Origin of the sequence: Miniphocaeibacter massiliensis (assembly GCF_900232905.1) — a bacterium.
Classification (GTDB): domain Bacteria; phylum Bacillota; class Clostridia; order Tissierellales; family Peptoniphilaceae; genus Miniphocaeibacter; species Miniphocaeibacter massiliensis.
Window position 1 is genome coordinate 1 of the sequence record NZ_OCTQ01000005.1, and the last position, 57,671, is coordinate 57,671.

Below are 57,671 nucleotides of genomic sequence, written 5' to 3' on the forward strand. Positions count from 1 at the left end.
GGGCTTCATAGGGTGAAGATAGCGAAAGGGATACACCTGTACCCATCTCGAACACAGAAGTTAAGCCTTTCTACGCTGATGGTACTATGATGGCGACGTCATGGGAGAGTAGGTATTCGCCCAACAATTAAGTTCCCTGTACGATGATCGTATGGGGAATTTTTTATTGCATAAAATTATTAGAAGTATATACACAAAAAAACAAAGAGTTCTCTTTTACCCTTTGTTTTTATTTAAATTTTATTTTAGCTGTATAACATTATATCCATTTATTATCTATCCAGTGTTGAGTATCTTTTGAAGGTATGCTTTCTTTTTTCAATACTTGTTTATGTAATATTTTACTTATGTAGAAATATAATCTAACTTTTATATTTTTGTGTATTTTAGTTTTTGTATTTTATTCTTTATATTATTTCTACGCTTTAGACTTATTTTATCCCATTTTACTCCTTCTATTAAACCAAATCCTAATATTTTTATTCTTGAAACTCCAAGCCATGTAGGGCTAGTTTTAACATCTTTTTGAGCTGATTTATTTGGTGCACCTATACTTTGAATCAATATGATGGCAGTTTTATTAAACATTTTTTTATTTGGTCTATGAACCATCTAGTTATAAGCTAAATTATCAAGCAAAGATTTTACTTGTGCAGGAGCACGTAAAACATAAACAGGATATGCAAATATAATTAAATCAGATTCTAACATTTTGTTCCATATTGGTTGAACAAATTTACGTGGGAACACAGAAGTTCACTTTTATCAAAACATATTTTACAGCCATTACAAAAATATGGTAAATCTCTAGGAAGATAAAATTCAGTTATACTGTGTTCAGAGGTAAAGTTTTCCATTAGTAATTTTTTGATTTTATAAGTACATCCAATCACTTTAGTACCAGTGATAAGATTATATTCATATAAACTACTTTTAATTTTTTGTATACATAAAAAGCTAGGATAGCCCCAGCTTTATTACATTCTTATATTTTTTATTCCATCAATTTCTTTTAATTTATCATACATACTCCATTTATCGAAATTTTCAGGGTATGTTATTAGTACCTCTATATCTGTTTCACTCATATTTATTTTTTCTGATTCCAAATATACAATATGTATATTTAATTTTTCTAAGTACTGAATTAGATTTTCTAAGTTAAATAGTTTATTTGTTGTTGTTAAGTGAACTCTTTCTTCGTTAGAGAAGTTAAATTTGTATTTTAGTTTTCCTAGTGACCATTGGAGGATAACTACAAGTAAAGTACCTGCTATTCCAAGTAGTATCATACCTGTACCTATTGTCATTGCAATTATTGCAGTTGCCCAAACACCTGCCGCTGTTGTTAATCCACTTATATTATTATCTCTTCTAACGAATATTATTCCTGCACCGATAAAACCTATTCCGGAAACTACTTGGGCTGCTATTCTAGTAGGGTCTACACTGTTATATTCTTGGAATCCATATTCAGATAAAATCATACAAAGACAAGATCCAAGAGCTACAACTCCATGGGTTCTTGTTCCAGCGTCTTTATTTTTTGTTTCTCTTTCCATTCCTATAATAAATCCACAGATTATTGCAATAATTAACCTAATAATATAAATTAAGTCGCTATTGTATACAAAATCTATAAAATCTCCCATATAATCCACCCTTTCAGTAAATATATTTTTAGTATATACTTAAAAGCTATAAAAGTACAAATTTTATTAAAGTAATTATTTTTAAAATATGTTAAGATACAGTATAATAAATAGTAAGGTAATTTAAGAATGGGGAAACATAATGAAAGATAACATGAAAGACAATCAAAATACTGATAAAATAGATATGTCTGAGATTAATCTTAGATACAGAGAAGAAGAAGCTAAAAAAAAGGAGCCAAGCCAAGAAAAGGAAGTTAAGAAAAAAACAAATGTAACTCCTATTATGGTTTTTGTCGTAACTATATTAATAGCTTTGGTAATTGGATTAGCGTACATTACTATTGCAAATAATAAAGATTTGAATAACAAACTAAAGCAATTAATGAAAACTACGGAAGAAACAAAACCAGAAGAAACAGAACCTCCTACAGAAGAAACAACAGAAAGTACAAAAGAGTTACAAGAATCTGAAAAGAAAACTGGTAAGCTTATTCAAGATTTGAACTTTAGATCTGGTCCAGGATATGATTATGATGTAATAGGAACTATACCTGCAGGAACAGAGGTAACAGGTTATAAAGATAGAGGATGGTTGAAAATTGAGTACAATGGACAAACAGGATATATTGGTCCTCAATATTTAGAATAGTATTTAAAAAGTGGCAATTAGCCACTTTTTTTATTGAAATTATTTGTGATATTTGCAACTGATATATTTTTAGAAGTATTGTATTATTTTATTAAAGATAAGTTAGGAGGAAAATATGTTAGGTACAGTTAAAAGTGAAATAGGAGTTATTTTTGAGAAAGACAAATATAAAGTTGTAAGAAAATCAGGTAAAGCTGGAGATACTATTCCAAAGCATAGTCATGAAGGTGAAGAAATAGTATTTTCTGTTATATGTGGAAAAGTTGAAGTAGAATTAGCAGGTAAAGAAAAATATGAATTAAATTGTTGTGATGTCCTAAATTTTGATGGAACAAACAGTATTTCTGCTAAGTTTATTGAAGATTCAGAAGTAGTAATAACTTTAATTAAAAAATAATATTAAAGAGCATCTAGTATAGGTGCTCTTTTCTATTGCTTTTATACACTTGACAAGTAAACTTGTCGAGTATATAATTAAATTGCAAAGATAACTTGGCACAAGGAGGAAGAAGATGAATAAAGAAAAAATATTAGAAAAAAGTAGAAAAGAAAGAAATACAGAATATGAAGAAAAAGTTTATCAAAAAGGTTATGGGTATGGAATAGCTTTAACATTAGTGCTTTGTTTAATTTTTATGCTTAGTAAAATAATAGTTTCAGATATACGAGGATTAAAAGAAGTACTTCCATTTTTCGATATAGTTATTATAGGAGCTACTATAAGTTCATTTAATAGTTTATATTTATATAGTAAGTTAAAGGATAAAAAATTTCTATTTCTAGGATTATTTTTAATACCATTTATTATTGCTTTTACTTACAAGTATATAATTACAATTTAAGGTTAAATATGAGAAATGAAGAACTTATTTTAAAAAATAGACTAAAAGAAGCAAGAGTTGAAAAGAAATTGTCCCAAAGAGAATTGTCAGAACTTGTAGGAGTTTCTAGAAATACAATTAGCTCAATAGAAACAGGACAATTCAATCCTACGGCAAAACTTGCTTTGGTACTTTGCATAGCTTTAGATAAAAAATTTGAAGAATTGTTTTACTTTGATTAGAGTGCTAAAAATGGCACTCTTTTTTTATGTTAGAATTATATATAATATATAAACTATGAGGAAGTGAAATGATAAAAAAGCATAAGAAATTAATTTTAGGTATTATTATAATTTTAATAGCTGTAATAGCAGGGGTATTTTATTTTTTAGGAGATAATAGCAATTATAAATTTAAAGAAATAGAGCCTATTTCAGAACTTACAAAAGAAGACTACATAGAGGATTTTGAATATGCCTTTAATACTTTAAAAAATTATTATCCATTCTTTGAAGTAAATAAAGAAGTTAATGGAATAGATTGGGTAGGAAATTATGAAAAATATAAAGAAAAAATAGAAAATGTTAATACTGATACAGAATTTTATGTTGCTATGGGTGAAATATTAGAGGATTTAAATAACGGACATACTCATATGATACCAGAAGAAATGGGAATAGATATTGCTTATATTTATTCATCTTATCCTAGGTTAGACTGGAGGTCAAATATATTTAACCTTTTTAAAGAAAGTAATGTACAAGCTAGGTATAATATTACAAATGAAACTTTTGGAAAATTTAAGGAAAAACAAAATAAAGAGTACGATACTACAGAAGAAGAAAACCTTAGTATGGGAATATTAAATGGTGACATTGGATATATTGGTATAAAGTCTATGGCAACTCCAAATGAAGAAAGTAAGAAATTTTTAAAAGACAAAGAAAATTTAGAGAAGTTTTTAATAAAAAACGAAAAATCTAAAGCTTTAATAATAGATATTAGAAATAATGGAGGAGGAGCTTCTAGGTATTGGTCAGATTTTATACTGCCTATGGTTATAGACAAAGAATACTTAAATCCTGAATATAGCTTTTTTAAAAGTGGAGATTTATTAAACAAGGCTATATTTAATAGTGGGGCTAAAAAGATAGATTATGATAAACTTGAAGATTTTCCTAAAAAAACTTTAGATATAGTTAAAAAGTTTGATAAATTTTCTAAATGGGAAGATACAGTAGAGCCAAATGAAAATTCAATTAAATTTAAAGGCAATATTTACTTATTAGTTAACAAAAAAGTATATAGTTCTTCTGAAAAACTAGCAACTTTTTCTAAAGAGTCTGGTTTTGCGACGTTAATTGGAGAACAAACTGGTGGAGATGGAATAGGTTCAGACCCCATGGTAATAGCACTTCCGAAAACAGGATATCTTTTAAGGTTTCCTAAACAGCTTGGAGTTACAGGTAAGGGAAGTATTAATGAAAAAGACAAAACTTTACCAGACTATAAAATAGAAGACTCTAATAAAAAATTAGAAATTAAGAATGGAAAAGTAGATATAAACGGGGATAAAGTTTTAGAGAAAGTAATAGACTTAGAAAAGAAATAATAATTTAGAGATTTAAATATTTAAAATAAATTGAACTATTAGCATTATAAAATTTATGATATAGAAAAACAACCTTAAAATAACTAAGGTTGTTTTATTTTAAATTATTTTAAGTGGTAAATTTAATATATCTTTAGGAGTTTTTAAATGAAAATCTACATTGTTAAATACAATAGATTCTAAAGCTCCCCACTTAGCTAGCCCAAAAGATATACCACACGCTTTTGCACTTTTCATATCGTATAGTGAATCTCCAATATAGATAGTTTCTTCTATATTTGCACCTAAATCATCAATAGCTTTTTGTATTGGTTCAGGGTTTGGTTTGTGAAGTTTTGTATCAGAAGCAGTTACTTGAATTTTAAAGTGGTGATTAAGTTTAAAAATATCAAACTCATTTTTCATTTCTTCTTTAGTTTTTGAAGTAACAACACCTAAAGTAATGTTTCTAGAATTTAAAGCTTGAAGCACTTCAGTAATTTGAGGGAAAATAGTTGCGTGTTTAGAAAATAATAGAACATTTTCACTCCATTTTTCTAAAAGGTAATTTAGTTCTCTTTTATTTTTAGTAAATTTTTCTAGAGCTTCTCTTCCGGGTATTCCTAAAATATAATTTAATTCTTTTATTGAAACAGATAATTCTTTTTCTTCTAATAGAGTTTTTTGCAGAGATTTAGTCATTACATATTCTGTATCAATAATAGTTCCATCTATATCGAATAATATTGTTTTAAACATAGAGTTTCTCCTATAAATGAATTATTTTTAAGTATAAATAGGTTAATCTTTATTTAAAAATACACTAAAATTAAGAAAATGTAAAATTGAAAAATATAAGCAAGATTTAATATTACTTGACAAGGAAACGTATGTTAGCTAAAATAGAACAAAGAGAACGAATGATAGCTAAATTTCAAATAAAGGAGCTTAAAATGAAATTATACTTTGGAAATAGAGATACATTAATTAGTAGTATTATTTTAATAATAAATACTTGTTATATGTTATGGGGATATATAAATAGATTTAAGATTAATAGGTGGGGTATTGCAATAATTTTATTTTTGTTAATAAATGGATTGTTTTGGTACTTTGCAAATATTAGAGATTTATACAGTAATTCAATAGTCCATGCAATAGACAAAAGTGTAGATAATGGACTATTTTCTGTTGGTAGTATTCAATCGATAGTATTTTGGATAGGAATGATTGCTATTTGGATATTAGGGATAATTTCAATTTTTAAAGTTGAGTATCGTCAAAGTATTTTTACTATTATGATTTTTATTGGATTTATTCAAATATCTTTTATTGAAATTTCAAGAATTATATTATTTTTTTCATCACCTAATTATTTTGATTATTTATAAGAAAGAGGAAAATTATGACGAAAAGAAATACTAAAGAAATTATTTTAATTGAATCATTAAATTTATTTGCAAGGAAAGGCTATGATGGTGTAAGCGTTAGAGATATTGCAGGAAAAGTAGGAATTAAACAAAGTTCACTGTATAAACATTACAAAAACAAACAAGATATTTTTGACAATATAGTTTTAAAAATGGAGGAAAAATTTAATGATATATCTAAAACATTAGAATTACCAGAGGGGGATATTAATGAGATTGCTAGGAAATATGGCGGAAGTGGAATAGATATATTAAAAAAAATTAGTAGAAATATATTTGTATATTATTTAAAAGATAGTTATGCTTCTAAATTTAGGAAAATGCTTAATATAGAAAAATATAAAAATAAGGATATAGAACAAATTTATAGGAAAGTTTATATTGATATACCAATATCTTATCAAAAAGAATTATTTAATGAAATGATATTTCAGGGATTTATGAAAGACTTTGATTCAAAAATCATGGCTTTACAATTTTATGCACCTATTTTTACCTTATTAAATAAATATGACGGTATAGTTGAGAAAGAAGATGAAGCATTAACCATATTAGATAAGCACATAGAACAATTTGATAAACTTTATAGAAAGGAAAAAATAAATTGAAAACTATTATTGTATATGGAACTAAATACGGTTGTACTAAAAAATGTGCGGAAATATTAACGGGTTATTTAGAGGGAGATATTGATATTGTTCGTATAAAGAATGAAAAAATTGATTTAGAAAAATATGATAATGTTATTATTGGCGGGTCTGTTTATATGGGAAAGATTCAAAAAGAAATTATGAGGTTTTGTAAAAAATATAAAGGAAAATTAATGAATAAGAAAGTTGGAATATTTATATCTTGTTATACTTCGAATGATGAAGAAGGATTTATGGAATCACTATTTTCAAAAGAGTTGTTAGAGCATGCTTGCATAGTAACAACAGTAGGTGGCGAAATGGATTATGATAAAATGAATTTTGTATATAGAAAAATGTTTCAGTCATTAAAAAAGATAGACGGATTTAATGAAGAATTTAAAGAACCAGAACTTAGAATACTAGATATTAAGAAAGTAGCAAAAGCAATAAATAAAAGAGCATCTAAATAAATACTCTTTTATTTATACAAATTTTACCATTGTAGAACTAAGTTTATTATAAACTATCACCAAAATCTTCCCTGAATTTTTTTGTTAATTTTTTAGTCCAATCGGATACTGGTTCTAATTGACCTATAAAAAATCTTAAAGTTTCAGGTTCATCAACAAACCTAAGTCCTTCTATTAAATCTCTGTTTTTGTATAGCCATACAATTCTATCTACTGCGTATTTTACTTGAGAAAGTGTAAATACCCTTCTAGGTAGAGCTAGTCTTACTAACTCCATTGATGAAAGTTGTTCTGTCCCATCTGGGTTTCTTTGCTCAGAAAGAGTTCCTCTTTCCATTCCTCTTATTCCGCCAGCTATATAAAGTGCTGCTGCCAGTGCTCCAGCTGGGTATTGTGTTTGTGGGATATGTGGTACAAAGTCAGCTGCATTTATATGACAACCAAGTCCTCCAGCAGGAGTAACTACAGGAATGCCATGTTTTTGTAATTCGTCACTCATGTATTTTATGAATATTGGTCCTTGAGAAATTATATCCATATCCATTGTTTCATCTAATCCAACAACAATAGCTTCCATTTCTCTTACGCTCATTCCTCCGTAAGTTAGAAAACCTTCAAATAGTGGAATTAACTCTCTCATTTTCATAAAGTTCTCAGTACTTCTAATGCAAATACCGCCACCTCGACCAAATCCTAATTTACGAGCTGAGAAGTAAATTATATCCATTAAACTAGAAAGTTCTTCTGTTATTTCTTTAATAGACATATTCTTACAGCTTTCTTCTCTAGTTTTTATAAAGTATAAATTATCTTGTAAAAGACTTGCATCTAATACTGTAGGTATACAAAACTCTTTTGCGATTGCACAAACTTCTCTTGCATTTTCTAAAGAGAAAGGTTGTCCTCCGATTAAGTTTGTACCTGCTTCAATTCTTATAAAAGGTATATTGTCAGCACCTTCTTCTACTATTAATTTACGTAATTTATCTGTGTCAAAATTCCCCTTAAATGGGTGATCACTTGTGATTTTTAATCCTTCGTCAATGACTAATTCCTCGACTCTACCGCCAAGTCTGGTTATATGAGCTTTTGGTGTAGTAAAGTGAAAGTTCATAGGTATAACATTACCAGGTTTAACGAATACTTCAGCAAGTATATTTTCACATGCTCTACCTTGGTGAGCAGGTAAGAAGTATTTCATTCCAAAAATTTCTCTTACTTTATCTTCAAGTCTAGTAAATGTTGCACTACCAGCGTAGCTATCATCTGCTATGAACATGCTTGCTTGTTGACGATCACTCATTGCGTTAACACCACTATCTGTAAGCATGTCCATAAAAACATCTTTATTTTGCAATAAGAATGTATTAAAGCCTGCTTTTTCAATAGCTTCTTTTCTTTCTTCTACAGTTGGTAAGTTTAGCTTCTGTACAATACGCACTTTGTGCATCTCTAAAGGTACATTCTCTCCAGTAAAAAATTTAATATTTGCCATAATTTCCTCCAAATTTTGTATTATACTTGGCTTTTATAAGAAGATGGAAATAAAAAAAGCACCCGTCCTCTTACAATAAGAGGACGAGAGCCATAATCCCGTGTTACCACCTCAGTTTGTCAGTTCCTCACGGTAACTGACCTTTTCGGGTGCGATATGTAAAAACATATGACATCCTATCACTATAACGGGTGAATCCGTTCCAGCCTACTAATAGTTTCAGTGGAAGTTAACAAAATGTATTCGTTGTTATATTTAGTACGTTATCTTACAGCGACCGATAACTCTCTGAAGTACAAATATAGAACTACTTGTTTTTGTTAATAACTTTAGTATGAATTTCTATTCAGTTTATCATATTAACGCAATAGTGTCAAATGATAATATAAATAAAAAATTCTTTGAATGAAAATAGTAGAATTTGATTAATCGTACTAAAGAGGATAAAATATTAAGGCAAGAAAGAATAAAGAGGTAAGAAATGGTAGATAATGTATTACTTAAAATTATTCAAATATTGATTTTAATAGCTGGATTATTCCTTTTGGGAATATTATTTTATAATATTATATTTTTAAAATTAACTATAGAATCTAGGATTTTAAGGATAATAATTGGTATAATAGGATTGGCTATATGGACTAGGTTTTTGGTATATGTAATAAGAAAATTTAAAAAATATTTTTAGAGGAGTAAATATTGATAAACGTAACGGATTTAAGTTTAAGCTTTCAAGGACAAAAGTTATTTGACGATGTAAATTTATCTTTTACAAAAGGTAATTGCTATGGCGTAATAGGTGCAAATGGTGCAGGTAAATCTACATTTTTAAAAATACTGGAAGGAAAATTAGAACCTGACACAGGTAGTGTGTCTATAGATAAAAATGAGAGAATGTCAGTGTTGGAGCAAGATCATAATAGATTTGACAATGAGATTGTTATAGATGTTGTAATGTCAGGAAATCCTAGACTTACAGAGATAATGAAAGAAAAAGATGCTCTATATGCTAAAGAAGATTTTTCTGAAGAAGATGGTATGAAAGCAGCAGCACTTGAAGAAGAATTTATGGAAATGAACGGCTGGGAAGCTGAGTCAGAAGCGGCAACACTTCTTCAAGGATTAAATATTTCTATAGATTTACATAGTAAATTTATGAGAGAATTATCAGGTAAAGAGAAAGTAAGAGTTCTTTTAGCAAAAGCTATTTTCGGGAAACCTGAAATTTTAATACTAGATGAGCCTACAAATGACTTAGATATAAAATCTATTTTATGGCTAGAAAATTTCTTGATAGATTATGAAGGTACTGTTATAGTAGTATCTCATGACAGGTATTTTTTGAATAATATTTGTACTCATATGGTGGATATAGATTTTAGAAAGATTAAAATATTTGTTGGAAATTATGACTTTTGGTATGAATCAAGTCAGTTAATGTCAAGACTTATGAAAGAGCAAAATAAGAAAAAAGAAGAAAAAGTTAAAGAATTGCAAAGTTTTATTCAAAGATTCTCAGCTAATAAGTCTAAGTCTAAGCAAGCTACTTCAAGAAGAAAGCTTTTAGAAAAAATTGAAGTTGAAGATATACAACCATCTACAAGAAGATATCCTTTTGTTGGTTTTGAAATGGACAGAGAAGCTGGAAATCAAATGTTATCTTTGGAAGGAATTTCTAAAACCATAGATGGAGTTAAGGTTTTAGACAATGTTACATTTAGAGTAAACAAAGATGATAAAATTGCTTTTATAGGTAATGAAATTTCAATAACTACTTTATTTAAAATAATAGTTGGAGAAATTGAACCAGACGAAGGTTCATATAAGTGGGGACAAACTATAACTTACTCATATTTTCCCAAAGATAATTCAAAATATTTTGACAATACAGGTCTAAATTTAATTGAATGGTTGGGACAATACTCAAAGGAACAATCGGAAATATATATAAGAGGATTTTTAGGCAGAATGTTATTTTCAGGAGATGATGCATTAAAACCGGCAGATAATTTATCTGGAGGCGAGAAAGTTAGAATGATGCTTTCGAGAATGATGATGTATGGAAGCAATATTTTGGTATTGGATCAGCCTACAAGTCATTTAGATTTAGAGTCAATAATTGCATTAAATAATGGATTAACTTCATTTAAAGGAAATATTTTATTTGCATCTCATGATACTGAATTTATAAATAGTATTGCAAATAGGATAATTCAGTTGGAAGGTAATATTGTAGAAGATAGGACTATGAACTATGAAGAGTTTATAGAAAGATTTATAGAAAATTAATTTGTAAAGATGAGATTAATATCTCATCTTTTTTTATAAAACTAGATAATAAAAAAACGAGATGTTAATCTCGTTTTTAAAAAGGAAGTTTGTATATGAAAAAAAGTTTATTAACTTTGAATATATAATACAAAAATTTTCTTAAAGAAACCTTAAAAAGTATAAAAATATTATTGTTAATATTAAAATATTTATAGACAATAAAAAACGAGACGTTAATCTCGTTTTTAAAAAGGAAGTTTGTATATGAAAAAAAGTTTATTAACTTTGAATATATAATACAAAAATTTTCTTAAAGAAACCTTAAAAAGTATAAAAATATTATTGTTAATATTAAAATATTTATAGACAATAAAAAACGAGACGTTAATCTCGTTTTTAAAAAGGAAGTTTGTATATGAAAAAAAGTTTATTAACTTTGAATACATAATACAAAATTTTTCTTAAAGTAATCTTAAAAATATAAAATTAATTATTATATTTTTACAGAATTTATTTTAAAGTAGCCTTCTAATAAATATTTTCGAAATTGTCAAAAGAAAACATCTGGTTTATAATAGAAACATTTAGATTTGGGTTGTATTTAGGTGAAGATTATTTAAATTATAAACAGAATGATTTTGTTATACGGGGGAAGTGAGGATTTGATAGGTTTAGGAACCATTGTAAATGGAATAGCTGTTATTATAGGTGGAGTTCTTGGTAATTTTTTTGGTAGAAGAATATCTAAAAATATGCAAGATATGTTAATTAAATCTATAGGAATAGCAATTATGTTCATAGGAATTTCAGGTACTTTACAACATATGCTAGTGATTCAAGATGGAAATATAGAAACCAGAGGAACTATGGTTTTGATAATATCTTTAATTTTAGGAAGCATTATTGGAGAGTATTTCAGAATAGAGAATAAATTCGTGAATATGGGTGAGTGGATTAAAAGAAAAACAAATCGAAATAAAGATAATTACTTTATAGATGGATTTGTAAATACTACTTTAATAGTTTGTGTCGGAGCTATGGGAATTGTAGGGGCTATTCAAGATGGAATTACAGGGAATGCAACAACTCTTTATACAAAAGCAATTTTAGACTTTGTGGTAGTTATTATAAATTCTTCTATTTTTGGAATAGGTTCTGCATTTGCTGCGATACCCTTGATAATATATCAAGGAAGTATTACTATAATTTCAAAAATAGCAGGGAATTTTATAAGTAATGCTCTAATAGATGATATTTCAATGGTTGGAGCGACTCTTATTTTCTGTATAGGAGTAAACTTAATATGGAATACAAAAATAAAAATTGGAAATATGCTTCCTGCTTTATTAATTACTATAATATGTTATATAATAGTAAGTATATAAAAAAATATATTGATTTTCATAATAAATGTTATAATCTTGAAGGGGATTTTCATGGAAAGTAATTGGGGTGAAAAAAACTATGTTAAATATTTTGAGTATTTAACTGAAAGTGGTAGTGAATTATTAGATATTATATTAATTAATGACAAAATGAAAGTTTTAGATTTAGGTTGTGGACCTGGAACTCTAACTAAGAAGATATATGATATGGGGGCTAAGGTAATAGGAGTAGATTCTGAACCGGATTTTTTTGATTTTGCAAAATCAAATTATCCAGAAGTATAATTTAGAAAGTTGTATTCTTTTGATTTTAAACTTGAAGAAAAAGTGGACATAGTGTTTTCAAACTACATACTTCATTGGGTAAAGAAAGAAGATCATAGTATATTACTTAAAAGTATTTTTGAGTCTTTAAAAGAGAACGGGGTTTTCATTTTTGAATTTGCGGGAAATGGGAATATGTCAAAAATACATAACGCCTTATCTACTATATTTAAAAAGTATGGGTTAATTTATAAAAATCCTTTTTATTATCCAACTTTGGGAGAGTATGCCTCTTTGTTAGAGAGTAGAGGATTTAAAGTGAAATTTGCCATGAAATTTGAAAGAGTGAGGGAATTAAAGGGAGAAAATAGTTTAGCAGATTGGATAGATATGTTCATATTTAAGCCTTTTGAAGGGATAGATAAAGATAAAAAAAATATGATAATAAATGAAGTTGTAGAATTACTGAGGGATGAATTGAAATATAGAGGTAACTGGTATGTAGACCATAGTATATTAAGAATATCTGCTAAAAAGCTTAAACAAAAAGGTTAATGATAATTCTTAACCTTTTTTAGTATCTATTACCTTTAAAAGCTTGAATCATTTCCGAGGTTAAGCTCAATGGGCTGTAATCTTCTTTTATTTCGTCTTTTTTTATCCATTTTGCCATGGATAATTCATTTTCATCTAATATAATTTCTACACTTCCGTCTAATTCACAAAAAAATCCAAATAAAAGAGAACCAGAGAAACTCCAAGGTTGGCTTTTATAATATTTTATATTTTTTACATTAAGTCCAACTTCTTCTTTTACTTCCCTCATAACTGTTTCTTCAATGCTTTCTCCTATTTCAGCATATCCAGCGACAAGAGCATAATTAGATAGTTTTCTGTGAGCGTATTTTGTAACTAATATTTTATCGTTATTTACTATAGCTACAATTACGGCAGGCGCTAAAAAAGGGTATCTTGTATCGTTGCAATTTGGACATACCATAGTTCTAGACTTTAAACTATGGTACATTTTAGTTCCGCATTTGCCACAGTATTTATTTTTTTCATACCATTTGTAAAGTTGATATCCTGTTATTCCAGCAAAAGATAAATGCTTAGGCGAAGAGTTTCTAAAAATAGAAATACTTTGAAAATTAAAGTCATCTAATAAAACTATTTTTTTCAATTCTATTAAAAAGTAATTTATACTATCAATTGTAAATAAAAATCTGTATTCAAATTTTAAGTCTTTATCTATTAATTCAGAAATCTTGGGAAAAGATATTAAATCACCATATTTTTTTAGTAACACGTCAGTATCTTTATATATTAAGGCAATATCTTCTTTCCTAGGTTCAATATTTCTATATTCATTTTTAAATGTATAGGGTCTAATCTCATTAATCATTTTATCACCAACTTATTAATATAATACCAGAAAAATTCATATATAGATGTGAAAATTTAGTATATATTTTTCTAATAGTCTAATATATAATAGATGTTGTATTTTATTAGGAGGAAAAATGTTTTTAAAAAAATATGGATTTTATTTTATGATTATTGCGATTTTAAGTGAGCTAATACTGCCATTTATTTTGGGGAGCTTTATTATAGATTTTAGTCATACAAAAACTTTAATTAGTAGGCTTGGAGAGGCAGAAGGAATCATAAAAATAATTTTTAAAATATGGGAAATTATAAATGGACTTTTATTTTTCATGTCTATACCAGCATTTTTTGAAAGGTTTAAAAAAGTTTCGGAAAAACTAGCTAAGTGCTTATGTTTTACAATTATACTTTTTGGACTGGGGGATTGTATTCTTACGGGACTATTTGATAGTTCCATGATGGATTTTGGATACATAAAAATAGGAAAATTAATTCACGGTTCGTCAGCATTCATAGCATATATTGGTATATTAGTTGGAGTTTTATTATTGATAAAACTTTATATGTTAGAAGGCAATAGAGATATGGCTATTGCTATAATGGTATTGTTTATTATCACTGGGGTCTTTATGCTTCTATTTGCTGCACCTAAAATATCTATGTTAAAGTCCATTACTATAAATTATAGAGGATTATGGCAAAAATTGGCATTGCTATTTGCTTTTTCACCATTTTTGCTAGTATCAATAAATGAAGTAATATCAAGAAAAATACAGTAATATAATATATTTAGTATTTAAGGGGAAATTATAATTGTTATAATTTTCTCTTTTCTTTTTGCAACTATAAGAGTGTGATATAATTTCTATGTTGGGAAAAAGTTTCCTAAATATTTTTTTGATAAAGGTGAAACAATGATAGTAATAGAAAATAATAATTTAGATCCAGCATATAATCATGCTTTAGAAGAATATCTTTTTAACAATTACGAAGATGATATTTTTATAATTTGGAGAAATAAACCTTGTATTTTACTAGGAAGAAATCAAAATATCTACAAAGAAGTAAATATTGATTATTGTATTGAAAACAATATGGATATAGTTAGAAGACTTTCAGGTGGTGGAACTATTTACTGTGATAAAGAAATTATTCAGTACACTTTCATTACAAAAGAAAGAGAAGGAAATTCGTTTGCGTACTTTACAAAACCTATTATAGATTCTTTAGCTAAACTTGGCTTAAATGGAGAATTTACAGGAAGAAATGATTTAATAATAGATGGAAAGAAGTTTTCAGGTAACGCACAGTATCACAATGGTGGCAAAGTTTTACATCACGGTTCCATTTTATATGGTGGAAATATGGAAAATATGAAGAATGCTCTTAGACCAAATCCACTAAAGTTTGTAGGTAAAAATGTTAATTCTGTAGCTGCAAGAGTAGGTATGCTAAAAGACGAAATGGATTTGTCTGTAACTGAGTTTATGGATCACATAACAGAAACTGTTTTGGAAGATTTTAATATAAAAGAAATAACTAAAATAAACGAAGTTATGGAAAGTGAAGTTCAAAAAATAAGAACAGAAAGATTTGCAAGCGATAGTTGGAATTATGGGAAAAGTCCTAGTTGTGGAATAAAACATTCTGTAAAACACGATTTTGGAATAGTTGAATATGGAATTGATTTAGCAGGTGGGGTTATAAACGACATAATAATAAATGGAGATTTCTTTGGAAAAGATGATATTAAGAAATTTTCTAGTAGATTGATAGGGTTAAAGTTTACGGAAAAAGATTTTAGAGAGGCTCTTTATACAAATAAAATATCGGACTATATAGATGGAATGACAACAGAAGTATTTATTGGTGATATATTTAATAGAGAAGAAATTGAAAAAAACAAGTTAATAATAGAAGATTCTAGTTGTAATTAAGGAGATAAATATGATAGTAGTAAAAAGTCCATATAATAGAATAGCTTACAATTTAGCTTTAGAAAACTATGTGTTTAACAATTATAGTGATGATATTTTTATGGTTTGGAGAAATAACCCTTGTGTTGTTATTGGAAGAAACCAAAATATTTATAAAGAGGTAAATATAAAATACTGTGACGATAACAATATAGATATAGTAAGAAGATTATCAGGTGGTGGAGCTGTTTTTCAAGATATGGAAGTAATTCAGTACAGTTTTATTACTAAGGAAAGAGAAGGAAATTCTTTTGAGTATTTTACAAAGCCAGTTTTAATAGCTTTAGAAAAACTTGGATTAAAGGGAGAATTTACAGGAAGAAATGATTTAGTTATAGATGGGAAAAAATTCTCTGGGAATGCTCAATACCATAGAAATGGGAAAGTTTTACATCACGGGACAATTCTTTTTGGCGGAAACTTAGAAATGTTAAAAAATGCATTAAAACCAAACCCTCTTAAATTTGTTGGTAAAAATGTTAAGTCTGTAGTATCTAGAGTTGGTAGGCTTAAAGATGAAATAGAATTAACTGCACCAGAATTTATGGATCATTTAAATGATACAGTAATGGAAGTTTTTGACATTGACCATATTACAGAAATAAATGATATTGAGAGAGAAAAAGTAGAAAATATAGTTGCTGAAAGATTTGGTAACGAATCTTGGAATTATGGAATGACTCCAAAATTTGAAATTAATGTAGAAGAAAAACACGATTTTGGAATAGTTGAATATGGAATCTCGCTAGATAAAGGTAAAGTTGCAAAGTTTTTGATTAATGGGGACTTTTTTGGAAATGACGAAGTAGATAAATTAACTGATAAATTCATAGGGTTAAATTTTAAAGAACAAGAATTTTCAAAGGTTTTAGAAACTGTAGATATAGATTTTTATATTAATGGAATGACAAATAAGATGTTTATAAACGATTTATTTAAGGAAAGATAGGGATGAGTTTTAATGAAATTAAAAAGAAAACCAGAATGGATGAAATTAAAAGTACAAGGTAGTAAAAGTGCAGCGGGTGTTAGACATTTACTTGATGATTTACACTTAAATACAGTATGTACCCATGCTAATTGTCCTAACAGAATGGAGTGTTATGAAAGAGGAACTGCTACTTTTATGATTTTAGGTAGCATATGTACAAGGAATTGTAGGTTCTGTGATGTAACTCATGGTAGACCAGATGCTGTTAATGAAGAAGAACCAAAAAATTTAGCTAAAGCAGTAGAAAGACTTAAACTTAAACATGCAGTAATTACATCAGTAGATAGAGATGATTTGGAAGATGGAGGAGCAACTCAATTTAAAAATGTAATTAAAGAAATAAGAGCATTAACTCCAGAAGTTACTGTTGAAGTTTTAATTCCAGACTTAAAAGGAAAAAAGGAACTTATGGATATAATATTTGATGAAAGACCAGATGTATTAAACCATAATATAGAAGTAGTTCCAGAGCTTTACAAAGATATAATGCCAGGTTCTAAATTTGAAAGAAGTTTAAGTGTTCTAGAGTATGCTAAAGAAAAGGGACTCGTTACTAAGACTGGTATTATGGTTGGACTTGGAGAAACAGAAGAACAAATGGTTAATACATTTAAAAGACTTAGAGAAGTTGACTGTAATATGTTAACAATAGGTCAGTATTTACAACCTTCTTTAGAACATGCTCAGTTAAAAGAATATGTTACTCCAGAACAGTTTAAAAAATATGAGGATATAGCATATGAGCTAGGATTTGCAAAAGTTGCATCAGGACCATTTGTAAGAAGTTCATACCATGCAGAAGCAATTAAATTATAAATTACAAAAGTGAGTATTTTCAATACTTGCTTTTTTGTTTGAAATGAAATAATAATATCTAAAATATAAAAAATAAATTGCATTATTTTAAAACGTAATAGATTTTATGATATAATTCTAAATAGAACTGTTTAAATTTGAACAACAATTAATATATAGATTTAAGAGAGAGGACTGAACAATGAACAATGAGAAATATTAGTCTTTATTTAAGAATAATATTTATGATAGGTATAACGGGTTTTGTACTATACTGGAGTGGGAGTAATTTTGCTTATAATTTTGCCTGCATAGTTTGCTTGGTTTTTTTATTAATAAATGCGGCGATATTACCTATAACTAGAAAAGAAAAAGCTATTCATGCGACCATATACACTATTATTATGGCGTTACAAATACCTTTAAATATACTTTTAATAAAAGTGTCAAAATATAATTACAATGTTTTTGTTTTATGTAAAATAGTAAGTGTACTACTTATACTATTCCCATTTTTCATAAAAAGAATTTTGTATCTTGTAGGATTAGATTATTTTGTATATTCGTTTTTTGATAAATGGTATGGTTTTATTTATGCACAGCTAATTTATGATAAGGAAGCTATTGCAGATAAGCTTGCTAGGGTGAAAAGAGCGGGTCAAATAATTACAAGAGAACAGCTAAATGCAATAATAAAAGATTTACCAAGACATAGTTCCTTTTCCTATATTAATAATGGAAGTTTATCAGATACATATTTTGAAAAAGCTTATTCTACTTTAGATGATGGCTATATTTATGTTGTAGTGTCTAAGTCAAAATCAGATGCAAGTGAACTTATAAGAGCTTTTACAAACAAAAAATACAATCATGTATCTTTATCTTTTGATGAAGAGTTGCATACTATAATTAGTTATAATGGAGGGGCAAATACATTTTCACCAGGACTTAACCCTGAAATGATATCGGATTTAGTTAGTAAGGAAGGAGCAGCTTCTGCTATATATAGATTAAAAGCTACTTCTGAACAAAAAAGGATAATTATAGATAAAGTTAAAGAAATAAATGAAGTAGGAAGTGCATATAATATTATAGGACTTATTACAGGATATACTCATAGATCAAATATTATGTTTTGTTCGCAATTTGTTTATATAATGTTGGAGCTAGCAAAGTTAAATTATTTTGAAAAAGACTTTAGAAAAGTTAGACCAACAGACTTTGTGGAATTAGATTATTATAGGCAACTTGAGTTTATGTTTGAAATAACGGCAGAAGAAGCAGAGTTTGCTTTCGAAAAATACAATAAAAAAGAAAAAGTTATAAAAGAACAAAAAGAAAGTATTTAAAATACTTTCTTTTTTTATTAAATAAACCTATTTAATATTATCTTAACAGCCTCAGCCACCGCTATTAGAATGGTCTTCTATTGCAACTATGACTTTAATATTATATTTAATTAAATCTCTATTTACCATATCTAAAAACTTCACTCCTAAATCTGAAGGGTGTGAGTTCATGTGAATATCAATAGTAAACTCGTCTAATTCTAAGTCGGGATAAGCATTTTTATATTGTTGTGTTTTAACATAATTAACATAAGCGTTGATTTTATTTTGCAAATGTTCAAGATGATCTTTTTCACTTTCTTCGTCCCAACTTAAATTATCATTAATAAGCATAATTAAATCTTTTTCATTATTGTTGTTAATACCAAGTCCATCAACTTGATAATAATCTATTATAGACATAAATACCTCCGTTAAATTTTATATTGTTATTAACTAAATAAACTATTTAGTATAATTAACATCCTCAGCAAGAGCCAGATACAGATGTAATTTTAATAACTATCTTTATATTATCAGATTCTAATTCTTTTTCTAGTTTTTTTATATACGATAGAGCATTTAAAGGTAATTTATAATCAGATTTAAACTCTATTGTAAAAGAAGTAAATTCTTTATTTTTAAACATCGATTCATATTTTTTGTTTTTTATATACTCGATGTAATAATCAAATTTATTTTTTAAATAGTAAATGTGAGTTTCTTCTATTTCTTTATTCCATATTAAAGGATCATTTATAATTAAGCCTAAATTGTCTTTGCTAGTTGAATTAAATCCGTCTACTAGGTAAATTTCACTTATTGACATTTTTCACCTCCTAAATGAGTTATTAATTTATATACCCCAGTTATGATACAATAATAAACTAGAAGGTGAAATAATGGAAAAAATAAATTATCAAAAAAAACTTGATAAAATAATAGATGAAATAGAAAAAAATAATGTGCCAAAACTTTTATTACACAGTTGCTGTGGACCTTGCTCTAGTTATGTGTTGGAGTATTTAAGCGATTATTTTGAAATAACTGTGTTCTATTATAATCCTAATATTTATCCAGAGGAAGAGTATTATATAAGATTACAGGAACAAAGAGATGTTATAGATAAGATAGAGGCTAGGTATCCCATTAAATTAATAGAAGGCAAGTACGATTTAAAAATCTATTATGATGCAATTAAGGGATATGAAAAACTTGGGGAAGGGACAGAAAGGTGCTTTAATTGTTATGAGTTTAGAATGAGAGAAGCTGCCATTTTATGTAAGAAGTTTAATATGGATTATTTTACGACAACTTTAAGCATAAGCCCTTATAAGAATGCATCAAAGATAAATGAAATAGGTGAAAATATAGAAAAAGAGTTTGGGGTAAAGCATTTGCCGTCAGATTTTAAGAAAAAAGGCGGATACCAAAGGTCTATTCAATTATCGAAGGATTGGAATTTATATAGACAAGATTATTGTGGATGCATTTTTTCTAAAAGAGAAGCAGAAAATAGGCTGAAAAATGAATAAAATTTAATAAAAAAAGAAGATATATTTGTATATATCTTCTTTTTTTAAACTGGTATCTAAAAATAAGTGTTCAGATTTCAACGATATTAATAACAAATAAAGAATAGGTATCCTAAATGGCTTATTTTCAACGTTTATTGATAATTGATATAAAAAGGGGTACAATTAAAACATAGATACCACTTTAAAAGGAGGAAATTATGTTTAACACAGATAAAAACATTTTAAAAGACAAGGGTGCTCTTATTACAGTTGAGGAAGTTGCACAACAACCAAAGCTTTGGGAGGAAACTTTAGAAATTTACAAATCAAATGAAGATAGAATAGAAAAATTTATAGATAAACTATCAAATGGAAAAGAAAAAGTTAGAGTTATATTTACAGGTGCTGGTACTTCAGCATATGTTGGAGACATAGCTTTTAAGCATTTAGCTTTGAAGAAAAATAGAAATCTAGTTTTTGAATCAATAGCAACTACTGACATAGTTTCAAATCCTTATTTATTTTTTGGAAAAGATACTACAACTGTTTTAGTTTCTTTTGCTAGAAGCGGAAATAGTCCAGAGAGTATCCAAGCAGTTAATTTAGCTAACCAATTAGTAGATGATATATATCACTTGGCAATTACTTGTGCAAAAGAAGGAAAGCTTGCTACCGACTTAAAAGATAAAGACAATGCACTAGTTTTACTAATGCCAGAAAAATCAAATGATAAGGGATTTGCTATGACGGGTTCTTTTACTTGCATGCTATTAACTAGTTTATTAATTTTTGACAATTCTTTAGATTTGGATAAAAAAGAAAAAAATATTGATTTAGCTATAAAGATGGGTAGAAATATTATTGATAGAGATGAAGAAATACAAAAAATCGTAGATTTAGATTTTAATAGAGTTGTATATTTAGGATCAGGAGTTTTTAATCCATTGACTAGAGAAGCTCAATTAAAGATATTAGAACTTACAGCGGGAGATATTACTACTTGCTTTGATTCTTCTATGGGATTTAGACATGGTCCTAAGTCATTTGTAAATGAAAAAACTTTGGTTTTCGATTTTGTTTCTACAAATGATTATACAAGAAAGTACGATATAGACATATTAAATGAAATCTATGAAAATAAAATTGCTGTTAATACAGTAGCTATAACTAAAGATAGTTTAAATGAACAATTTAGTGAGTTTTCATTTAATGAAAAAGAGGAATTAGAAGATGTTTATTTAGTATTTCCCTATATTATGATAGCTCAAACTATTGCAATAATGGCAAGTTTAAAAGTAAATAATAAGCCAGATACTCCGTCAGCAACTGGTACAGTAAATAGGGTAGTAAAAGGAGTAATTATTCACCCTTATAAATAGGAGTTAATATGTCAGAAGCATTATATTTAAAAGTAAAGGAAATATTTCTAAAAGATAGAACTGAAGAAAATAAAATAATTGAAATAGTTGATGGAAAAATAAAAGCATTTTTAGATGAGGTTCCAGTAGGTAAGAGATTTATGGACTACTCTGACTATATTGCAGCACCAGGATATGTAGATACTCATATTCACGGATATGGTGGACATGATATTATGGACGGTGAAAAAGAAAGTGTTTTGGAAATTTCCAAAGGTATAGTAAAAACGGGTATTACAACATTTTTGGCTACGACTTTGACAGCATCTCAAGAGGATTTAGATAAAGCTTGTAAAGTTGTAGGTGAAGTTTACAAAGATGTTAAGGGAGCTAAGATAGCTGGTATATTTTTAGAAGGCCCATTTTTTACTGAAAAATATAAAGGTGCTCAAAATCCTGAATATATGTCAGCACCAAATTATGAAAAATTGAAAAAATGGTATGATTTATCAAATGGAATTGTAAGAAAAATTGCAATAGCACCAGAATTAGAGGGAACTGAAGAATTTGTAAAAAAAGCAAAAGAGCTAGGTGTATATGTTGCATTAGGACATAGTGATGCAACATATGAAGAAGCATATGATGCTGTAATGGCAGGAGCTAGTATTTTTGTACACGTTTACAATGGTATGAGTCCACTACACCATAGAAAGCCTGGAATGGTTGGAGCAGCTTTATCTTTGAAAGATGTTTTTGCAGAATTAATTTGTGATGGTCACCATGTTCATCCAGCAGCAGCGAATATAGTTATGAAGGCTAGAGGAAAAGATGAAGTTGTTTTAATTACAGACTGTATGATGGCGGGAGGAATGCCTGAAGGAGAATATAAATTAGGAGATTTTGATGTTCATGTTAAAGATGGAACAGCAAGATTAGATAGTGGTTCTTTGGCAGGTTCTGTATTACGTTTAGAAGATGCAGTAAAAAATGTAATAAAGTGGGGCATAGCAACTCCTTTTGAAGCTGTTCAAATGGCAAGTCAAATACCTGCAAAATCTGTAGGTATAGATGATGAGGCTGGAATAATAGATATTGGAAGGTATGCTGACATAAATATAATGGATGATAGTGCATCAATTATAGCAACTTATATTAATGGGGAGTTAAAAGCAAGTAGATGATCTTAACGGTTACTTTGAATCCATCTGTTGATATATCTTATAAATTAGAAGAATTTTTAATAGATGATGTAAACAGATGTAAAGATGTTGTAAAAACAGCAGGTGGTAAAGGCTTAAATGTTGCAAGAGTTTTAAAACAGCTTGGAGAAGAAGTTAATACTACGGGTTTTCTTGGTGGATACACAGGTGAGTTTATAGAAACTGAACTAAAAAAATTAAATATTTTTACTAATTTTTATGAGATTAGTGGAAATACTAGAAATTGTATAGCGGTTTTACACGGGGGAAAACAGACGGAAATTTTAGAAGTTGGGGATATAGTTAAACAAAAGGAGCAAACAGAATTTTTAGAGCTTTTTAATAGTTTATTAAAAGAAAACTTAGTAGTTACTATATCTGGTTCTATGCCACAGGGAATAGAAAAAGACTATTATGAGAAGCTTTTACAAATTGCAAATGACAAAGATATAAAAGTTATTTTAGATACTTCTGGAGATAGTTTAAAGAATATAGTATTAAATAGTAATGTTAAACCTTACTGTATTAAGCCAAATGAAACTGAAATAAACCAAGTAGAAAACAAAGATTTTGAAGACAGAGAAGAATTAATTGAGTATTTGCGAAGTGATATTTTTAAAGGTATTGAGCTAATGGTTATAACTATGGGGTCAAGAGGAGCTTTAGTAAAATTTAAAGACGATTTTTACAGTGTAAACATTCCTAAAATAAAAGTTGTAAACCCTGTTGGCTCTGGGGATTCGACTGTGGCAGGAATAGCCTATGGTATAAACAAAAAATTAAATATAGAAGAGACTATCAAATATGGTATGGCTTGTGGAATTTTAAATACTATGGAAGAAAAAACTGGCTATATTGATGTAAGTAAAATTAAAGATATTAAAGATAAGGTTGAAGTCGTAAAATTATAGGAGGACTTTTTTGAAAAAGTTAACAGAGAACAAAAGAGAAGCATTAAATAGACTATCTAATGAGAATAAAGTTATAGCGGCATTAGCAATAGACCAAAGAGGTGCTATAAAGAAAATGATGGGTAAGATTGACCCACAAAAAGCTACAGAGCAAATGATAGTAGATTTTAAGATAGCCGTGTCTAAAGAACTAACTAAATATTCATCATCTATATTATTAGATCCTGAGTATGGGTTACCAGCTTCAAAAGAAAGAGATTCAAATTCTGGACTTTTAATAGCTTATGAAAAAACTGGATATGATGCAAATGAAGTTGGAAGATTACCAGATTTACTACCAATTTGGTCAGCTAAGAGATTAAAAGAAAATGGAGCAGATGCTGTAAAGATATTATTATACTATGATGTAGATGAAGGTGATGAAATTAATGAACAAAAACACGCTTTTATTGAAAGAGTAGGTTCTGAATGTATAGCAGAAGATATTCCGTTTTTCTTAGAGATAGTTTCTTATGATGCAAATATAGAAGATGCTAAGTCAAAAGAATATGCTAAAGTAAAGCCACATAAAGTAATAGAAGCTATGAGGTTATTCTCAGACGATAGATACAATGTTGATGTATTAAAAATGGAAGTTCCTGTGAATATGGACTTTGTTGAAGGATATGGAGAAGATGTTGTATACACTAGGGAAGAAGCTCTAAAATACTTTAAAGAACAAAGTGACTCGTCACATTTGCCATTTATATTTTTAAGTGCTGGAGTTACAGCAGAAATGTTCCAAGAAACTTTAAGATTTGCTAAAGAAGCAGGATCTACTTTTAATGGAGTTTTATGTGGTAGAGCTACTTGGGCAAAAGGAGTAGATGCTTTTATGGAGTCAGAAGAAGCGGGATACAAGTGGTTAGAAACTGAAGGTAGAAAAAATATAGAAGAATTAAATGCTGTTATTGATGTAACTGCATCACCTTGGACGGATAAATTAAGTTAAGATGAAACTAAAAAAGAAGGGGAAAATCCCCCTATATTCTCAGCTTGTAGATATCCTTGTATCTGAAATGGAACTTATGAAACCAGGAGATAAACTACCTTCTGAAAGGCAACTTTGCAGACTTTACGAATTAAGTAGAACTACTGTTAGACAAGCTATTTCAGAGCTTGAGCTTAATGGTTATATTGATAGGATTCACGGTAAGGGAACTTTTGTAAGTAACAAAGACAGTTCAAAACACAATCTTTCAGATTATTACAGTTTTACTGAACAGATGAAAATCATAGGGAAAACTCCAAAAACTACAGTGCTAGAATTTCACATTGAAAGATCAAATAAATTTGTAGCAAATAGGCTTGAAATAGGAGAGGGAGATAAAGTTATAAGGTTTGTTAGACTTAGAGAAGCAGATGACATTCCTATGATGTTAGAAACTACTTTTATTCCATACAATGATTTTAGTAGGATGACAAAGGCTATCTTAGATGAACTTCCACTATATGACATATATGAAGAAGTTTATGATAGAAAGATAAAACATGTAGAAGAAAGATTTTCTGCTTCAGTAATAGGGAAAGAAGAAAGTATAATTTTAAAAACAGATGTGGGTTCTCCTTGTTTAAAGATAAAAAGACTAAGCTATGATGGCAATGGGAAAATAATAGAATATACCATAAGTTTTGCCAGAGGAGACCAATTTGCATACAAAGTAGAATATGATAGTTATTAAAAAAACCTTTTGAGATTACTCAAAAGGTTTTTTTATTAAATTCCATCATCTGAATTGTCTGAACTAGATTCTTTTAATTCAAACAAACTAATGCCTTCTTTTCCAGCATCTATGATATTTTTTGTTAATTCATTAATATCATCTGTTGGATCAAATGCTGCAGTATAAAGCATTTGGAAGTTTGTTCCAGATAAAACTCTTACATTTTTAATATCTTGTGTTAAAAGCACTGATCTATTAAAAGGTGTTCCTCCTGCTAAATCAGTTAATATAATTATGTTATTATATGATTTTAAACTCTCTAAAGCTTCAGATAATTTTTTATCTAAACCATCATTTCCGTCGCCTTCTAAAAAGTCTACTATTTTTATGTTTTCCATTTCTCCAGCGATTAATTTTAAACCGCTATATAGCCCAGACGCAAAGTTGCCGTGAGCTGAAAAAATTACTCCTGTCATTATTCCTCCTTTAAAAACAAAAGGAAGCCTTGGCTTCCTTTATTTTATATAATTATTTAAGAAAATAGTGGTGGGCCACCCCAAAGCATTGGCAAGTATGCTCCTACAATACCTATAACCATTAATAAAACAATACTCTTCAATGGAGTGAAATTCTTTTTTGACATTAATAAGAAAACTCCTAAAGTAAATGCTAAAGGTATTAACTTAGGTAATATACCATCTAGTATTTTTTGAATATTTATTTTTACATCTTGTTTTTCATTTCTCTCAAAAGTTAATTGAGAAGAACCGTTTTTTAAGTCTACAATAGATGCAGTTTTGCCTTGTTCACTAGCAAAAGGTTTAAGTTCTTCTGTTAATTTTCCTTTATCATCTTTTTTATAAAGGAATTCTTCGTAATTTTTAAGTTCGGAATTCTGAACTATGGTAGTTACTGGTACAGCTACGTTTGTTGAACCATTAGGAATATCTATATTCAAAACAGTACTACCAAGAGTTGCTATTAATGCACCTACTACAAAAACTCCTAGTATAGAAGCTGCTCTAGTAAATTCTTTAGCATTTTCTGTTAGTATGTCAATTGCACTTGTACCCATTTTGTATGACCAATGCATTAAGAAAAATCTTACTGCAAATTGTGCAACGTTAAATATTATCAAAAATAGGAAAGGTGCAATAATATTACCACCAATAGCCATGTTAGAGGTTATTCCAGCTGCTATAGGAACAAGTGTTAACCAGAATAATGCATCTCCGATTCCTCCTAAAGGTCCCATTGCTGCGACTCTAACGGCACGAATAGTAGGTATATCTGCTTTATTTTGCTCTAATGATAGAACGATACCCATTACTAAAGTTACCAAGAATGGATGTGTATTAAAGAACTCCAAGTTATGTGACATTGATGCTGCTAAGTCATCTTTGTCTTTGTGAATTTTCTTTAGTCCAGGAAGAATACCCCACAACCATCCACCGGCTTGCATTCTCTCATAGTTGAAAGAAGCTTGTAAAAACATTGACCTTAAAGCCATTTTATTTAAAGTTTTCTTATCTAACTGTTGAGCAGGAGTTTTATCTTTGTAAGAATTAGGTAAATTATATGCCATCTTCGTCACCTCCTGAATTATCTACATTGCTATTTTTAAATTTAGTTTGAACTTGGTAGTCCCAAAATGCTAACATGAAACCTAATATTGCAAGTAATATTAATGCTGAGCTTGCTAATCCTTCAACTGAAGAAACTACTATGGCTAATGCGAAACCTCCAAAGAAAAAGCCCCATAAATCTCTTGATAACATTACTTTAAGTAACATTGCAAAACCTACATATTTCATCATTCCACCAGCAGCACTTAAACCTTTCATAAATCGATCTATTAAAGGTTTTTTTGTCCAATCGGCAATGGTGTCTTTCATAGCGGCACCACCAGCAAAGAATAAAAGTACAATAATTCCAAACAATGTTCCTAGTATAACCATTGAAAGTATATTTATTTTGGTTATACCTTTTGTATCGGCATTTTCAGCGTATTTATCAGCTTTTGTCATCATAGGTGACATAAAAGTGAATAAAAGAGTTACAGCATATTGACCTAATAATGCAAATGGTATTGCAGAAGCTGCCGCTGCACCTGGTTCTAATTTAACAACTATAGCAAATACTGTTGCCATAATACCACCCATAACAGCATTAGGCGGTTGAGCACCTCCAATAGGCATATTACCTATTGTTAATAGTTGATAAGTACCACCAACTATTAATCCCGTTTGTACATCTCCTAGTATTGCTCCTATAACAGGTCCCATTACAATTGGTTGATATAAGGACTCTAGGAAACTGAATTGATCTATAGCGGCTATAAAAGTAACTATAAATACTAAGAGAACTTGAATAAAACTATAGTCTCCAAACATATAATTCCTCCTTTTTAAATCTATAACTAACTATTATTTAAATAGTTTGTCCACGTTTTCAGAAGCTTCGGAAGGTATCTTTCTTATTTCTAGTTCAATACCTTTTTCTTTTAATTTTTTAAAGGCTTCAACATCGTCATCATCAACAGCTACAACTCCTGCAACTTGACGTTTACCTTCAGCCATGTGCATATTTCCTATATTAACTTTTTTTATAGGAACTCCACCTTCTACAAGTTTTAAAACATCTTGAGGTGTTTCACAAATTATAAATATTTTTTGCCTATCGGCTGCTTTGTGAATTATATCAATAGTTTTTTGAATAGTGAAATATCTTGTAGCAACTCCTGTTGGCGCTGCCATATCCATAAGTCCCTGTCTCATTTTATCGTCAGCAACTTTATCGTTCGCAACTAACAAAAGGTTTGCACCTATTGAATTGGTCCATTGAGTTGCAACTTGACCATGAATTAGTCTATTATCTATTCTTGTTAATACTATGTTAGGCATAATACCTACCTCCTAAAATTATTTCTTAAATTAATTATACACCACTAATTAAATAAATTATACCCATAAACATTGAGAAATAGCGGTTCTTTATGAAAAAAACGAAAAACAAAGGTTTATTACTCTAAAAAACTTTGGAAAATAGCAATTTTAAAAACGATTTTTTTCAAAAAAAATTTTAAAATCCAAACTGGTATCTAAATTTTACTTAATTATATCGGAAATGGCATATCTACTAACTTTCACAACAGCACCAGATTTAACTTCTATATCTGCAAAGTCTTCGGAAATATGTTTAATCTTTCCATATATTCCATTAGAAAAAACTACTTCATCACCTATTTTTAGGTTGTTGTGAAGTTCTTCAAAAAATTTTTTTCTCTTACTCACATTAGCACGGCTGGCAATATAGTATATTAGCAATATTAAAACTATTAAGCCTATAAGTGCAATAGACGAGCCTAAAATATAATTCCACATAATAAATCCTCCTTATTAATAAAATTTCGAATATAATTATAATATACCCAAGAAAAAATATATAGTTATATTAAATAAAAAACAATGGTAAATATATAGTATAGTTAAAAGTACTTAGGAGTAGATTATGAGAAAAATTTTTATTATAGAAGATAATATAGAGATAGCTAAAGAATTAAAAGAACAACTAGAAATGTGGGGATATAGTGCAGAAAAAGTTGCCGACTTTAAAAAAGTTATGGAGGAATTTACTGCATACAACCCAGATTTAATATTAATGGATATAAAACTTCCACATTTAAATGGCTTTATTTGGTGTGAGAAAATAAGGGAAGTTTCAAGTGTCCCTATAATATTTTTAACTTCTGCATCAGATAATATTAATTTGATTACAGCTATTAATCATGGAGGAGATGATTTTTTAGCTAAACCTTTTGAAATTCAAGTTTTAATAGCGAAGATTAAGGCGTTATTAAGAAGAACGTATGATTTTGAAAGTGGTAATTCTCTTTTAGAACATAAAGATGTAGTACTCGATACAGATAATATGACTATAAAGTATGGCAATAATGTAGAAGCTCTAACTAAAAATGAATTTCTTATTTTGGAAGTGTTAATGGAAAATATTAATAAGGTTATTTCAAGAGATAAAATCATGGACAAACTTTGGAATACAGATAGTTTTATAGATGATAATACTTTAACTGTAAACGTTGCTAGACTTAGAAAAAAACTTGAAAAAATAGGCGTAAATGATTTGATTAGCACTAAAAAAGGAATGGGTTATATAATCGAATGAAAAATTTAATAGAAGCTAATAAAAGTTATTTAATAAGTGGGGCAATTTTCACTTTAATTTACTTGCTTATGTTTTTTATTTATAGATTAGATATTCTTATTGCGTTGTATGGTTTTGTTATGTATGTGGTAATTTCTATTCCTATAATTGTTTATAGAACTTTTAAATATAAGAACACAATTAAAGAATTAAAAAATTTAGTAAATAACGAATATAAAGAAGAATTTGAAAATGTATATTTTGAAAATAATAGCTTGGAAAAGAGTTATTATAAAATTTACAAGAAAAAAACAGAAGATTTAATTACTGAAAAAGAGGACAAGAAAAATTTACTAGAAGAAAAAAATGAGTATCTTACAATGTGGGTACATCAAGTGAAAACTCCAATGTCTGTAATTTCCTTAATTGCCGACAAAGATGGGGACAATCGAATAAAAACTGAAGTATTAAAAGCTAACGAATACATAGACCAAATGATAAATTATATGAAATTCGAAAGCTTTAGCCAAGATTATGTTTTTAAAAAAGTAAATTTAAATAAACTGGTTAATAGTGTAATAAAAAAATACAGGTTGTTATTTTTTGAAAAGAACTTGTATGTGAATTTGGATATAGAGGATATTGACGTTTTAACTGACGAAAAATGGCTTTCTTTTGTATTGCAACAAATTGTTTTTAACAGCTTAAAATACACTGAAAGTGGTGGCATAAAAATATACACTGAAAAAGAAAATTCTTATGTTATTCACATTGTTGATACTGGTATGGGAATCCCAGAGGAAGATTTGAAAAATATTGTGAAATGGGGTTTTACCGGAGAAAATGGAAGGCTTGACAAAAACTCTACGGGAATAGGGCTGTATTTAGTAGATAAAATTTTAAAGAATTTTAATTATGATTATGAGATTAATTCAGAAATTAACAAAGGTACAGAATTTACTATAAATTTAAAAAGAAAAGAGATTATAATAAATTAAGCCAAAATTACTGGCTTTTTTTAATGTGACAAATTGTAAGTTTAGAATGATTTTTGTAAGTTAAAACAAAGGCAACAAATCAAAAAATGGGCTAAAGTAGTATTAGAAAATAAAGAAAAGGGGAAATTAAATGAATATATTAGAAGTAAAAAAACTAAAAAAAGTATATAAGACTAAACTTAGTTCAAATACAGTTGAGGCGTTGAAAGATATTAACTTTGAAGTGGAGAAAGGCGAGTTTATCGCTATTATGGGGGAATCTGGATCTGGGAAATCTACATTATTAAATTTAATTGCAACAATAGATAGTCCAACTTCAGGAGAAATTATTCTAGATGGTAAAAATATTTCTACAAGTTCTGAAGGAGAAATGGCAATTTTCAGAAGAGAAAATCTGGGATTTGTGTATCAAGAATTTAATCTTCTAAATTCTTTAAATAATAAAGATAATATTTTATTACCACTTGTTCTTGCAAATGAAAAACCACAAAGCATGCAAACAAAATTAAATCCTACAGCAAAGGCTTTAAATATTAGTGAGATTATAAATAAATATCCTTATGAAATATCTGGAGGACAAAAGCAAAGAATTGCAGTAGCTAGAGCAATAATAACAAATCCTAAGTTACTTTTAGCTGACGAACCAACAGGAGCTTTAGACTCTAACTCTAGTATGGAATTGCTTAATCTATTTGAAGATATAAACAAAAGAGGACAAACAATTTTAATGGTTACCCATTCTGCTATGGCAGCTAGTAGAGCAAGTAGGGTTTTATTTATTAAAGATGGAATTATTTATTACGATATTTACAGAGGTAATTTAAATAACGAGGAAATGTACAATAAAATAGTTAAAACACAAATGATGCTTTTAGCTGGAGGTGAAAGCATTGAATAAGATTTACAGAAAACTTGCTTTTCAAAATATAAAAAACAATAAAAATTTATACATTCCCTATGTAATAACTTCTTCTATAACAATATTTATGTATTATATTTTTTTAGCGATACAAAATAGTCCAGATATTTTAAATTCAAGAGGAGGAAGTTATATTGTTATAGTTCTAGGCTTAGGAGAATATGTTATTACACTATTTTCAGCGATATTCTTGATATATACAAATAAGTTTTTAGTTAGAAACAGAGACAGAGAACTAGGGCTTATTAACATGCTTGGCGTGGATAAAAAAGGTATTTCCAAGATAATGATATATGAAAATATAATTTTAACAGTTGTTAATATAGTTTTAGGAATAGTGGCTAGTGTTATTTTTAGTACAGTAATATTTTTATTAATTGGAAGATATTTATCGATAGAATTATCTACTAAATTTTATGTTGATTTTAAAAGTATAATACAAACTATTGTAGTTTACGTGATAATATTTTCTGTTGTTTTAGTAGGAAATATTATAAGGGTTAGGAGATTAAAACCTTTAGATTTATTAAAAGAAGCAGAAAAAGGAGAAAAAGAGCCTAAAGCGAATATTATTATCACTATTATTGGAGTAATTTGTATAGGAGTAGGATATTACTTAGCTAATAGTACAGATAATGTTTTAGATGCAATGACTATATTTTTAGTAGCGGTTGTTTTAGTAATAGTTGGAACGTATATACTTTTTGGAACTATTAGCATAGCAGTGTTAAAAATGTTTAAGAAAAACAAAAAGATTTATTATAAATCAAAAAATATGACATTCATATCTTCACTTATATTTAGAATGAAGCAAAATGCAGTTAGTTTAGCTAATATTTGCGTTCTTAGCTCTATGGTTTTAGTAATGTTAGTTTCAACAACAGCATTAATAGGAAGTAAGGATAGCTATATAGATTCAATTTTTCCGAAAGATATCATAATAAGATATAGTGGAGAAGATTTAGAAAAAGAAAATAAAATAAAAAGTTTAATTAATAAAAATTTAGAAAATAAAGATATTGAGCTATCTTCATACAGTTCTATTTCAAATAAGATAATAGGTGCAAAAGGAAATAGTGAACAAGGTTTTAAAGTGTTGCAGAATTTTGATGGAAGGGTAGATTTTAGTATAAAATTTATTTTTGTTTATAATATTGAAGATTATAATAAAATTAACAATAAAAATGAAAAACTAAATGATGATGAAGCAATACTATATTCAAATAAAAATGAAAAACCGGATAAAATTAATATAGATGGAATTAATTTGAATATTAAAGAAAACTTAGATGACGTAGATGGATTATTTAAAAATATGCCATTGGATTTATTTTCAACATATACACTTATTGTGAAAGATGAAGATAGTTTTTATAATTCTGTGATGGAAAAATATGGTGAAAAAAGTACGGAAAAGTCTGAAATGAAAAATTTTGGAAAAGTCGAAGGATCAGAGACTCTAATATCTTTTAATTTAAAGGGAAATGAAGAAACTATAAATAGTTGGGCAAATAAATTAGAGAATGAATTACAAAGTGAATATGGCATCGAAGAAAAAGAAGCAAATTTAACTAACAAATACAAAAGTGCACAAGATTTTGTAGCTATTAATAGTGGGGTATTTGTAGTAACAATATTATTATCGGTTTTATTCTTAGTAGCAACTGTTATGATAATTTACTACAAACAAATATCTGAGGGAATGGAAGATGCAAAAAGTATTTCTATATTAAGTAAAATAGGAATGAGTAAAAAAGAAACTAGGAAAAATATATCTAGACAAACTAGAGTAGTGTTTTTTATGCCTCTAGTGGTTTCAATAATTCATATGATTGCAGCATCTACTCTTGTATATAATATAATTAGAATTATAGGAGTAGGAAATAGAGAAATATTTATAAAGTCATGTGTAATTACAGTTATAGGATATTCTTTGCTATATGTAATTATGTATAAATTAACATCTAGAGCTTATCTGAGGGCAATAAATAGTATTGAGAATTAAGATTTTCTTAAAAAGATAAAGTTAAATTATATAATTTAACTTTATCTTTTTTTGTTTTACAATAAATATGAGGGAATGTAAAATAATTGATATTAAAAATAAGTAGAATTACTTTAAATATCCTAAATTTACAATTTACTTAGTTAAAAAATGTAAAAATATAAGGAAGTATTTAATTTAAACCACAAAATATGCCTATGGTTTAGATAATGTGGTACTATATATAGTGTACTTAAAAAGGAATGGAGAAAGACATGAAAATTATAAAACGAGACGGAAATCATGTGGATTTTGACCTAAATAAGATAGTTAGGGCTATGGAAAAGGCATTTTCTTCGGTAAATAAAATAGTAGAAAAAGAAGAACTTGAAAAAATGGCAAAAGTTGTCGAAGAAACAGTATCAAATAAGTATCCTAAAGGGCATATTGTAACTGTTGAAGAAATACAAGATTTGGTAGAGTTAACTTTAATAGATAATAGTTACTATGCTGTAGTAAAAAGCTATATTTTGTATAGAGCTCAACATAGTATGGACAGAAAAGTTGTTGAACAATTTGAAGATTTTATTTCAGACCAAGATATTTTAAATATTATTAAAAGCATTCAAGACGATTATGATAGAACTAGATATGAGATAGAACAACTTTATATAAAATTCACATCCTTTGTAAAAAAAGGGATGAATGATAGAGATTATTTAAAAGTATTAATAAGAGCAGCTTCAGAGCTAACAAGTAAAGAAGCACCAGACTGGGAGTATATTTCTGCTAGATTTTACTGTTATGAGCTTGAAACACAGATAGAAGAAGAGTGTGTAAGATACGATATTCAAGACTTTAAAACTAAAATAAAGTTTTTAGAAGAACAAGGACTTTACGGACCTTACATTAGAGAAAATTATTCAAATGACGATATAGATGAACTTGAAAAAGTAATAGACAAGTCTAGAAATAAATTATTCACTTACAGTTCAATAGAGCTTGTGTCTAAAAGGTATTTAATAAAAACTCATGACAATAAAATAATGGAAACACCACAAGAGATGTTTATGGGAATAGCTATGCATTTAGCAATTCCAGAAGGAAAGAACAAAGTAGAATGGGCAAAAAGATTCTATGATGTTTACAGTAATTTACAAGTTACAGTTGCAACACCTACTATGAGTAATGCTAGAAAGCCGTTCCACCAATTAAGTTCTTGTTTTATAGATACTGTTCCTGACAGCTTAGACGGAATTTACCGCTCAATAGACAATTTTGCACAAGTTTCAAAACACGGTGGCGGAATGGGAATGTACTTTGGAAAAGTTAGAGCTACAGGTTCTGATATAAGAGGATTTAAAGGTGTAGCAGGTGGAATTGTACGTTGGATAAAACTTGCAAACGACACAGCGGTAGCAGTAGACCAACTAGGAGTAAGACAAGGTTCAGTTGCTGTGTATTTAGATGTTTGGCATAAAGATATTCCAGAGTTTTTACAACTTCGTACAAATAATGGTGACGATAGATTAAAAGCACACGATGTTTTTCCAGCGGTTTGTTACCCAGACCTTTTTTGGAAACTAGCAAAAAATGATATAAACGCAGACTGGTATTTAATGGATCCACATGAAATTATGGTTGTTAAAGGCTGGTGTTTAGAAGATTCTTACGGAGAAGATTGGGAAGAAAAATACTGGGATTGTGTAAATGATTCTAGAATAGACAAGAGAGTTATTTCAGTAAAAGACTTAGTAAGGTTAATTATAAAATCATTGACAGAGACAGGTACTCCTTTTGCATTTAACAGAGATACTGTTAATAAGATGAATCCAAACAAACATAAAGGAATAATATATTCATCTAATCTTTGTACAGAGATTTTACAAAATATGAGTGAAATAGAAACAGTATCTCAAGAGATAGAAGACGAAAATGGAGATACAATAGTAGTAACTAAGACTAAAGCAGGTGATTTTGTAGTTTGTAACTTAGCATCACTAGTTTTAGGAAACATAGATATAAATAACCAAGAAGAATTACAGTATATTGTAGAAACAGCAGTTAGAGGACTAGATAATGTCATAGACTTAAACTACTATCCTATACCATATGCTAGAATTACAAACAAGAAATATCGTTCAATTGGACTTGGAACTTCAGGTTACCACCACGCTCTAGTAAAAGAGGGTATAATGTGGTCAGATATTGAAGAACATGTACAATTTGCAGATAGATTATATGAAGATATAAATTATTATGCTATTGAAGCAAGTATGAAAATATCAAAAGAAAAAGGTTCCTATGAATTTTTTGAAGGTTCAGAATGGCAAAGTGGAGAGTACTTTACTAGAAGAAGTTATATAAGCGAAAAATGGGAACAACTAGAAGAAGATATTCAAAAAAATGGACTTAGAAACGGTTATATAATGGCAGTAGCACCAACAGGTTCAACTTCAATTATAGCTGGCACTACAGCAGCAGTAGACCCTGTAATGAACAGATATTTCTTAGAAGAGAAAAAAGGTTCAATAGTTCCAAGAGTTGCACCAGGACTTAATCCAAAAACATTTTGGACTTACGAAAATGCTCACGAAATAGACCAAACCCATGTAGTTAGAGCAGCAGGAGTAAGACAAAGACATATAGACCAAGGTCAGTCTATTAACCTTTATATAACAACAGAATTTACAATGAGAATGATTTTGAATTTATATGTAAAAGCATGGGAAAACGGAGTAAAGACTATATACTATGTTAGAAGTAAGTCTTTAGAAGTTGAAGAATGTGATTCTTGTTCAGCATAAGGAGGAAGTAAAATGCATGATTTAAACAGAAAAGGTCTTTTTAACGAAAATGGAGATATTGAACTTAGCAAAAGAAGAATGATTAATGGAAACACCACTAATCTTAACGACTTTAACAATATAAAATACACTTGGACATCTGACTGGTACAGACAAGCTATGAACAATTTTTGGATACCAGAAGAAATTAATTTGACACAAGATATTAAAGATTACAGAAAACTAGACGAACATGAAAGAAGAGCTTACGACAAGACTCTTTCTTTCTTGGTTTTCTTAGACAGCATTCAAACAGCGAATTTACCTAATGTTGGAGAATATGTAACAGCTAATGAAGTAAACTTGTGTTTGACAATTCAGGCCTTTCAAGAGGCTGTACATAGCCAAAGTTATGGTTATATACTAGATACAATTTGTTCACCAGAAGAACGTTCAGAAATTTTATACCAATGGAAAGACGACAAGCACCTACTAGCAAGAAACAAGTTTATAGGAAATTTATACAATGAATTTTTAGACGACAAGTCAAAAATTGCACTTGTAAAAACAATGGTAGCAAACTATATACTAGAAGGAGTTTACTTCTATTCTGGATTTATGTTTTTCTACAGTCTTGGAAGAATAGGAAAAATGCCAGGGACAGTTCAAGAAATTAGATATATAAATAGAGACGAAAATACACATCTATGGTTATTTAGATCTATTTTACTAGAACTTAAAAAAGAAGAACCTGAAATTTTCACAGAAGAAAACGTAGAAATGTTTAGAGATATGATAAAACAAGGGGTAGAAGAAGAAATAGCTTGGGGACAATATGTACTTGGAGATAATATTCAAGGAATAAATATGGAAATGGTAGATAGCTATATTAGATACCTTGGAAACTTACGCTCGACAGGACTTGGATTTGGAGTGTTGTATCCAGGTTATGAAAACGAGCCAGAGTCAATGAAATGGGTAAGTGAATATAGTGACCCTAATGGTGTAAAAACAGACTTCTTTGAAGGCAAAGTAACAGCATATGCAAAAAGCTCAGTAATAGAAGATGATTTATAAAAGAACTAGATAAATCTAGTTCTTTTTTATATATATTGGCGTAAATTATATTTAGACAAAACCTCTCTTTTTCTAGCAGAAGAAACGCTAGTATAAATTTCAGTAGTAGTTATACTAGAATGTCCTAAAAGTTCTTGTATATCTCTTAAATTTGCGCCGTTATCTAGCAAACCTGTTGCAAAGCTATGCCTTAAATAGTGAGGAGTAGCATTTGGGTTAATATTAGCTAAATTTTTATATTTTCTAAAAATATCTTCAAGACCAAATATAGAGATTCTATTACCATACTTATTTAAAAACAAAGCTTTTTCATTTTTAGAAGGGTAGTATTCTGATCTTATAGCAATATAATTTGAAATTGCTTCTTGAGTTTGTAAATTTGTAATAAATAAAATTCTTTCTTTTTTATTTTTCCCGCGTACAATAATTTTATTTTCATTTTCTATATAATCTAAAATATTAATATTACTAATTTCGCTTATTCTAAGTCCTAAACTAATGAGTATTTCTAATATAGCTAAATTACGAACTTGATCTCTGAGTTTTTTAGGAGACAATTTATTTTCAAAGGTTACAGAAGAAAGTAAATTTTTAATTTCTCTATTTGAGAGAGTTTTAGGAAGATTCTTTTCCTTTCTTATGGAGATTTTGGGCAAATCAAATTTTTCAATTACATTTTTTTCAAAAAGATAGTTAATATACATTTTAATAGTGATAAGTTTTCTTTTTTTAGTATTAGAGGTATAGTAGCTACTTTGAGTTAAAAATTTCATATAGTTAGGAATTCCCAGAGAAAAAGAATATTTGTAAGAAATAAGATATTCGTTAAGTTTAAGTAAATCAAAATAATAAGCATTTAAAGTTTTAGTCGATAAATTTTCTAGCTTTTTTGTTTCAATAAAATTGATAATAGTATTTTCCATATATAACTCCTTGATATTAATATATTATTATTTAAATATGCTATAATGAATAAAATATGACAACGTTATTTTTGAATAATAGCATCATAAAGATACTATATAACAAAGGTCATAATAATATACAATTATTTGGAGGTTTTAGTGAAAGAGTTTGATATTTGGTGCGATAAACTACATGAAATTTTTGATTATATAAATAATAAATTTAATTGTGAAAAAAAATCATCTGAAATTATTGTAATATCAGGTTTAAAAAATTCAGGTAAATCAAGACTTGTTAAACAATGTATTGATAATATTAATTTAGGTGATAATTTAAAAAATATAGGAAGTATTATTAAAATTACTGCTGAAGAAGTTTTAATGAATCAAGAGTTAAAAACTAGAAATAAACCTATTTTAGAGAAAGTTTTAAATAAAATAGAAATTACCGTGCCATCAGTGGAGTTATTAGGTGTTAAATTTTCTATTGATTTACAAAAAAAGATACTAGACTTTTTAAATAATAAAAAAATTAATATTATCTGGTTTGAAGATGTTACAGCAAATGGTCTATTATCGGTAAAAAAAGTTGAAGAGTATATAAATGAATTTGAAGAATCTTCCGTAATATCAATAATTACTACTGAAGAAAACAGAGTATCTGACTATTTTAAAAAAATTAATAAAAATACTGAATGTTTTTATAATCCAATAATAACTTTTAGTCATTATATAGAAATAAAGCACAAATTAAGTGAAGATAGTAAGACTACTTATGAGACTATTTTAAAAAAATTAAAAGCCTTAAATGATGATAAAAAAGTAGAACATTATATAAACTTAAGTAATGGTTCTTATGGAAATCTTGAATATTTTCTTAAACATAAAGAAGATGAAGATATTAGAAATATTAAAGAAGATAAAGATATTTTAAAAGAATTATTTCTTGTCAAAGAAAATGAAGAAACAGATATTCAAAAATCATTATTACTTTTACTTTCCATGCCAATAGGTATACCTATAGAATGGTTTGATACATTGTTTCAAAAAGCAAAATTTGATTATATAAATTATTTGGAAAATTTAAAGAAAAGAGATCTAGTGGAAGAGAAGAACAACTATTATTCAATAAAGGAGAATATTCCTATTTATGTAAAAAATTATACTATAAATTTAAAAAATAAAAAAGAACAAAGATTAACTGCTAAGTTAATCGATTTTTTTATGAAAAAAGAAATCCCTGAAAATTATTTTTTAAGATTTCAGAACGCCAAATTATTTGATGGTAATTTAGCTGAAGGCTATAATTTTATATATATATTAAGGAATAATTCTACTCAATTAGAAGATGAATTTATAAACGAAGATTATTCACGTATATTAAAAATATTGAAAAATGATTTGATAAAAGATGATAAAGAATTATTAAAAATTTATAATGAATTAAGCAAAATAAATATAATGAAATTTCCAACTATTATATCTGCAGAGATTACATACCACAAATTGAAAATTTTATTAGAGTGTAGTTATAATATTAGAAAAGAAATAAAACCTAAAATAAAGGGATTGTTGTACGAATCTATAAAGATTTTTTATGATTTAATTGAAAGCTACGAAAATGAAATGTTAATAAAATTAGGTATATTATTAGCCCCAGAAATAATAAACTATTTATCATTTGAAGAAATTTCTGATGCAAAAAAAATTTACAAAATAGTTGAAGAGAAAATTTTTTCTTTAATGAAATCTAATTATTCTTATTATAAGTATTATGATGTAATTCGCAGAGGCATATCAACGAGCATAGTTAGTTATAGAAAATCTAGCTATGAATTATGGTCAATAATAAATGAATTTGAAACAGAAGTAAATGATTTTTTAGACTATGACAAAATAATTCCAATGATTTTTTCAAATTTGCTTGGAATCTCTTTTTATTTAGATATAGAAACAATTAATGATGTTATGGGCTTTTATGAAAGAAATAAAAAAAATATAGATAATTATACAAATAAAAATTATAAAATAAAAAATAATATTTTATTATCTAAATTTTTACTGAATTATGAGAAAAAAGAACTAATTGAAAAATTTTCTAAAATAAAAGACAAACATGTTTCCGCAATTAATTATGCTGGTATGCTTTTTTATAGTGAAGATTATGAAAATGCATATAATATTTTAGATGAAATATTAAAAAAAGAAAAAACAGATGATTTTTATATATTCTTTTGTCAATATAATAAATGCTTAATTGATATAGTTCAACAAAATGATAACAATATAGCTGAACGAATTGATGAATTAATAGTTCCGTCACTTTTTACGGATAGCAATATTGTTGACCATTTTATTGAACGAAAGGAAAAACTTTTATACTTATATCAAAATTATGGCAACTTAAAATCTCAACAAATAGATCTGTTTTTTTCAAACAATTATAAACATATTCCACCTATATTTTGTAAGGCATGGAGTTTTAGTGATTATCAGTATTGGAGCTAAAAGCTCCAATTATTGATAATAATAAATCTGAATGATTAAGATTTACAGTTTCAAATAAAAAGTTAGGCGAAGAATGTTTTGTTAAATAAGGTGTTGTAGAGATATCAAAACAATATAAGTTATATTGTGAATCTATGCGAAAATCAATTCTGCAATAATCTTTTAATTCTAGAATTTCTGCAATTTTTACTGCACTAGAATAAATAAAATTACAGTTAATAAAATTTAATTGATTAATTGCAAAGTACTCAAAGTTATAAAATGAATAATTTGAATCAAACATTTCTTCAGGCATTATTTGATTAGAAAAATATTTTAAATTATTAATTTTTATTCCTGAAATTCCAAACGGAACAAATTTCCCATCTATTTGAAGTAATGGAACTTCAATTTCATATCCTTTTATATATTTTTGAATTATATAATCTTTAGAAATATTGTTTTCATTAATGTAATTTTTCATTTTAGTATAACAAATATTACTAGTTTCTTCTTTTATACCTCTACTAGCAGATCCTTTAGCTTTTTTTAGTATGAAATTGCCATCAATAATATTAGTATTTTTAAACTCATTAATTGAATATGAGGGTATATCACATAAATTTAAACTTTTAAGAATTTTTTGAAAATGTAGTTTATGTCTTGAAAGGTTCATAGAATAAACACTTGACCCAATATAAGGAATTTTGTTAAAGTCACAAAAGCTAGTTATTAATGATTTTTGATTATTATAAGTTCCTTGACGTGAAAGATTCCAGACAATTATATTATTAGTTTCTATTATATTATTAGTGACTGAATTTATAAAATCCATTTCATTATTGTAAGGTAATATTTTAATATTTTCTTGTATTAATGCATCAAATATTTCGCCAATTTCTTGATTAGAAAAAAAATCAGTATCTTCTTGTGAAGAGTCTATCTTTTTTGTAAAGCCTATAGAATTGTATATGATAACTATAAGCTTATCTTGCATAAAATTTTTGGCAGAATCCACTATAGCCATTATATTATTTTGATCTATTTTCATAAAAACCTCCAAATAATTGTATATTATTATGAGGTTTTATTTAAATTTAACGTAAGCTTAATATGCAGTTAATTAAGTTTATGGATAATAGAGTAAAGATAAAGGTGGTTATAATTTCGAAAGGGGTTTATTATGAAAACTTTTAAGCTTTCTCTATTAACGATGGTTCCATTTTTGTTGATATTATTACTCATGTACACGCTAAAATAAGACTGGTGAGAAATCACTGGTCTTTTTTTAGTACCTTTTCTTGACATTATAGTTACTATAAGGTTTATACTAAAATAAACGGAAAAGTTTATAGTTACTTTAAGCTATGAATTAGGAGGTAGAATGTATGAATGGAAGTGTAATATTAAAAGATATTTTCGCTTTAGTGACTTGTGATTCTAATGATAATGTTTATAATTCAGTAGATGTTTTTGTAGAAAATGGAGAGATTAAGGAAATTGGTAAGAATATTGACAAAGGTGTTGATGAGGTAATAGATTGTAGTAATTACATAATTTATCCAGGTTTAGTAAATACACATCATCATTTCTTCCAGACTTTTGTAAGAAATAGACAGGATATTAATTATCCTATGATGACTGTAATTGAATGGTTGGATAAGATTTACAAGATATTTCAAAATATTGACGAGGATATGATTTATTATTCTACAATGACTGCTTTGTCAGATTTAATTAAGCATGGTTGTACAACTGCTTTTGACCATCAATATTGTTACACTAAAAAGTCAGGGACTTATCTTATTGATAGACAAATGGAAGCTGCAGGTCAATTAGGAATTCGTTACCATGGTGGAAGAGGTACTAATACTTTACCTAGGGAAAAAGGAAGTACTATTCCTGATAATATGAGAGAAAATACTGTAGATTTTATTAAAGACTGCGAAAGGTTAATTGATAAATACAATGACAATTCTAAATTTTCTATGCAAAATGTAGTAATTGCTCCTTGCCAGCCAATTAACTGTTATGAGGATACTTTTATTGAATCTGTTAATTTAGCTAAGGCTAAGAATGCAAGACTTCACACCCATTTGGGTGAAGGCGAAAATGACCAAATGTTTGAGAGATGGGGAAAAAGAACTCTAGAATGGTGTGAGGAAAGAGGGTTTATTGGAGAGAATGTTTGGTATGCTCACTGTTGGGAGTTAGAAAAAGATGAATATTTAAAGATGGCTTCTACTAAGACTGGTTTATCCCACTGTCCAAACCCTGCTGTACTTGGAGGTTTTCCTATTTTAGATTTAAAGGAGCTTAAGGAACAAGGAGTTATTTTAAGTTTAGGTTGTGATGGTTCTGCGACTAATGACGGCTCTAATCTTTTAGATTCTGTAAGACTTGCTTACCTTATGCAAACTTTTCATAGTAAGCAAAGAGGTGGCTGTGTAGATGCTTATGATATTTTAAAGATGGCAACTGTTGGTGGTGCTAAAACTTTAGGTAGAGATGATATTGGTGATTTAAGTGTTGGTAAGGCAGCGGATTTGTTCGCTATTGATATAAATAAGCTTGAATTGTCTGGTTCTTTACACGACCCTAAAAATTTAATTGCTAGACTTGGTTTAACGGGAGAGGTTAAATTTACCATGGTTGGAGGGAACACTATTTTCAAAGATGGTGAATTACTTAATGTTGATGAAATTAAATTAGCTGAGAAGGCAAATTTACTTTATAAAAAACTATAATATAGGAGGATATTATGAAAAAGAAAAATTTATTTGTTGTAGCGATGATGCTTTTAACTGCACTAATTTTCACAGCTTGTTCTGGAGGAAATGATAAGGCAAAGGATACTGGAAAAGGAGGTTCTGGTTCAAAGGATTCTTTAAAGGTGGCTTTACTGTTATCTGGACCAGCTAATGACCAAGGTTGGAATGCAACAGCTGTTGAAGGTTTAGACAAACTTAAAGAAAAACATGATGTTGAGACTACTTTTATGGAAAATGTTACTGTAGCTGATATGGAATCTGCTTATACTGACTATGCAAGTCAAGGTTATGATTTGATAATAGGTCATGGTTTCCAATTTGGACAACCAGCGGCAAAGGTTTCAGAAACTTTCCCAGACCAATATTTTATGGCGACTGAGTCTAATTCAAAGGCTAAAAATATGTCGTCTTATGTTATGAGTTGTGAACAAGGTGGTTATTTAATGGGAGCTTTAGCAGCTTCTATGTCTGAAACAAAGGTTATTGGAGTAATTGGAGGTGTTGAGCAACCTTCTATTATTAAAGAGGTTGAAGCTTTTAAAGCTGCAGCAAAAGAAATTAATCCTGACATTAAAATTTTAGAATCTTATGTAAATTCTTTTACAGATGTTACTGCTGGTAAGGCGGCTGCAACTTCTATGTTAGATCAAGGTGCAGATGTTATTTACCAAGTTGCAAATCAAGCTGGTACTGGTGTTATTAAGGCCTGTGAGGAAAGAGGAGTTTATGCTTTAGGAAATTCTTACGACCAAAGTTCTGTTGCTCCTAATACTGTTTTATGTTCAACAGTTTACAGAATGCCAGAAGTTATAAATTACGCTTTAGAAGAAGTTATAGGTAATAAATTTGGAGATTCTGTTACATATTTAGGTATAAAAGATAAAGTTGTAGATATTACTTTTAACAAAGATTTAAAAGGAAAGATACCAGAAGATGTTGTTAAAAAAATAGAAGATTTATATTCACAAATAGAGAGTGGAAAACTTGAAGTTCCATTGAAAGAAGAAAAAACAAAATAGCATTTGAGGTGATAGTATGTTGTTAGAAATGAAAAATATTTCCAAGTCTTTTTTTGGAAAAAACGTACTAGAAAATATAGATTTGACCATTAAACCTAATAGCATACACGCACTACTAGGGGAAAATGGAGCTGGAAAAACTACGCTTATGAATATTTTATATGGCCTGTATCAAGCTGATACAGGTGATATATTCATAGATGGAAATAAAGTTAGTATTGACTCTCCAAATGATGCATTGACATATAGAATTGGTATGGTTCATCAACATTTTCAATTAGTTGATAAATTTACTGTTTCAAAGAATATTACTCTAGGTCTAAAAAATGAAAAGGGATATCCTATTTTAAACAGAAAAAACATAGATAGTAAAATTTCAAGCTTATCAAAAAAATATGGATTATTAATTGATCCTAAGAGATTAATTAAGGATTTATCTGTTGGTGAGCAACAAAGAGTTGAAATAATTAAGCTTTTATATAGAGATGTTGAGTTGTTAATTTTTGATGAGCCTACTGCAGTTTTAACACCTGAGGAGGTAGGACTTTTCTTTAGAGTTCTTAAGGAATTAAAAAAACAAGGACACTCAATTATAATTATCACTCATAAAGTTCAAGAGATTTTTGATATTAGCGATTCCATAACTGTACTTAGGGCAGGAGAAAAAATTGTGTCTTGTGATATTGAAGATACTAACGAAGACCAAGTATCAGAGTATATGATAGGTAGAAAACTTGTAGATAGTAATTTTAGGGAATCTTCTGAAAAGTTTAATGAGAAATGTTTGAGTATAGAGAGTATATCTGTTAAGAATAAAGGTATTTTTACATTGAAAAATGTCTATTTAGATATTAACAAAGGAGAAGTTTTAGGGATAGCTGGAGTTGATAGCAATGGTCAGAAGGAACTTGCAGAGGTTATTGCAGGTATAGAGAAACCAGATTCAGGAGATATAACTTTAGACAATGAAAGTATTTTGGGATTAAGTATTAGTAATAGATATTTGAAGGGAGTTAGATATATACCTGAAGATAGACATTCTGATGCTATAGTTTCAGATATGGATTTGAAAGATAATATATTTTTGAAAAAACATTTTGAGAGTAGTTATAAATCCAAAGGTTTCATAAATGAAAAGATACTAGAGTCAAAAACTAACAAGTTGATAGAACAATACGATATTAAATCTCCAGGGGCAAGTACGTTAATTAGATATTTGTCAGGAGGAAATCAACAAAAGTTAGTAGTAGCAAGGGAGCTTGAAGGAGAACTTAAGTTATTGATAGCTTTCCAACCTACGAGAGGTTTAGATGTAGGTGCAACTGAATATATTCACAATTTGTTATGTGAAATTAGTAAAGAGGGAGTAGCGGTTTTACTTATTTCTACAGATTTAAATGAGCTAATAAAATTAAGTGATAATATTTGTGTTATGTATGATGGAAATTGTTCTAAGAAGATTGAGAATGACGACAGGCTAGATATTAATTTAATTGGAAAGATGATGGCAGGAATAGATTTCTTTTAGAACTGAAAGAGGTAAATATGAAGAAAAAAAATATAACTTATTTAATCTCTATGATTATAGCTATTCTAGTTGTTGTATTAGGGTTGATATTAATAGTAGGAGGAGATTTTGCAACTGCAATAAATGGTTTTTTTAGAGGAATAATAGGAAACAAGTACCAAGTGGGGGAAGTTTTTGTAAAGGCTACACCTTTGATGCTAGTGGGTCTGGGGTGTGCTGTTGGTAATAAAACTGGATTTATAAATTTAGGTTCAGAAGGACAATTGTATATTGGAGCAATGGTCAGTACTTACATAGCTTTAACTTTTTCTAGTTTACCAAAGCTTGTATTAATTCCTTTTATGATTTTAGTTGGATTTATATTTGGTGGATTATGGGCGTTAATACCAGGATTTTTAAAAGCTAAGTTTAAATTGTCAGAAGTTATTATATGTATAATGCTAAATTATATAGCTATTAATATAGTGGCAATGGCAGTACGTACATTTTTAAAAGATCCTGCTTATAATTTTCCGGTTTCAGCAAATTTTTCAGATTCAGCAACTTTGTCAGTTTTAATTCCTCAAACAAGATTACATACTGGAATTATAATTGGACTTGTGGCTGCTGTAATAATATATATATTCATTTGGAAAACGCCTAAGGGCTTTGAGATGAGGAGTTGCGGACTAAACCAAAGAGCAAGTTTTTGTTCGGGTATAAAGGTAAATAGAAATGTTATTTTATCGTCTTTGATAAGTGGTGGATTAGCAGGAATAGCTGGAGTGATAGAAGTTGCTGGAGTACAGCATAGGTTAGTTGAAGGGCTATCTCCTAACTATGGTTATACTGCAATTATTGTAGCTTTACTCGGGAGAAATCACCCTGTAGGAGTTGTTATATCAGCAATTGCTATAGCAATGCTAGACGTAGGAGCATCTTCTATGCAAAGAACAGCAGGTGTGCCTAGTTCTATATCATCTATAATTTTAGGGCTAATTGTATTGTTGTTAATAGCAAAATATTTTGTAATATCCTATAAGAGAAAAAAGGAGGCATAGAAAATGAATGGTTTTTTAATTATAGTAGAAAAACTACTACAATCTTCTATAAAGATGGCAGCTCCTTTAACTTTTGTAGGAATAGGAGAAAGTATTTCTGAAAAGTCAGGTATTTTAAACATAGGCGTTGAAGGTATGATGCTAACAGGAGCATTTTCCAGTTTTATAATTTATTATTTTACAGGTAATCTTTTGCTAGGTATTTTAATGTCTATGGTGATTAGTGGAATAATTGGAATTGTTCAAGGATTTTTAGCTATTTCTTGTAAAGGCAATCAAACTATAATAGGACTTGCAATAAACTTTTTATTACTAGGAGTTACAAGTTTTATATTTTTAATGTTTTTTGGTGACTCTGTAGATTTACCATCGGTAAATATACTTCCAGTTATTAAAATTCCACTGTTGTCATCTATACCGATAATAGGAAAAGTGTTATTTCATCAAGATATATTAGTATACATACTTTATGCAATAATATCTGTAAGTTGTTTTATATTTTATAAAACAGAGTGGGGAGTTCAGTTAGAGGCTGTAGGAGAAAATCCAAGTGCAGCAGATACTGCAGGATTAAATATATTTAGAATTAGATATTTAGCTTGTTTTATTAATGGAATACTTTGTGGACTTGGTGGTGCTTATATGACAGTTTCACAGTTTGGTTTTTTCTCGGAAAATATAACTGCAGGTAGAGGATATATTGCATTAGCGGCTGTTACTTTGGGTAGAAGAAACCCAGCTTTAGTATTTTGTGCATCTCTTGTAATAGGATTTACAGAAAGCTTACAATATACTTTACAAAGTATGAATTTTGGTATTCCTTCGCAAGTATTCACGATGCTACCATATATAATAGCGGTAGTTGTGTTGCTGTTATCAATAGGTAAAGACAATAATCCTAGAAGTTTAGGTATACCATATGATAGAAATGAGAGGTGATAGTTATCGTAGAAGAAAACTTGCTAAATATTGGAGAATTGGCTAATTTATTTAATATAAATGAGCAAACGCTGAGATATTATAACAAAGTTGGACTGTTAGTGCCTTTCAAAAAGGGAGAAAATGGTTATAGGAAATATAAGATTGAGCAGATTTACACTTTAGCTACAATTAGATATTTAAGAAATTTAGATTATTCGATAGACGATATAAAAAATTACCTAGATATGATGGAATATGAAAGTAGAATATCTAATTTAACAGAACAGTATAAATTATTGACAGAAAAAATATTTAGATTGCAAAATATTCAAAAAGCAATTCAAAGAAAGACTAGTTTTGTGGAGGAAAAACTAAAGGGTATTAACCTTGAAGATATAACTGTTGTAGAAAATGAGAGAAGAAGTTATATGTTGCTAGGAAAAGAAAAAAGTATATATGTAAACAATTTATTCTACAGATATATAACAATGGTTGAATATAGAAAAGATAAAAAGACTTTTCTAATGTATATGAAAGATTTTGATGAATTCTATCATGAAAACCCTGGAATTTTAAATAAAGATTTAGTAAATTTTGTAGAGAAGGGGAAGTTTTTAACCGGATATCATATTGGAGATTATGAAGGAATTACTTTGACTGCTGAGAGAATAAGAAAAGAAGGAGAAAAAAGGAACATATTATTAGAAGATTATTTTATAACAACTAATATTATCGACCAATTTATAGAAAGTAATAGAGACAAATATATTACAGAAATACAAATACCATTAGCCAATAATTAGCTAATATAATATAACTATTAAGAAAGTCGCATTTGATTTTAATGCGGCTTTTTTATTGAAGTGCCATTAGAAGAGGATATATTTAATATTACTAACTAGGGGTATATATTGAAAGTAGTAAAAAACAAACTTTTACAAATTATATAAATCAAGGAGGAATAATTATGAATATATTAGAAAGAGGGGGCTTTGGAAGACGTTTAGATGTACAAAGTCCTTATATTCTTACAGCATATCATGATGATAGATATCCTAGAGGTAATGGAAAATTAGGTCCAGCAGAAGGTAATACTGGTAAATGGGAAATGTACTATGGAGAAGATGTACCAGGTTTTCCAGCCCATCCACATAGAGGTTTTGAAACGGTAACAGTAGTAGAAAATGGAGTTGTTGATCATTCAGACGGACTTGGAGCGAGTGGAAGATATGCTAATGGAGATGTTCAATGGATGACAGCAGGTAAAGGGCTTCAACATTGTGAAATGTTTCCGTTATTTAATACCGAAGAAGATAATCCACTAGATTTATTTCAAATTTGGTTAAATCTAGACAGTAAACATAAAATGGTTGAACCAGACTATAAAATGTTATGGAGAGAAGATGTACCAGTAATAGAGAAAAAAGATGTTAATGGGAAAAATATATCTGTAAAATTAGTGGCTGGTGAGGAAGATGGTATTAAAGCCTTAAAACCTACAAGGGATTCTTGGGCAAATAATCCAGAAAACCATGTTGGAATAAAATTTGTTACTTTAGAAGAAGGAGCAGAGTACACTATTAAAGGTATTTCTGATACTTTAAATAGGGCGGTATATTTTTACAATGGAAATAAAATCACAATAGATGGTGAAGAATTTGGTGAAAGAGAGTACGCTTTCTTAAAAGGAAATGCAGATACTTTAATAAAAAACATTGGAAATACTGAGGCTAAAATTTTGATACTTGATGGTGAGCCTATTAAAGAACCAGTAGCAGCTTATGGACCTTTTGTTATGACAACAATGGATGAAATAAGACAAGCTTATGTTGATTATGAAAAAACTCAGTTTGGTGGATGGCCATTTTCTAGAGCTGAGGTAGTACACGATCCATCACAAAAAAGATTTGCAAAACATTCTGATGGAAGAGTTGAATATCCAGAAGGTGAATAATTATTCGTAAGATATATGGGTATATATTTTAAGCGAAAATATTAAACAATAGGAGAGTATTATGATAATTAACAAAGAAAATGGCATAAATATTTTATTAGTTGTAGGAAGTGCTAGAAAAGGATCTTTTAACCAAATAATAGCCGATTATCTGGCAGATAAATATGGAGAAAGTTGTAATTTCAGAGAAGCTGATTTAAAGTCTTTACCAGTTTATTCTGAAGATATTGAAAATGATGAAATTGCATCGGTAACTAAGTTAAGAGAAGATGTAAGGTGGGCAGACGGTGTTGTAATTTTAACTCCAGAGCATAATTTTACAATGTCTGTATTAGTTAAGAACTTTATAGATTGGTGTTCAAGAATAGAACTTGTTTTAGCTAATAAACCTGTTATGATAACAGGAGCTACTATGGGATATTTTGGAACTGTTATGGCTCAAAGTCATGTTAGACAAGCTATGTTATCTCCAGGATTAAAGGCTATTGTAGTTCCAGGTACAGAAGTTTATATCACTACAATTCAAAATAGAGTTGTAGATGGAAAATTAATTGATGAGAATGCAGAGTCATTGAATAAAGCTTTTAATAACTTTGTAGATTATATAGCTTCAGATAATAGATACTGTTTTAAATGCTAATTAGGAGATAGTATGAATATTTTATTTGTTGTTGGTAGTACTAGAAAGGATTCGTATAATCAAATAGTTGCAAATTACTTGATGGATAAGTATAAAGATAATTATAATATCAGACAAGTTGAAATTAAGGAAATTCCAATGTTTTCAGAAGACATTGAAAAAATGAATTGGCCTATTGTAGAAAAAGCTAGGGAAGATGTAAAATGGGCAGATGGTGTTGTAATAGTTACGCCAGAATATAATTATTCTTTGCCAGCAGTTCTAAAAAACTTCATAGACTGGTGTTCTAGAGGAGAAAGAGTTTTTATGGATAAGCCTGTTATGATAACAGGTGCTTCTATTGGATATTGGGGTTCAATAAGAGCTCAAGGTGATTTAAGAAGAGTAATGAGAGCTAGTGGTGTTAAGGCTATAGTTGTACCAGGTATAGAAGTTTATTTTCCACAAATTCAAGATAGTATAGAAGATGGTAAATTAAGAGAAGATAAGGCGAAATCATTAGTTAAGAACTTTGAGATATTTGTAGATTATATTGAAAATATAAAATAAAAGCACCCTTAAGGGTGTTTTTTTATTTAAAAAAATAGATATGTGTAGTAGAATGTTTGTAATTGGATTTATTAATAGGAGAATTATATGAATTATGTAATAGATAGGGCAAAAATAGAAGATGCTAAGGAAATTGTTAGATATTTAAAGGATATATCTTTAGAAAGTGATAATTTAATTATGACAAAAGAACAGGCGGATGAAATGTCTGAAGCTGATGAGGGGCTAATAATTGATTCTTACAAATACAGCAAAACTAGTCTTATGCTTGTTGCAAAGCTTGAAGGAGAAATTATTTCGTTAGGTTCTTTAAAGGGAAATACTGGAAGAGCAAGTCATAGAGTAACTTTGGGTGTTACTGTAAAAAAAGATTATTGGAATAAAGGTATAGGAAGGGAAATGATAGATTCTCTTCTTAGATATGCAGCAGGAAATGAATATATAGAAATTGTAGATTTAACAGTAAAATCAGACAATTATGGAGCTATAAGCTTGTACGAAAGATTTGGATTTGAAAAAATAGGGTATTATGAAAATTATTTTAAATATGAAAATGGATATGGTGATGCTATTTTAATGAACTTATATTTATAAGGAGAAACTATGGAAATTTTATTGAAGGCTCCTAAACCAGAAGACTATATTGAACTTGGAAAATCATCTGGAATGGGTGGAGAAAAGAGTTTGAATAGAGCTGAAATAGCTTTGGGGAATTCTCTATTAAATGTTTGCATATATGAGAATGACAAATTAATAGGATATGGACGAATAGTAGGGGATGGAGCAATTACATTTGTTGTTGCAGATATTATGGTACATAAGGATTATCAAAGAAAAGGGTTAGGTAAAATGATTATGAGACAAGTTGACAATTACTTTAAAGATAATTGTAACGAAGAGTGTCATATTACCTTACTTGCAAATAGACCAGCAGATAAATTATATTCTAAGTTTGATTTTAAATATCTACAAGATTTTGAAGTCGGAATGAAAAGGAAAAATCAAAACTCATAAATTTGAGCTTTGATTTTTTTGTTTATAAATAAAATTTATACCGTATTTTTAGAGGTATTAATTTATAATTTAACTATATAAAATGAATTTAAACTTAATTTTGTTGTTTTTAATATTTAGGAATATATCTTTTTCGTCAATACTTTCAAAACTTTTATATTCATAAACTAATTATCGATAATAATTAAAATCTCTTTCTTATTTCTATATTTACAAATTCAGCTATCAAATAAACAAGGCTTCTGTTTCATTAAATCCAATTTTGGATTAATAGATAAAAATCTGATTTACTCATCTTGATAGTTTTGAATACAGTATTTTTTATGCACTAGTTAAAATTAATTTTTAGGCTGATAAATTTAAATGTATTTTTATAATCTTTTTTGTAATTCTTTAATTTTAACTTTTAAAACTTTCGTACAGTTAAATTAATTATATGTGAGAAAATAATTAATAAAATTAGACTATGGGAAATTTTTAAGTAGTATTTTGTACATTAAAAGAAGTAGCAAATGTATTATAGGATATAAAAATTTGTATAGGTTTAGTTTTAAATATAAGTTTTATTAAATATTAAAGTCTAACCTTAAAAAATAATAATATTTTATTAATTGTAAAGACAAATAAGCTCATAAAAGATAAAAAATTATTAAAAATATTCAAAAAGTTAAAAAATACTTCATAATGCTTGACTGAATAATTTAAATATGATAATATTTTATTAAATAGAAAGTTTAGGAGGAGATATTATGGCAAAAAGATACATACCAGAACCATTTAGAATTAAAATGGTGGAAAGAATTAAAATGTTAACTAGAGAGGAAAGAATAGAAAAGATTAAGGAAGCTAAATATAATCTTTTTAACTTAAGAGCAGAAGATGTTTATATTGACCTATTAACAGATAGTGGAACAAATGCAATGAGTGACGAACAATGGTCAGGAGTTATGAAAGGTGATGAAGCTTATGCAGGAGGAAAGAGCTATTTTCGTTTAGTAGAAGCAGGCAGAGATATTTTTGGATATGAGTTTATTCAACCTGTTCATCAAGGTAGAGGAGCAGAAAAAGTTTTATTCCCTACTAAACTAAGTGAAGGAAAAGTTGCTATTTCAAATATGTTTTTTGATACTACAAGAGCACATGTGGAATTAGCTGGAGCAAGAGCGATTGATTGTGTTGTAGAAGAAGCTAAAGATCCTACTCATAGAGCACCATTTAAAGGTAACATGGATGTTGAAAAGTTTGAAAAGTTAGTTAATGAACATGAAGGAAAAGTTGGTTTAGTGGTTATGACTATTACTAATAATTCCGCAGGTGGCCAACCAGTTAGCGTTGAAAATATGAGAGCTGTATCAGAAGTTTGTAAAAGATATAACATTCCATTATGTATAGATGCTGCAAGATTTGCTGAAAATGCTCATTTTGTAAAAGAACGAGAAGAAGAGTTTAAAAATTCATCTTTGAAAGAAATTACTAGAGAAATGTTTAGTTATGCAGATATGTTTATTATGAGTGCTAAAAAAGATGCTATAACTAACATGGGTGGACTTATTGGAATTAAAGATGATGCAAATTTATATCAACTTGTAAAGGGAAATTGTATTTCTTATGAGGGATTTATAACTTATGGTGGTCTTTCAGGAAGAGATTTGGAAGCTTTAGCTATAGGACTATATGAGGGATTAGATGAAGAATATTTAAATTATAGAGTTGGACAATTAGAGTATTTAGCATCTATTTTAGATGATAATGAAATAGCTTACCAAGCACCAGTTGGAGGACATGGACTATTTGTAGATGCAAAGAAAATGTTCCCTCACATTCCATATAATGAATTTCCAGGACAAGCACTGGCTGTTGAATTATATATAGAAGCTGGAATTAGAACTTGTGATATAGGTTCATATATGTTAGGTAACGATCCAGATACAGGGGAACAATTACAAGCGGATTTTGAATTTACTAGACTTGCCGTTGCAAGAAGAGTTTATACTCAAGCTCATTTCGATATAATGGCAGAGGCGTTAATAGCTATTAAGGATAGAGCAAAAGACGTTAAGGGATACAAAATTACTTGGGAACCACCAATTTTAAGACATTTTCAAGCTAGTTTAGAGCCAATCGAGTAACTAAATAATACAAAAAAATATCAGCTAAATTTTTAGCTGATATTTTTTATCCTTACTTAACTTAATTAGAAGGAGAGGTCTAATATGAGTAAAAGAAAAAAACAGGATGTAAGTAATTTAGGTACTAGGGATACGTTTTCATCTAGATGGGGATTTGTTCTAGCGTGTGTAGGTTCAGCAGTAGGGATGGGAAATATTTGGTTATTTCCATATAGAGTTGGTCAATTTGGAGGATTTGCTTTTTTAGTTCCATATTTTATATGTATATTTCTACTTGGTTTTACTGGAGTCATTGAAGAGATGACATTTGGACGAGCTATGAAAACAGGACCACTTGGAGCTTTTAAAAAGGCAATGGAGAAAAGAGGAAAGAAAAATGGTGATGTAATAGGGTTAATACCTGTTATTGGCTCGTTGGCAATAGCGATAGGGTATTCTGTAGTAGTAGGGTGGATAATCAAGTTTTTATTTGGAGCTTTTGTGGGAGATTTAGTAAAAACTACGGACAGTACAGCTTATTTTGGAGAAATTGCGGGAACATTTGGTAGTGTACCTTGGCATCTAATTGCTTTAGCATTGACATTTATAATAATGAGCGTTGGAATTTCTAAAGGTATAGAAAAAGTTAATAAAATTTTAATGCCAGCATTTTTTGTGCTTTTTATAATATTGGCTATAAGAGTTCCATTTCTAGATGGAGCAAGCAAAGGTTATGAATTTTTATTTACTTCTGATTGGTCAAAATTACTAAGTCCAAAGACTTGGATATATGCTTTAGGGCAATCCTTCTTTTCATTATCATTAGCAGGTTCTGGAACAGTTGTTTACGGAAGTTATTTGAAAGATAGTGAAAATGTTGTTAAAGCTAGTAGGAGTATTGCCATATTCGATACATTAGCAGCTTCTTTGGCAGCTTTAGTAATAATACCTTCAGTTTTTGCGTTTGGAATGAAGCCAACAGCAGGTCCTCCAATGTTATTTATAACTATGCCTGAAGTATTTAAGAAAATGCCTTTGGGACAAATGTTTTCTATAATATTTTTTATAGCAGTTTTATTTGCTGGAATAACTTCATTAATAAATTTATTTGAAACACCAATAGAGGCATTGCAAGATAAATTTAAATTATCTAGGAAAAAATCAGTTAGCATTATAGCTATTATTGGAGTAGTCGTTGGACTTTTAATAGAGAATGTAGAAGTTATGGGAAAATGGATGGATGTTGTTAGTATTTACGTTATACCACTTGGAGCATTACTTGCTGCAATTATGTTTTTCTGGGTATGTGGAGATAAATTTGTAAAAGACGAAATAGGAAAGGGACTGGATGGAGAGGTACCTAAATTTATTATTCCTCTGGGGAAATATGTATTTTGTGGTCTAACTATATTGGTATTAATACTTGGAATACTATGGGGAGGAATTGGATAATAAAGAAATAAATAAGTTTGATATTAACAGCTATTTATACTTAATCTCAACTTAACAGTAAGTATAAAATAGCTGTTTAAAATATCGATTTTAACTTATAGAAATTTATATAACAAAGAGAGGGATAAATAATGAATGGAGTTTTAATGTTAACGGTATTATTAGCAATATTTGCTATAGGGGAAATACTTGCGGAAAAAACAAAAGCACTGCTTTCAACAGCATTAGCTGTTGCGGTAATTTTGTTAATAGCTTTTTGGTTAGGATTGCCAAAGGATATATTTGAAGTATCAGCGGTTAATAAAATAGGTATGATACTAGTGAGCTTTCTAATAACATCTTTAGGAACAACTATGGATTTTTCAGAGCTGGCTAGGCAATGGAAAACTGTAATAATAGGCATAATAGGAGTATTTGCAGGGGTACTTGCAATAATATTAATAGCTCCATTGTTTATAGATAGTTCAATGGCAATAGCAGGGGCACCAATATATGCTGGAGCAAATGCAGCAGCTTTAATGATGAAAGATGCATTAGGAAGTGTTGGTAAAGAAAATCTATTTCAATTTTGTTTATTATTATTAGTAACACAAAATTTTGTAGGTATACCAGTAGCATCTGCATTACTTAGAAAAGAGGCGAAAACGTTTCTATTAGATGAGAAAAATATTGGAAAATATTCAGTTAGTTTAGAAGAGAAACAAAAATTAGAAAATAAAAGAAGAATTTTACAATTTCCAGAGTCATTAAATAAACCATCAGTAATATTTACTAAATTAGGAGTGGTTGCAGTTGTAGCTCATATGCTATCGGATTTGACAAATGGAAAGATACATACTTTTGTATTTGCTTTATTATTAGGAGTTGTATTTTCTCAGTTAGGTTTTTTAGATACAAATATCTTAGGTAAAACGGGTTCAAGTACTTTCATAGTGTTTGTAACTACGGTTGTAATATTTTCTAATTTAGCAGATACTACACCTAAGCAAATATTGGATATGATATTTCCGCTTATAGTATGTTTGGTATTAGGAACGGTAGGGATAATAATTGCTGGAACAATAATTGGAAAAATTTTAAAGATGAGTCCATATTTATCTATAGCTATTGGCTTGACTTGTACTTTTGGATTTCCAACAACAATGTTTATACCACAAGAAGTTTCAAGGGCAATAGGGAAAACAGAAGAAGAAAGAACGGCTATATTAAATTATCTTTCTCCAAAGATGTTAATAGCAGGTTTTGTGACAGTAACCATAGCTTCTGTATTTGTTGCAGGTCTTGTAATAGCTATTTATTTTTCATAGGAGTAAATTATGGATAGAACAATTTTAGATGAAGCTAAGAAAATAGAAGAAGAAATTATTGAGAACAGAAGGAAAATTCATAGTTTTGCAGAACTTGGATTTGAATTGCCGAAAACAGTAGAATTTGTTTGTGAAAAATTAAAATCATATGGTATAGAGCCAAGTATAATTGGAAAAAGTGGAATAACTTTTACATTAGGAGAAGGAGAAAAAACTTTTTT

At 28.5% G+C, this 57,671-nt stretch carries 60 protein-coding genes, 1 rRNA gene, 1 pseudogene and 1 other annotated feature (1 of these 63 running past the window's edge); of the genes and pseudogenes, 47 read left to right on the forward strand and 15 right to left on the reverse strand.

Annotation, left to right across the window (positions count from 1 at the left end; genetic code table 11):
• Positions 1-8: 8 nt before the first annotated feature.
• Positions 9-125, forward strand: a 5S ribosomal RNA gene (gene rrf / locus CS899_RS08760).
• A 244-nt stretch (positions 126-369) separates the two neighbouring features.
• Here the strand turns inward: rrf and CS899_RS10955 are convergent.
• From CS899_RS10955 to CS899_RS08770, 3 genes are all read right to left on the reverse strand, one after another.
• Complete coding sequence (locus tag CS899_RS10955; RefSeq protein WP_207204780.1) at positions 370-612, reverse strand: hypothetical protein; 243 nt, start codon at positions 610-612, stop codon at positions 370-372.
• A complete protein-coding gene (locus CS899_RS10960; protein ID WP_207204781.1) occupies positions 613-750 on the reverse strand; it encodes an NAD(P)H-dependent oxidoreductase in 138 nt (45 codons plus the stop codon). It abuts the gene before it with no gap.
• 227 nt (positions 751-977) lie between these two features.
• Positions 978-1,652: an MgtC/SapB family protein gene (locus tag CS899_RS08770; protein ID WP_100065821.1), complete on the reverse strand. Its 675-nt coding sequence runs from the start codon at positions 1,650-1,652 to the stop codon at positions 978-980.
• Between the two features lie 142 nt (positions 1,653-1,794).
• Between CS899_RS08770 and CS899_RS08775 the strand changes: the two genes are divergently transcribed.
• The 5 genes from CS899_RS08775 to CS899_RS08795 all read left to right on the forward strand — a co-directional run bounded on the left by CS899_RS08775 (position 1,795) and on the right by CS899_RS08795 (position 4,737).
• Complete coding sequence (locus CS899_RS08775; protein ID WP_100065822.1) at positions 1,795-2,304, forward strand: SH3 domain-containing protein; 510 nt, start codon at positions 1,795-1,797, stop codon at positions 2,302-2,304.
• Between the two features lie 115 nt (positions 2,305-2,419).
• Complete coding sequence (locus CS899_RS08780; RefSeq protein WP_100065823.1) at positions 2,420-2,701, forward strand: DUF1637 domain-containing protein; 282 nt, start codon at positions 2,420-2,422, stop codon at positions 2,699-2,701.
• Between the two features lie 115 nt (positions 2,702-2,816).
• Positions 2,817-3,146, forward strand: coding sequence for a DUF6442 family protein (locus tag CS899_RS08785; RefSeq protein ID WP_100065824.1), 330 nt, complete (start codon positions 2,817-2,819; stop codon positions 3,144-3,146).
• A gap of 8 nt (positions 3,147-3,154) precedes the next feature.
• Positions 3,155-3,367 (forward strand): helix-turn-helix transcriptional regulator, encoded by a 213-nt coding sequence (locus CS899_RS08790; RefSeq protein ID WP_100065825.1) that lies wholly within the window; start codon positions 3,155-3,157, stop codon positions 3,365-3,367.
• Between the two features lie 68 nt (positions 3,368-3,435).
• Entirely contained in the window at positions 3,436-4,737 is a 1,302-nt protein-coding gene (locus CS899_RS08795) for a S41 family peptidase (RefSeq protein ID WP_100065826.1), read from the forward strand.
• 99 nt (positions 4,738-4,836) lie between these two features.
• Here CS899_RS08795 and CS899_RS08800 read toward each other — a convergent pair whose 3' ends face one another.
• Positions 4,837-5,475, reverse strand: coding sequence for an HAD family hydrolase (locus tag CS899_RS08800; protein ID WP_100065827.1), 639 nt, complete (start codon positions 5,473-5,475; stop codon positions 4,837-4,839).
• 194 nt (positions 5,476-5,669) lie between these two features.
• Here CS899_RS08800 and CS899_RS08805 point away from each other — a divergent pair, with 194 nt between their 5' ends.
• Genes CS899_RS08805 through CS899_RS08815 form a run of 3 tightly spaced genes read left to right on the forward strand, consistent with a single transcriptional unit; the run spans position 5,670 to position 7,248 of the window.
• Positions 5,670-6,107: a hypothetical protein gene (locus CS899_RS08805; protein ID WP_100065967.1), complete on the forward strand. Its 438-nt coding sequence runs from the start codon at positions 5,670-5,672 to the stop codon at positions 6,105-6,107.
• Between the two features lie 14 nt (positions 6,108-6,121).
• Positions 6,122-6,754 carry a TetR/AcrR family transcriptional regulator gene (locus tag CS899_RS08810; RefSeq protein ID WP_100065828.1) on the forward strand — a complete coding sequence of 211 codons (633 nt, stop codon included), beginning with the start codon at positions 6,122-6,124 and terminating at the stop codon, positions 6,752-6,754.
• Positions 6,751-7,248, forward strand: a complete 498-nt coding sequence (locus CS899_RS08815) for a flavodoxin domain-containing protein (protein WP_100065829.1) — start codon at positions 6,751-6,753, stop codon at positions 7,246-7,248. The genes CS899_RS08810 and CS899_RS08815 overlap by 4 nt, the downstream gene beginning before the upstream one ends.
• A 46-nt stretch (positions 7,249-7,294) precedes the next feature.
• On the opposite strand, the gene CS899_RS08820 is transcribed toward CS899_RS08815, so the two are convergent.
• Positions 7,295-8,743, reverse strand: a complete 1,449-nt coding sequence (locus CS899_RS08820; protein ID WP_100065830.1) for a tryptophanase — start codon at positions 8,741-8,743, stop codon at positions 7,295-7,297.
• Between the two features lie 76 nt (positions 8,744-8,819).
• Positions 8,820-9,076, reverse strand: a binding site (T-box leader).
• A gap of 148 nt (positions 9,077-9,224) precedes the next feature.
• Between CS899_RS08820 and CS899_RS08825 the strand changes: the two genes are divergently transcribed.
• The 5 genes and pseudogenes from CS899_RS08825 to CS899_RS08845 all read left to right on the forward strand — a co-directional run bounded on the left by CS899_RS08825 (position 9,225) and on the right by CS899_RS08845 (position 13,218).
• Positions 9,225-9,431: a hypothetical protein gene (locus CS899_RS08825; RefSeq protein WP_100065831.1), complete on the forward strand. Its 207-nt coding sequence runs from the start codon at positions 9,225-9,227 to the stop codon at positions 9,429-9,431.
• 11 nt (positions 9,432-9,442) lie between these two features.
• Positions 9,443-11,032, forward strand: coding sequence for an ABC-F family ATP-binding cassette domain-containing protein (locus CS899_RS08830; RefSeq protein ID WP_100065832.1), 1,590 nt, complete (start codon positions 9,443-9,445; stop codon positions 11,030-11,032).
• Positions 11,033-11,676: 644 nt separating this feature from the next.
• Positions 11,677-12,399: a DUF554 domain-containing protein gene (locus CS899_RS08835; RefSeq protein WP_164995904.1), complete on the forward strand. Its 723-nt coding sequence runs from the start codon at positions 11,677-11,679 to the stop codon at positions 12,397-12,399.
• 150 nt (positions 12,400-12,549) lie between these two features.
• Positions 12,550-12,825, forward strand: a pseudogene (locus CS899_RS11030) (class I SAM-dependent methyltransferase); the annotation flags it as partial.
• Positions 12,826-12,858: 33 nt separating this feature from the next.
• Positions 12,859-13,218, forward strand: coding sequence for a hypothetical protein (locus CS899_RS08845; protein WP_242491902.1), 360 nt, complete (start codon positions 12,859-12,861; stop codon positions 13,216-13,218).
• A 19-nt stretch (positions 13,219-13,237) separates the two neighbouring features.
• On the opposite strand, the gene nudC is transcribed toward CS899_RS08845, so the two are convergent.
• Entirely contained in the window at positions 13,238-14,068 is an 831-nt protein-coding gene (nudC, locus tag CS899_RS08850) for an NAD(+) diphosphatase (protein ID WP_100065836.1), read from the reverse strand.
• A 118-nt stretch (positions 14,069-14,186) separates the two neighbouring features.
• Here nudC and CS899_RS08855 point away from each other — a divergent pair, with 118 nt between their 5' ends.
• The 5 genes from CS899_RS08855 (at position 14,187) to CS899_RS08875 (ending at position 19,163) form a co-directional block, all read left to right on the forward strand.
• Entirely contained in the window at positions 14,187-14,831 is a 645-nt protein-coding gene (locus CS899_RS08855) for a DUF998 domain-containing protein (protein WP_100065837.1), read from the forward strand.
• Positions 14,832-14,966: 135 nt separating this feature from the next.
• Positions 14,967-15,989 carry a lipoate--protein ligase gene (gene lplA, locus CS899_RS08860; protein ID WP_100065838.1) on the forward strand — a complete coding sequence of 341 codons (1,023 nt, stop codon included), beginning with the start codon at positions 14,967-14,969 and terminating at the stop codon, positions 15,987-15,989.
• Positions 15,990-15,999: 10 nt separating this feature from the next.
• Positions 16,000-16,977, forward strand: coding sequence for a lipoate--protein ligase (lplA, locus tag CS899_RS08865; protein ID WP_100065839.1), 978 nt, complete (start codon positions 16,000-16,002; stop codon positions 16,975-16,977).
• A gap of 12 nt (positions 16,978-16,989) precedes the next feature.
• On the forward strand, positions 16,990-17,835 hold the full coding sequence (gene lipA / locus CS899_RS08870; RefSeq protein WP_100065840.1) for a lipoyl synthase: 846 nt from the start codon (positions 16,990-16,992) through the stop codon (positions 17,833-17,835).
• 188 nt (positions 17,836-18,023) lie between these two features.
• Positions 18,024-19,163, forward strand: coding sequence for a hypothetical protein (locus tag CS899_RS08875; protein WP_100065841.1), 1,140 nt, complete (start codon positions 18,024-18,026; stop codon positions 19,161-19,163).
• A gap of 51 nt (positions 19,164-19,214) precedes the next feature.
• Here CS899_RS08875 and CS899_RS08880 read toward each other — a convergent pair whose 3' ends face one another.
• Both CS899_RS08880 and CS899_RS08885 read right to left on the reverse strand, forming a co-directional pair.
• Positions 19,215-19,565: a DUF6572 domain-containing protein gene (locus CS899_RS08880; RefSeq protein ID WP_100065842.1), complete on the reverse strand. Its 351-nt coding sequence runs from the start codon at positions 19,563-19,565 to the stop codon at positions 19,215-19,217.
• A 64-nt stretch (positions 19,566-19,629) separates the two neighbouring features.
• Positions 19,630-19,971 carry a DUF6572 domain-containing protein gene (locus CS899_RS08885; protein WP_100065843.1) on the reverse strand — a complete coding sequence of 114 codons (342 nt, stop codon included), beginning with the start codon at positions 19,969-19,971 and terminating at the stop codon, positions 19,630-19,632.
• A 73-nt stretch (positions 19,972-20,044) separates the two neighbouring features.
• On the opposite strand from CS899_RS08885, the gene CS899_RS08890 reads away from it, so the two are divergent.
• The 6 genes from CS899_RS08890 to CS899_RS08915 all read left to right on the forward strand — a co-directional run bounded on the left by CS899_RS08890 (position 20,045) and on the right by CS899_RS08915 (position 25,848).
• Positions 20,045-20,677: an epoxyqueuosine reductase QueH gene (locus CS899_RS08890; RefSeq protein WP_100065844.1), complete on the forward strand. Its 633-nt coding sequence runs from the start codon at positions 20,045-20,047 to the stop codon at positions 20,675-20,677.
• A gap of 200 nt (positions 20,678-20,877) precedes the next feature.
• Positions 20,878-22,038, forward strand: coding sequence for an SIS domain-containing protein (locus tag CS899_RS08895; protein ID WP_100065845.1), 1,161 nt, complete (start codon positions 20,878-20,880; stop codon positions 22,036-22,038).
• An 8-nt stretch (positions 22,039-22,046) separates the two neighbouring features.
• Positions 22,047-23,198: an N-acetylglucosamine-6-phosphate deacetylase gene (nagA, locus tag CS899_RS08900; protein ID WP_100065846.1), complete on the forward strand. Its 1,152-nt coding sequence runs from the start codon at positions 22,047-22,049 to the stop codon at positions 23,196-23,198.
• Positions 23,195-24,127 carry a hexose kinase gene (locus CS899_RS08905; RefSeq protein ID WP_100065847.1) on the forward strand — a complete coding sequence of 311 codons (933 nt, stop codon included), beginning with the start codon at positions 23,195-23,197 and terminating at the stop codon, positions 24,125-24,127. The genes nagA and CS899_RS08905 overlap by 4 nt, the downstream gene beginning before the upstream one ends.
• 10 nt (positions 24,128-24,137) lie before the next feature.
• Positions 24,138-25,118 carry a tagatose-bisphosphate aldolase gene (gene lacD, locus CS899_RS08910; RefSeq protein WP_100065848.1) on the forward strand — a complete coding sequence of 327 codons (981 nt, stop codon included), beginning with the start codon at positions 24,138-24,140 and terminating at the stop codon, positions 25,116-25,118.
• Position 25,119: 1 nt separating this feature from the next.
• Entirely contained in the window at positions 25,120-25,848 is a 729-nt protein-coding gene (locus tag CS899_RS08915) for a GntR family transcriptional regulator (protein ID WP_100065849.1), read from the forward strand.
• Positions 25,849-25,883: 35 nt separating this feature from the next.
• On the opposite strand, the gene CS899_RS08920 is transcribed toward CS899_RS08915, so the two are convergent.
• The 5 genes from CS899_RS08920 to yajC form a co-directional block, all read right to left on the reverse strand.
• Positions 25,884-26,306: a PTS sugar transporter subunit IIA domain-containing protein gene (locus CS899_RS08920; RefSeq protein ID WP_100065850.1), complete on the reverse strand. Its 423-nt coding sequence runs from the start codon at positions 26,304-26,306 to the stop codon at positions 25,884-25,886.
• A gap of 56 nt (positions 26,307-26,362) precedes the next feature.
• Complete coding sequence (locus CS899_RS08925) at positions 26,363-27,415, reverse strand: PTS system mannose/fructose/sorbose family transporter subunit IID (protein WP_100065851.1); 1,053 nt, start codon at positions 27,413-27,415, stop codon at positions 26,363-26,365.
• Positions 27,405-28,223 carry a PTS mannose/fructose/sorbose/N-acetylgalactosamine transporter subunit IIC gene (locus tag CS899_RS08930; RefSeq protein WP_100065852.1) on the reverse strand — a complete coding sequence of 273 codons (819 nt, stop codon included), beginning with the start codon at positions 28,221-28,223 and terminating at the stop codon, positions 27,405-27,407. The genes CS899_RS08925 and CS899_RS08930 overlap by 11 nt, the downstream gene beginning before the upstream one ends.
• A 33-nt stretch (positions 28,224-28,256) precedes the next feature.
• Complete coding sequence (gene agaV / locus CS899_RS08935) at positions 28,257-28,733, reverse strand: PTS N-acetylgalactosamine transporter subunit IIB (RefSeq protein ID WP_100065853.1); 477 nt, start codon at positions 28,731-28,733, stop codon at positions 28,257-28,259.
• A gap of 204 nt (positions 28,734-28,937) precedes the next feature.
• Positions 28,938-29,213: a preprotein translocase subunit YajC gene (gene yajC / locus CS899_RS08940; protein ID WP_100065854.1), complete on the reverse strand. Its 276-nt coding sequence runs from the start codon at positions 29,211-29,213 to the stop codon at positions 28,938-28,940.
• 127 nt (positions 29,214-29,340) lie between these two features.
• Between yajC and CS899_RS08945 the strand changes: the two genes are divergently transcribed.
• The 6 genes from CS899_RS08945 (at position 29,341) to CS899_RS08970 (ending at position 37,755) form a co-directional block, all read left to right on the forward strand.
• Positions 29,341-30,012: a response regulator transcription factor gene (locus tag CS899_RS08945; RefSeq protein ID WP_100065855.1), complete on the forward strand. Its 672-nt coding sequence runs from the start codon at positions 29,341-29,343 to the stop codon at positions 30,010-30,012.
• Complete coding sequence (locus tag CS899_RS08950) at positions 30,009-30,989, forward strand: sensor histidine kinase (protein WP_100065856.1); 981 nt, start codon at positions 30,009-30,011, stop codon at positions 30,987-30,989. Before CS899_RS08945 ends, CS899_RS08950 begins: the two co-directional genes overlap by 4 nt.
• Positions 30,990-31,119: 130 nt before the next feature.
• Complete coding sequence (locus CS899_RS08955; RefSeq protein WP_100065857.1) at positions 31,120-31,887, forward strand: ABC transporter ATP-binding protein; 768 nt, start codon at positions 31,120-31,122, stop codon at positions 31,885-31,887.
• Positions 31,880-33,913: an ABC transporter permease gene (locus CS899_RS08960; protein WP_100065858.1), complete on the forward strand. Its 2,034-nt coding sequence runs from the start codon at positions 31,880-31,882 to the stop codon at positions 33,911-33,913. The genes CS899_RS08955 and CS899_RS08960 overlap by 8 nt, the downstream gene beginning before the upstream one ends.
• 254 nt (positions 33,914-34,167) lie before the next feature.
• Entirely contained in the window at positions 34,168-36,699 is a 2,532-nt protein-coding gene (locus CS899_RS08965) for a ribonucleoside-diphosphate reductase subunit alpha (RefSeq protein WP_100065859.1), read from the forward strand.
• Between the two features lie 12 nt (positions 36,700-36,711).
• Complete coding sequence (locus CS899_RS08970) at positions 36,712-37,755, forward strand: ribonucleotide-diphosphate reductase subunit beta (protein WP_100065860.1); 1,044 nt, start codon at positions 36,712-36,714, stop codon at positions 37,753-37,755.
• 26 nt (positions 37,756-37,781) lie between these two features.
• Here the strand turns inward: CS899_RS08970 and CS899_RS08975 are convergent, their stop codons facing one another.
• A complete protein-coding gene (locus CS899_RS08975; RefSeq protein WP_100065861.1) occupies positions 37,782-38,678 on the reverse strand; it encodes a tyrosine-type recombinase/integrase in 897 nt (298 codons plus the stop codon).
• 141 nt (positions 38,679-38,819) lie between these two features.
• Here CS899_RS08975 and CS899_RS08980 point away from each other — a divergent pair, with 141 nt between their 5' ends.
• Positions 38,820-41,168 (forward strand): hypothetical protein, encoded by a 2,349-nt coding sequence (locus tag CS899_RS08980; protein WP_100065862.1) that lies wholly within the window; start codon positions 38,820-38,822, stop codon positions 41,166-41,168.
• Here the strand turns inward: CS899_RS08980 and CS899_RS08985 are convergent.
• Positions 41,143-42,198 (reverse strand): D-alanine--D-alanine ligase family protein, encoded by a 1,056-nt coding sequence (locus tag CS899_RS08985; RefSeq protein ID WP_100065863.1) that lies wholly within the window; start codon positions 42,196-42,198, stop codon positions 41,143-41,145. The genes CS899_RS08980 and CS899_RS08985 overlap by 26 nt on opposite strands.
• 337 nt (positions 42,199-42,535) lie before the next feature.
• On the opposite strand from CS899_RS08985, the gene CS899_RS08990 reads away from it, so the two are divergent.
• The 15 genes from CS899_RS08990 to CS899_RS09060 form a co-directional block, all read left to right on the forward strand.
• The gene (locus CS899_RS08990; RefSeq protein ID WP_100065864.1) at positions 42,536-43,894 is read left to right on the forward strand and encodes an amidohydrolase; all 1,359 of its coding nucleotides are present in this window, start codon (positions 42,536-42,538) and stop codon (positions 43,892-43,894) included.
• A gap of 14 nt (positions 43,895-43,908) precedes the next feature.
• Complete coding sequence (locus CS899_RS08995) at positions 43,909-44,937, forward strand: BMP family protein (protein WP_100065865.1); 1,029 nt, start codon at positions 43,909-43,911, stop codon at positions 44,935-44,937.
• A gap of 16 nt (positions 44,938-44,953) precedes the next feature.
• Entirely contained in the window at positions 44,954-46,465 is a 1,512-nt protein-coding gene (locus tag CS899_RS09000; RefSeq protein ID WP_100065866.1) for an ABC transporter ATP-binding protein, read from the forward strand.
• Positions 46,466-46,482: 17 nt separating this feature from the next.
• Positions 46,483-47,505, forward strand: coding sequence for an ABC transporter permease (locus CS899_RS09005; RefSeq protein WP_100065867.1), 1,023 nt, complete (start codon positions 46,483-46,485; stop codon positions 47,503-47,505).
• 3 nt (positions 47,506-47,508) lie between these two features.
• Entirely contained in the window at positions 47,509-48,444 is a 936-nt protein-coding gene (locus CS899_RS09010) for an ABC transporter permease (protein ID WP_100065868.1), read from the forward strand.
• A complete protein-coding gene (locus tag CS899_RS09015) occupies positions 48,441-49,229 on the forward strand; it encodes a MerR family transcriptional regulator (RefSeq protein WP_100065869.1) in 789 nt (262 codons plus the stop codon). The genes CS899_RS09010 and CS899_RS09015 overlap by 4 nt, the downstream gene beginning before the upstream one ends.
• A 164-nt stretch (positions 49,230-49,393) precedes the next feature.
• The gene (locus tag CS899_RS09020; protein ID WP_100065870.1) at positions 49,394-50,380 is read left to right on the forward strand and encodes a pirin family protein; all 987 of its coding nucleotides are present in this window, start codon (positions 49,394-49,396) and stop codon (positions 50,378-50,380) included.
• A 61-nt stretch (positions 50,381-50,441) separates the two neighbouring features.
• Positions 50,442-51,020: an NADPH-dependent FMN reductase gene (locus tag CS899_RS09025; RefSeq protein ID WP_100065871.1), complete on the forward strand. Its 579-nt coding sequence runs from the start codon at positions 50,442-50,444 to the stop codon at positions 51,018-51,020.
• 12 nt (positions 51,021-51,032) lie between these two features.
• Entirely contained in the window at positions 51,033-51,569 is a 537-nt protein-coding gene (locus CS899_RS09030) for an NADPH-dependent FMN reductase (RefSeq protein WP_100065872.1), read from the forward strand.
• Positions 51,570-51,656: 87 nt separating this feature from the next.
• On the forward strand, positions 51,657-52,163 hold the full coding sequence (locus CS899_RS09035; protein ID WP_100065873.1) for a GNAT family N-acetyltransferase: 507 nt from the start codon (positions 51,657-51,659) through the stop codon (positions 52,161-52,163).
• A 9-nt stretch (positions 52,164-52,172) separates the two neighbouring features.
• The gene (locus CS899_RS09040; protein WP_100065874.1) at positions 52,173-52,583 is read left to right on the forward strand and encodes a GNAT family N-acetyltransferase; all 411 of its coding nucleotides are present in this window, start codon (positions 52,173-52,175) and stop codon (positions 52,581-52,583) included.
• A 749-nt stretch (positions 52,584-53,332) separates the two neighbouring features.
• Positions 53,333-54,712, forward strand: coding sequence for a tryptophanase (locus CS899_RS09045; RefSeq protein WP_100065875.1), 1,380 nt, complete (start codon positions 53,333-53,335; stop codon positions 54,710-54,712).
• 84 nt (positions 54,713-54,796) lie between these two features.
• Positions 54,797-56,143: a sodium-dependent transporter gene (locus tag CS899_RS09050; protein ID WP_100065876.1), complete on the forward strand. Its 1,347-nt coding sequence runs from the start codon at positions 54,797-54,799 to the stop codon at positions 56,141-56,143.
• A 131-nt stretch (positions 56,144-56,274) separates the two neighbouring features.
• A complete protein-coding gene (locus tag CS899_RS09055) occupies positions 56,275-57,450 on the forward strand; it encodes a hypothetical protein (protein WP_100065877.1) in 1,176 nt (391 codons plus the stop codon).
• Between the two features lie 9 nt (positions 57,451-57,459).
• On the forward strand, positions 57,460-57,671 hold the beginning of the coding sequence (locus CS899_RS09060) for a M20 metallopeptidase family protein (protein WP_100065878.1). It continues 973 nt past the right edge of the window; only the first 212 of its 1,185 coding nucleotides appear in the window; its start codon is at positions 57,460-57,462; the stop codon falls past the right edge of the window.

Coding starts and splice junctions, on each gene's coding strand:
- CS899_RS10955 (WP_207204780.1), bottom strand. CDS start 612: ATGGTTCATAGACCAAATAAAAAAATGTTTAATAAAACTGCCATCATA.
- CS899_RS08770 (WP_100065821.1), bottom strand. CDS start 1,652: ATGGGAGATTTTATAGATTTTGTATACAATAGCGACTTAATTTATATT.
- CS899_RS08775 (WP_100065822.1), top strand. CDS start 1,795: ATGAAAGATAACATGAAAGACAATCAAAATACTGATAAAATAGATATG.
- CS899_RS08780 (WP_100065823.1), top strand. CDS start 2,420: ATGTTAGGTACAGTTAAAAGTGAAATAGGAGTTATTTTTGAGAAAGAC.
- CS899_RS08785 (WP_100065824.1), top strand. CDS start 2,817: ATGAATAAAGAAAAAATATTAGAAAAAAGTAGAAAAGAAAGAAATACA.
- CS899_RS08790 (WP_100065825.1), top strand. CDS start 3,155: ATGAGAAATGAAGAACTTATTTTAAAAAATAGACTAAAAGAAGCAAGA.
- CS899_RS08795 (WP_100065826.1), top strand. CDS start 3,436: ATGATAAAAAAGCATAAGAAATTAATTTTAGGTATTATTATAATTTTA.
- CS899_RS08800 (WP_100065827.1), bottom strand. CDS start 5,475: ATGTTTAAAACAATATTATTCGATATAGATGGAACTATTATTGATACA.
- CS899_RS08805 (WP_100065967.1), top strand. CDS start 5,670: ATGAAATTATACTTTGGAAATAGAGATACATTAATTAGTAGTATTATT.
- CS899_RS08810 (WP_100065828.1), top strand. CDS start 6,122: ATGACGAAAAGAAATACTAAAGAAATTATTTTAATTGAATCATTAAAT.
- CS899_RS08820 (WP_100065830.1), bottom strand. CDS start 8,743: ATGGCAAATATTAAATTTTTTACTGGAGAGAATGTACCTTTAGAGATG.
- CS899_RS08825 (WP_100065831.1), top strand. CDS start 9,225: ATGGTAGATAATGTATTACTTAAAATTATTCAAATATTGATTTTAATA.
- CS899_RS08845 (WP_242491902.1), top strand. CDS start 12,859: ATGTCAAAAATACATAACGCCTTATCTACTATATTTAAAAAGTATGGG.
- nudC (WP_100065836.1), bottom strand. CDS start 14,068: ATGATTAATGAGATTAGACCCTATACATTTAAAAATGAATATAGAAAT.
- CS899_RS08855 (WP_100065837.1), top strand. CDS start 14,187: ATGTTTTTAAAAAAATATGGATTTTATTTTATGATTATTGCGATTTTA.
- lplA (WP_100065838.1), top strand. CDS start 14,967: ATGATAGTAATAGAAAATAATAATTTAGATCCAGCATATAATCATGCT.
- lplA (WP_100065839.1), top strand. CDS start 16,000: ATGATAGTAGTAAAAAGTCCATATAATAGAATAGCTTACAATTTAGCT.
- lipA (WP_100065840.1), top strand. CDS start 16,990: ATGAAATTAAAAAGAAAACCAGAATGGATGAAATTAAAAGTACAAGGT.
- CS899_RS08875 (WP_100065841.1), top strand. CDS start 18,024: ATGAGAAATATTAGTCTTTATTTAAGAATAATATTTATGATAGGTATA.
- CS899_RS08880 (WP_100065842.1), bottom strand. CDS start 19,565: ATGTCTATAATAGATTATTATCAAGTTGATGGACTTGGTATTAACAAC.
- CS899_RS08885 (WP_100065843.1), bottom strand. CDS start 19,971: ATGTCAATAAGTGAAATTTACCTAGTAGACGGATTTAATTCAACTAGC.
- CS899_RS08890 (WP_100065844.1), top strand. CDS start 20,045: ATGGAAAAAATAAATTATCAAAAAAAACTTGATAAAATAATAGATGAA.
- CS899_RS08895 (WP_100065845.1), top strand. CDS start 20,878: ATGTTTAACACAGATAAAAACATTTTAAAAGACAAGGGTGCTCTTATT.
- nagA (WP_100065846.1), top strand. CDS start 22,047: ATGTCAGAAGCATTATATTTAAAAGTAAAGGAAATATTTCTAAAAGAT.
- CS899_RS08905 (WP_100065847.1), top strand. CDS start 23,195: ATGATCTTAACGGTTACTTTGAATCCATCTGTTGATATATCTTATAAA.
- CS899_RS08915 (WP_100065849.1), top strand. CDS start 25,120: ATGAAACTAAAAAAGAAGGGGAAAATCCCCCTATATTCTCAGCTTGTA.
- CS899_RS08920 (WP_100065850.1), bottom strand. CDS start 26,306: ATGACAGGAGTAATTTTTTCAGCTCACGGCAACTTTGCGTCTGGGCTA.
- CS899_RS08925 (WP_100065851.1), bottom strand. CDS start 27,415: ATGGCATATAATTTACCTAATTCTTACAAAGATAAAACTCCTGCTCAA.
- CS899_RS08930 (WP_100065852.1), bottom strand. CDS start 28,223: ATGTTTGGAGACTATAGTTTTATTCAAGTTCTCTTAGTATTTATAGTT.
- agaV (WP_100065853.1), bottom strand. CDS start 28,733: ATGCCTAACATAGTATTAACAAGAATAGATAATAGACTAATTCATGGT.
- yajC (WP_100065854.1), bottom strand. CDS start 29,213: ATGTGGAATTATATTTTAGGCTCGTCTATTGCACTTATAGGCTTAATA.
- CS899_RS08945 (WP_100065855.1), top strand. CDS start 29,341: ATGAGAAAAATTTTTATTATAGAAGATAATATAGAGATAGCTAAAGAA.
- CS899_RS08950 (WP_100065856.1), top strand. CDS start 30,009: ATGAAAAATTTAATAGAAGCTAATAAAAGTTATTTAATAAGTGGGGCA.
- CS899_RS08955 (WP_100065857.1), top strand. CDS start 31,120: ATGAATATATTAGAAGTAAAAAAACTAAAAAAAGTATATAAGACTAAA.
- CS899_RS08965 (WP_100065859.1), top strand. CDS start 34,168: ATGAAAATTATAAAACGAGACGGAAATCATGTGGATTTTGACCTAAAT.
- CS899_RS08970 (WP_100065860.1), top strand. CDS start 36,712: ATGCATGATTTAAACAGAAAAGGTCTTTTTAACGAAAATGGAGATATT.
- CS899_RS08975 (WP_100065861.1), bottom strand. CDS start 38,678: ATGGAAAATACTATTATCAATTTTATTGAAACAAAAAAGCTAGAAAAT.
- CS899_RS08985 (WP_100065863.1), bottom strand. CDS start 42,198: ATGAAAATAGATCAAAATAATATAATGGCTATAGTGGATTCTGCCAAA.
- CS899_RS08990 (WP_100065864.1), top strand. CDS start 42,536: ATGAATGGAAGTGTAATATTAAAAGATATTTTCGCTTTAGTGACTTGT.
- CS899_RS08995 (WP_100065865.1), top strand. CDS start 43,909: ATGAAAAAGAAAAATTTATTTGTTGTAGCGATGATGCTTTTAACTGCA.
- CS899_RS09000 (WP_100065866.1), top strand. CDS start 44,954: ATGTTGTTAGAAATGAAAAATATTTCCAAGTCTTTTTTTGGAAAAAAC.
- CS899_RS09005 (WP_100065867.1), top strand. CDS start 46,483: ATGAAGAAAAAAAATATAACTTATTTAATCTCTATGATTATAGCTATT.
- CS899_RS09010 (WP_100065868.1), top strand. CDS start 47,509: ATGAATGGTTTTTTAATTATAGTAGAAAAACTACTACAATCTTCTATA.
- CS899_RS09020 (WP_100065870.1), top strand. CDS start 49,394: ATGAATATATTAGAAAGAGGGGGCTTTGGAAGACGTTTAGATGTACAA.
- CS899_RS09025 (WP_100065871.1), top strand. CDS start 50,442: ATGATAATTAACAAAGAAAATGGCATAAATATTTTATTAGTTGTAGGA.
- CS899_RS09030 (WP_100065872.1), top strand. CDS start 51,033: ATGAATATTTTATTTGTTGTTGGTAGTACTAGAAAGGATTCGTATAAT.
- CS899_RS09035 (WP_100065873.1), top strand. CDS start 51,657: ATGAATTATGTAATAGATAGGGCAAAAATAGAAGATGCTAAGGAAATT.
- CS899_RS09040 (WP_100065874.1), top strand. CDS start 52,173: ATGGAAATTTTATTGAAGGCTCCTAAACCAGAAGACTATATTGAACTT.
- CS899_RS09045 (WP_100065875.1), top strand. CDS start 53,333: ATGGCAAAAAGATACATACCAGAACCATTTAGAATTAAAATGGTGGAA.
- CS899_RS09050 (WP_100065876.1), top strand. CDS start 54,797: ATGAGTAAAAGAAAAAAACAGGATGTAAGTAATTTAGGTACTAGGGAT.
- CS899_RS09055 (WP_100065877.1), top strand. CDS start 56,275: ATGAATGGAGTTTTAATGTTAACGGTATTATTAGCAATATTTGCTATA.